The sequence below is a fragment of the Hallella mizrahii genome, from assembly GCF_009695775.1.
Taxonomy (GTDB): Bacteria; Bacteroidota; Bacteroidia; order Bacteroidales; family Bacteroidaceae; genus Prevotella; species Prevotella mizrahii.
The window spans coordinates 1-57671 of record NZ_VUNG01000023.1 but is presented as its reverse complement, the minus strand read 5'-3'; the positions used below and the strand labels follow the sequence as shown (position 1 = coordinate 57671).

The window sequence follows — 57671 nt, the reverse complement described above, 5'->3', positions numbered from 1 at the left end:
GTGACCGTACATACCGAAGACGGTGACCGTGAGGAACCTTTCGACCGCATCTTCCTGGCCATCGGCTCGCGCCCTGCCAACCGCATCGTGTCTACCACAGACGGCATCGAGGTCGACGAGAAAGGCTATGTCAAGATCTTGGAGCGTCCCTTCGGCATGACCACGCGGCGTGGCGTCTTTGCCGGCGGCGACGTCGTGCACCGTCCACAGACCGTCGTCCTCGCCATGAAAGCCGCACAGGAGGTGGCGCAAGGTATCGAACAGTACGTCGATGCCGTGAAGTTGATGCAAGACATCGAGAAGCGCGAAGAGGAATAAAACGACATAAAGCTACTGAAAGAACTGAAATATGTCCTTTGTGACTATTCAGCGAATTCCTTTCGATGGATAGCATCCACATCGTTTGGGTGGTATTACCCCATTAACAGCACGGCAGGCGGTGAGAACGTAGGGGCGGGGTTTATCCCCGCCCTAACCCCGCAAAGATATAAAAAACATGTGGCACGGGGTGTGGAATGGTTACTTTCCTCTTCATGCAACCTTATTTTTCTTAACAAAAACACATCACGGAGAGCTCACCTTCTAGAGAAGAACGAACACTCAAAACCTGCCTTCGCGAGCTTTATATGGCAGAGAATAGCCCAAAAAACAATGTTTTCACGCTTTCTTCCATTGTTTGAGAGCAAGAAAACAGTTGTTTGTGGTCATCATCTCAATGGTTTTACCCGATAAAACAACCGAGATGATGACCACAAACAACTGTTCTGACATTGTAAAACAACTGAGATGACTGCGACTGTCATTTCGTTTTTCTTCTTAAAAATCATAATACACTGATTGACAAACAATTATAAAAACAAGCTCAAAATGGCGGAATTTGAGCACAACTCCTCCCCCGTTTTTGATTTTTCGATTCTCAGAGGCCGTAAATTGTCAGTTTATTGAACAGTCGTCCAACAAATATTGAAGCACACCGCAAACAGTAGCAAACATACCAGACTTGCATCAGCAGACCGGTCACAAGACAACGAAAAAGGGCAGCCTTCATAGAAACATACAGAAACAAAAAAGAGAACCTCTCATAACGAGAAGCTCTCTTTGTGTCGGGGCGACAGGATTCGAACCTGCGACCACCTGGTCCCAAACCAGGAGCGCTACCGGACTGCGCTACACCCCGCTTTGCCTTTCAAACCAACATGCGATCCGGCAAACAATGCTTAGCAAGTTGATTTCTGAATTGCGGGTGCAAAGATACGATAAATATTTCATTCTGCCAAACAAAATCAGTTTTATTTGCCCGCCCATCTATTTTTTTTGATCTAATGAGGCATTCCTCTTATAATTTAATTAATTTTGCACAAATAATTACTTCTTATCAACCGGCCCACCTTCTAAACCATGTTGGGTCTATAAAGGATCTGTTCACAAAAGACAAAAACACTATATAGTATGAAGAAACTAATTGCTGCGGCACTGCTGTCTTTTGGCTTTGTCTCAATGGCTCAAGCTGAAACCAAGTTGCCACAATGGATCAACGACGTGAAGCTCTCGGGCTATGTGATGACACAATATCAATATAGTGACCAAGAGAATGCTAAGTCCAACTCGTTTAACCTGCGTCTGGGCCGTATCGCCCTCGAAGGACGCATCCAGCACGACTGGTATTGGAAAGTGCAGCTGCAGTTCAACGGCAACACGTCCACACTGGGCAACTCCCCACGTGTGGTCGACGCGTTCACCGAATGGCAGAAATATGGTTTCTTCAAAGTCAAGGTTGGTCAGTTCAAGCGTGCTTTCACCTTTGAGAATCCCATGCATCCTATTGAGCAGGGATTTTTCAGCTATTCCCAAGCCATCAACAAGCTCAGCTATTTCTCTGACCGCAGCGGTGTCAAAGCCAGCAACGGACGTGACATCGGTGTACAGGTGCAGGGCGACTTCCTGCCCAATGCTCACAAGCGCAATCTGCTGCACTATCAGGTAGGCGTCTACAATGGTCAGGGTATCAACACCAAGGATGTAGACCAGCAAAAAGACGTGATCGGCGGCATCTGGGTAATGCCCGTTGCCGGAATGCGCCTCGGTGTCTTTGGCAGTGAAGGTTCCTATGCACGCAAAGGCAATTGGACCGATGAAAGCGGAGAGCACAAGAGCCAGGTGCGCAAACTGCCGCAGCACCGCTATGCCATCTCGGCCGAGTACAAAGTTTCGGACTGGACATTCCGCTCGGAATATGTCCACTCCACCGGAAAGGCTTTCAAGGTTTCGGAGTCCAACGGCAACAGCACTACGGACTGCACCGTCAACGAAGCCCTTGGCAACAAGGCTGATGCCTACTATGCACTGGTCATCGCCCCTGTAGTCGGCAAGAAGCTTTATGCCAAAGCCCGCTACGACCTCTACCGCCAGTCTGCTGAGTGGGGATCAAGCCGCACGCAGTATGAGGCCGGCTTCAATTATCTGTTCAACAAAAACGTACAACTCAATGCGGAATATATGCGCGTCAACGACCGTAATCTGCCCAAGCCCAACTACAATATGATCGATGTACAGCTTGACTTCCGCTTCTAATTCAATAATTTATATGGCTTCAACACAAGAATCGACATCTACATCAACGCAACATCAACATTATCATCACGAACATCATCACCATCATCATCACGTCGATCAGTCCGAGGTGAGCAAGCAAAAGGCTTTCAGAAGCATCAAGTTGAGGGCTATGACCGGTAAGATCCTCTCCGTTGTCCTTACTGTCTTTGCCATCGCTTTGATGTGCTTTGTTTACTGGATCTATACGACAAAATAGGTAACTGACACAACAAAAAAGACTATAGTCCGTCTGCCGAGCTTTATGCCTGGCGGACGGATTTTTTATTTGTTTTTTCTTTCCTCACATGCAAGTTTTTCCTTATCTTTGCATTTCAATATTAGAAACATTCAATCAAATCAATAATAAAGTAAAATGAAAAAGACTTCAATCCTGACATTGTTGCTGTGCATGATCGCAGCACTGACGATGACTTCTTGCTTAAGCGACGATGACGACGACAGCGGACTGTCGCGCGAAGAGCAGCACTCTGCCTATCTGTCCGTAGCTGGAGAGCATAATGGGCTGCTGGTCTACTACGACTCTATCTTCACCACAAAGCCAGCCAAAGTAGACTCCGTAGCTGCAATGGTGAACTTTGAGACAGACTCTACGGTGACGGTCTACAACTTCCGTGTCAACTCCATCGCACATTTCGTGCAAGACGCGACAGCCAAGACATGTCTGGAAAATGCTCCGGCACAGATCCTGAAATGCTATACTCTTTTCTACGGTCTCTCTCCGGTGACGTTCCACATCCAGCCTCAGAAACTGACTTTCAGCACAACGGCTGACGGAAAGCCCCACACGATCACACTGGCCTTCTACGCCGGATATCCCAATTCCTATGGTGTGAAGAGTGGAAAAAGCCTTGGTCTGCAAATTGTCTTAGGTGGTGTCTTCCTTGATTACGAAAATATCACAGGTGGAACGAATCTGCTCGCCAACGGTCTGGCGCTGCCGTTCATCTTCAATGCAAAATAACCCTTCGTGACAATAACGAAAGCCCCAAGCAACCATCAAATCCGGTTGCTTGGGGCTTTCTTGGTTTTATGGCATCAGCAGGAAATGTTTTTCCTATTGACTTCTCTTACGATTTTATTATCTGACAAATGGTTATTCTTCCAGCCATAATGCCGACTGGGCGTCGGTAGGCATTCGCCAGTCACCACGCGGACTGAGGCTGACGGAGCCCACCTTAGGTCCGTCGGGCAGGCAGGAGCGCTTGAACTGCTGGGCAAAGAAGCGGCGGCAGAACGTGCGAAGCCAGTGACGGATGGTCTCCTCGGAATAGATCGACACGCCTTTCTGGGGATGCGTACCGTCGAAGACATGGCAGGCCAGCATGAAGATCTTGCGGGGACTGAAGCCGCAACGCAGGAAATAGTAGAGGAAGAAGTCGTGGAGCTCGTAGGGTCCCACGAGGTCTTCGGTCTTCTGCTTGATGTTGCCGTGCTCGTCGGCGGGAATCAGTTCGGGCGAAATCGGTGTGGCGATGATGTCGAAGAGCGTCGAGGCGCTCTTGTCGTCAACGGTCTTGGCAACAAACTCCACAAGATACTTGATGAGTGTCTTGGGGATAGAGGCGTTGACACCATACATGCTCATATGGTCACCATTGTAGGTAGCCCATCCCAAAGCGAGTTCCGAGAGGTCACCGGTGCCGATGACGAGACCGCCAAGCTGGTTGGAGAGATCCATGAGAATCTGGGTGCGTTCGCGTGCCTGCCCGTTTTCGTAAGTGACATCATGCACTTGCATGTCGTGGCCAATGTCCTCGAAGTGCTGTGTGACACTCTTGGCGATGCTGATCTCACGGATGGTCACGCCCAGAGAGTTCATCAGGCTGACTGCATTGTTATAGGTGCGGTCTGTGGTACCAAAGCCCGGCATGGTGACGCCGACGATGCCATTTCTGTCCATGCCGAGCTTGTCGAAGGTCTTCACGCATACCAGCAAGGCCAGTGTAGAATCCAGCCCGCCACTCACGCCGACGACTACAGTCTTGGCATGAGTGTGGACAATACGACGTGCCAGACCCATGACCTGAATAGAGAAGATCTCGTTGCACGACCGCTCCATGTCATCGCTCTGTGGGATGAAAGGATGCGGATTGACGGTACGTTCCAACACGAAATCGTGATGGTCGACAACGTCGGCATCGATAAAGCGAATGTCTTCGTTGATCATCCGGCGCTGAGCGTTGGTAAACGTCGTGTTCATCCGTCGCTCCGAGCGCAGGTATTCCACATCGATCTGTGCCGTCTGCAACTGTGGCTGCAAAGAGAATCGCTCTCCCTGGGCGATCAGCTTGCCATTTTCATAGATCAGCGCATTGCCGCCATAAACGACGTCCTGTGTGCTTTCGCCAAAGCCCGCACTACTGTAGACATAGCCGCTCATGGTGCGTGCGCTTTGGTTGCTGAGCAAGCTGAGCAGATAGTCGTGCTTACCGATCAGCTCGTCGCTGGCACTGAGATTGAAGATGATGTCGGCACCTGCCAGTGCAAGATGGTTGCTCGGTGGCGTCGGTGCCCATACGTCCTCACAGATCTCTATGCCAAAGGTCACGCCGTCCATGGTGCGGAAGAGCTGTGGCGATGAGGTGATGGAAACGGAATGACCCGCAAAATGGAACGTGCAGGAACGCAGATCCTGAGCGGAAGCAAACCAGCGTTTCTCGTAGAACTCACTGTAGTTGGGCAAGTATGTCTTCGGCACAATGCCGAGCACATGACCTTTCTGAATGACGATGGCACAGTTGAGCAACAGATCTCCCACCGCCACGGGTGCTCCGACGATGGCAATGATGTCGAGTTGGTTGGTGAACTCAAGAAGTTTCATCACCGCCACCTCGGCAGCGTCGAGCAACACATGTTGCCGGAAGAGATCCTGACAGGTATAGCCGGTGAGGCACAGCTCCGGAAAGACGATGATCTCCACGCCCTGTCCTTCGGCCTGTGCGATGAGCGTCTCTATGTTTTTGACGTTTTCGTTGCAGTTGGCAACGCTGACAAGAGGCACAGCCGAGGCCACCTTGATATATCCGTATTCCATTTTGCTTGCGTTTAAGAGTTGATGGTGACCATGGTGGCACCGTAGCCGTATTCCTGGAACGAGGCGTCCTGGTAGGTGCATTTCTTGTAGCGGTAGGTGAGATCGTTGATGAGCGCACGGCGCAGCACGCCCTCGCCCTTGCCATGGATGAAGACGATCTTCTGGCCTTTGTGGTTCAGATGAGCGTTCATCGTGTCGCGGAAGACCTTGAGCTGATAGTCGAGGATCTCACCAGGCTTCATTCCCTGCGTGGTGTCGAGGATTTCCTCAGCATGCAAGTCGACGACGAGTGCGTCGTCAAGACCGCGATGGCGGATATAAGGCGAGTTGCGCTTGTTGCCCTTGCTCTGGTCGTCGGTGTAGCGGCTCACCAGTTGCTCACGCTGTTTGGCGGTAGGAGCCTGAGCAGCAGCGTCGGTTTGCTTGCCGGCGTACATCTCCTCCTTGAGTCGCTTTGCGTCAAGGACGAGCGGCCGCGCAACTTTGTCGTTCTCCACCAGTGTGTAGAGCAGACAGGGAGACTCGAAGAAGTCGGTGACCTGCATCGTATGCACTTTATAGAACTTCACGGGGTCGAGACGCAGCTGAACGTCGACAGTGGGCTTGAGGATAAACGGCTTCTCACGCTTGTAGGCAATGAGCTGCACTGCCACACGGTCGAGATGGTTGACATCCTCACGGCCGAGCTCTCCAAGGAAAAGCACAGTGTTGGGTTCCACCTCACCTTCAGAGAGCACTGTCCAGCTGTTGCCCTCGGCCTGGAGATAGGTATATTTCAGATAATAGTTGCAGTCGTTGACAAGGTTGACCGTGAACTTCGGGTTGTTGATGAGTTCCTTGACATCTTCTGGAACGAAGGCGAGATAAGCCGAAAGCTGGTTGCCGCCCTGCCGCTCCACGGCCTGCGGCCGGTAAGTGACCTCTTTGGTGTCGTCGACAGTGTCCTCGACCGTCATGTCCACTTCCTCGTCCTGACCGTCTTGCATCATGGCTTTGACGGAGCGTCCGCCACGGTTGAGCGGTGTCTCCTCAGCCCGGTGCTCCTCAGCCTCGGCGCGTTTGTTGATGACATTGGCGGTGGTGTAGTCGTCCTGTTTGACGACGACGACCTCATTGACGGGCATGGGGATCTGAAAACCATCCTCGTCCTCTACCAACACGATGTTTTTGCCCTGGAAGCCGGCTACCTTTCCGCCGCCGACCTCACTGAGAAAACTTACTTTGTCTCCTATCTTCATATACTTAAACTTTTAACAAACTGGAATCGCCATAGCTCAGGAAGCGGAAGTCATGGCTGAGGGCATAGTCGTAGACCTTGCGCCAGTCGCCATGAAGGAAGGCACTGACCAAGAGCAGCAGCGTGCTCTGAGGCTGATGGAAATTGGTGATGAGCATCTTCACAATCTTATAGGTGTAGCCCGGAGCAATAATGATCTGAGTACTGGAATGGAGGGCTTCCAGGCCGTCGCGATCGAGATAGTCGAGAAGGGCACGGATGGACTGCTCCACCGTGACGCTGTTTCCGTCGACGATCACGAGCCCCTGTTCGTCATGCGGCAGGTCGTAGGGCTCCCACTGATTGACGTGCAGCTCTTCCTCCGAGATGTCGGGATGGGTCAAAGCCTTCACGCCCATATAGTAAAGGCTCTCTAAGGTGCGCACGCTCGTGGTGCCCACAGCGATGGCCCGACACTGATGCTCAAGGAGATGCTCAAAGGTATGGCGATGGACGACGATGTACTCCGTGTGCATATTATGGCCTTCTATCTCTTCAGACTTCACGGGTTTGAAGGTTCCGGCACCAACATGCAGCGTGACCTCATCGCGGATGATGCCATGCGCGTCGACGTCTTTGAGCACGCGGTCGGTGAAGTGCAGTCCTGCCGTCGGTGCAGCCACACTGCCTTTGATCTTGGAGTAGACGGTCTGGTAAGTGGTTTTGTCGCTCTCCTGCGTCTCGCGGTTGAGATAGGGAGGGATGGGCAGCTCCCCCACAGCCTCAAGGATGTCGGCGAAGTTGACCTGGTCGTTGTCCCACTCAAAGTCGACCCAATAGTTGGTGCCACCGCTCTTCTCAGCCGTACGGCTGCGGTCCATTGTGGCATTGAGGGTGAGTTTGTGGCCCTTGATCTCAAAGTCGCGGTGGAGCGTACCCTCTTTCCACTTCTTCAGATTGCCGACCATGCACAGCCAGCTGCACTTTCCGGTTGTCTGGAACATCTGCTCGTAGTCGGCAGGCTCAGCAGGCTCCATGAGAAAAACCTCGATGAGCGCACCGGTCTCCTTGCGGAAGTGCATGCGCGCCTGAATAACGCGGGTGTTGTTGAAAACCATCAGCGCACCGGCAGGAAGGTGCTGTGGCAGATTGTAGAAAATATCTTCGCTGACCGTACCGTGGTCGTAGATAAGCAATTTGCTGTGGTCACGCTCTTTCAGCGGGAACTTGGCAATACGACTGTCGGGTAAGTCGTAGTTATAATCACTGATATGTATATGTTTTGTATCCATTGTCGTTGTGTATAATACTGATAAGTAAAGGATGAAAGTCAATAGCTGCCTGTCATGGTCAAGAGTGCGCAGATGATAGCCACACAGATCGTGAGCGTGAGCACAAGCATGACATTGTGAATGTCGACGTTGCTGTAGCCTGTGGTGGTATACTGTGATGAGATGTAGTTGACGGGCGGGCTCACCTTATTATATAGTCTGTAGAAAACATAATAAGCCACGCTGCCCATCATCGCTCCCCACAGCCAGCCCACGACAACATCCAAGGGATAGTGCTGGGCGAGGTAGATACGTGACCAGCCATTGAGCAGGGACCAAGAGAGGAGCGTAAGGCTCAGCAGACGACTGCGCACAAGCCACATCATAAACACGGCGATCGCCATGGTGTTGGCAGCATGATTGGAGAAGAAACTAAACCCTGACGCACGGTAGTTGTTCACCACATCGACGGTATATTTCAGCATTGGGTCGTCACAAGGACGTAGCCGCGCTACCAAAGGTTTGATGATCATGCCATTGATGCCACCGGAGAGGAAAACGCCCAACAACACGCAGCCTACCACAAGACCGATCTGCACCATCGTCTCATTGTTCTTCATCACAAGTAGGAAAAGGGTGAAGAGCAAGGGAACCCACGTTAGGCCGTTGGTAAAAATGAGTATGAAGTGATCCCAAAACATGGAATCACTCCCATTGAGCATCACCAGCAAGTGCTGGTCAAAAGCGATCAATCCGTCCAATGTCATGACTAACTGAAACGATTAAATGATCTCTACTTGCGAGGCAGGAATCCATCCTTCCCGCCCGTCGCCTATTTTTATGCCGTACCACGACTTCATGCTCTTGTCAGTAATGTCTACTCTTGTGCCTTCGTGAAGCACGAAAGCGTCGGTGCCATTAGCGACGGGTGTCTTCTTGATCGTCACGGACGGTGCCATGATGATGGCTCCGCAATGGCGTTCAAGGTTTTGTTTTTGCTGCCAGGCAAAGAAGGTGGTGACAACAAACAACAACAAGGCAATGCTGCTGCCGTAAAAGCCAATCTTGCGAACCAGCAGTTGTGGACCGAAGAGATAAGCCAGCATCAACAGCAAAGCTAGCACGACGGCAACGATGCCCGTGCGTGCCCAGTTGTCCACACTCGTGAAGTTGACGAGACGCTTGTACCACGTGACAAAGAACATCTCGTTGTCCGGTACGATCTTGTCGATGGTTTTGGCACGCGCGAACTGCAAGTTGAAACGGATGTCGCTGTTTCCCGGCGACAGCTGCGCGGCGCGCTCATAAGCCAAAATGGCCTGCGCGAGGTTGTCGCTGCGGTAGTAGGCATTGCCAAGATTGTAGTACAGCTCCGGTGACACACCTTCTTTCAGCAATTCCTGATAGTCGATGATCGCCTGCTGATACTTACCTTGCTTATAGGCCGTGTCGGCATTGTCCTTTGTGATGGCAAAAGACAGTGTGACAGACAGCAAGCCTGCCACAAGCACGAGCAGGCGTCTGATGCTGTTTCCTATGTTTGAGATATGCTTCTTCATCATGATTTCTTCCTAATCGTTTTCTTCTGGGACAAAGTCCAACGCTTATTTCTTGCGTCCACCGTTGCGTTTCATCACCTCCTCGATCTCCTCGATGGCGGTCATCGCACTGTTGAAGGTCTTCTCCATATTGCCGGAGGCATCACCGGGAGCGTAGCGCTCATACTCGCATGTGTCGAGGGCTGAGATGAACTTGCCGATGGTGGCATCGTCGACTTGGTGCCCTTGCAGTTTCTCGGTGATGTTGTCGCGGTTGAGTTGTTCCACTGCAATATTGAGTTTATAGCCCACATAGCCCCACAGTGCACGGAGCACTTCGTCGTAGAAGGCCTCGCTCTTGCCTTGGAACATCAGTTTGCTGGCTTTCTTCAGTCGTTTGCGCGCGATTTTGTTGGCCTTCTTGCCACGCATCTTCACGGCATCGGCATGATCCAAGGCACGCTTGCGGAAGATGACCAACAGCACGATGAAGGCGATCAACGGCAAGAGCAACGAGATCCACCAGGACGTGGAGCCGAAGAAGAAATTGCCGACCTGACGCTGCTCACACTTGCCCGACATGATGTCGTGGATGTCGTTGGCCTTCTGAGCATCGTAGTCTGCCGACGTGCTGTTGCCGTCGCCTTTGTCTACAATCAGCTTGAACGGCTGTGTCTTGATGGTTTTATAAGCATTCAAGTCGGTGTCGTAGTAGGTAAACGATACCGAAGGGATGGTGTAAGTGCCCTGGTTGCGCGGCACAAAAAGGAAGTCGTAGATCATGTTGCCACCCACGCCGGTGGATGTCAGCTTGGTCTTGTCGGTCACCTTGGCGTCATATTTGTCGAAGTCCTTAGGGAAGTTGACCTCGGGCTGCTTGATGAGTTTGAGGTTGCCATTACCGCCTACCACCACTCTGAGGGTGACGGGATCACCGGCCTTCACCTCTTTCTTGGTGAGTTGCGCGGATATATTGAACTTGCCGACGCCGCCGGAGAAGCCTGCAGGCTTGGCCGGTAAGGGATCCACCTGAACGGTCAGTCCCGGTGCCACAATGTTGCGGTGCACCTCGACATAGCCGGAGCCACCATTGAGGAAAGCTTCGAACGGGTCGACGGAGCGGTTTTGCTGTACCACGATGCCCTTGAATGTGATGCTCGGAATCTGGAGTTTGCCCGTCATCTGCGGATACATGACATACTGGCTCCACGTCACGGCACGATAGGGCTTACCGTTGACGCGCTCAAGATGGAAGCTTTTTTGCTGAGGCAGAGGCACCTCTTGGGAGTGGAAACCGGTGAGATCCGGCATCTTACCCTCCAACTGTGTCAGGTCCACAAGGGAGTAGACCTTGTAGGTGAGCAGTATCGGCTCCTGCTCATGCACCCGCCGCTTGTTGGCAGTGACCTTGATAAACAGGTCGTTGGCGGTGATCCGGCTGCCTGCCGACGCCATGCTTGGCTCGCGACTCTCGTCTTCACCATGCATCTTCGGTGCACCGCCACTGTTGTGAGCCCGTCCGCTGACCACCACCTTAGCAGCCCGCGAGGCTACCATACGCCCGTTGATGCGCGCATGAGCAGGCGGAATCGTGAACGAGCCGTCCTTGGCGGCATAGAGCGTATAGGTGAAAGTGATGGATGACGAACTGCTCGTATGACCGTTGACCATGCGGTAGCTCGACTGCTGCGAAGTGTAAGGACCGGCAATCAACTCCAGTCCGCCAGGAATGTTACCGGCCCGGAACTCATCGACATCCTGCGTGTTGATGGTATAGGACAACCGGAAGTTCTCTCCCGCCTCTACATGCGAGGGGACAGAGACGGCAATCTGAGCCTGCGATGCCAGTGCCACGGCAGCCAACATCAGGGTGAAAACAAATATGTGAAGTATTCGACGCGTCATCATATCAAGTACATCTTATCAGATATCAAGAAAACTTATTACCAGTTTTGTTGCAGTCTTCTGCGTTGCGGCTGCTGTTCGTTGCGTTTCAGACGCTCTTGCGTAGCCTTCTCCTGTTGGATGGCATAGTTGAGCAACTGCTGGGCATTGTCTTTGCTCATCTGCTCCTTGGGCTGCTGTTGTTGCTGCTTGTTCTGATCTTGTTTGTTCTGCTTATTGTTCTTTTGCTTATTCTGTTGTTTCTTATTATCTTTCTTGTTTTTGTTCTTCTGATTGTTTTTGCCTCCGTTTTGCTTTTGTTTTTTCTGAAGCCGTTGGCAGAGGGCAAGGTTATAGCGAGTCTCGTTGTCGCCGGGATTATTGCGCAGGCTCTCTTTGTAGGCTTCGATGGCCTCGCCATACATCCGGTGTTGCTGGCAGATCACACCGATGTTGTGATAAGCCATTGCCTTGCGGCGCGGTGACTGCTCACTGCGCCCGGCATTTTGCAGCTGTACGATGGCGGCGGAATCTTTCTGCTGCATCATCAGTGCGCAACCGAGATTATACATAGCCTGCGTGTTGCGTGCATTCTTGCTCAAGGCCTTGCGGTATTCCGTTTCAGCCTTGGCATAGTTATGTTGGCGGTAGAGCTTATTACCGTTCCGGATGAACTGCCGGTCAGCCTGCGCCTGCATCTGCATGACACCGGCAAGAGCCAGCAGGATCAAAAGAATATACTTACGTATGTCCATTATCTCTTTCCTTTATTCTTAAAGATCGTTACCTTCTTCAGCAATGGATTCCGTGTCTCCATCAGACAGACATCCACAACGAGAAGGATCAGAGCAATGATGGCGAAAGCCTGGAACTGCTCATTGTAATCACTATAAACCACAGCATCTGTAGTACCTTGCTGCAGTTTGACCAAATCGTTGTTCAACTCGTTCTGAGCGTCCGCCGTGTTGTTGACATGTATGTACATGCCACTGCCCGCTTGCGCTATTTTGCGGCACATCTGCTCGTTGAGCGCACTCATCACTGTCTGTCCTGACGCATCCTTCATGTAGCCGTCGCCGGTAGGGATCGGTGCGCCATGAGGATCACCGACGCCAAGGATAAACACGTTGATGCCTTTTTTCTTGGCTTCGGCAGCCGCTTCCTCAGCACCACCTTCGTGGTCTTCACCATCGGTGATGACGATGATGGCGCGTCCGATATTGTTGGCCTGCGTGAAACTGTGCATCGCCAACTGTATGGCATGACCGATATCTGTGCCTTGCGTGGCAATGAGCGAAGGATTGATGTCCTGCAGGAACATCTTGGCAGAGACATAGTCGGCGGTAATCGGCAGCTGTACGAAAGCATCACCGGCAAAGACTACCAGACCCACCTTATCGTTGGTGAAGTGATCGATCATGTTTTCGACGAGCATCTTGCTCTTTTCCAGTCGGCTCGGCACGACATCCTCGGCGAGCATGGAATTGGAGATGTCCATACAGATGATGGCTTCGATGCCCTGACGCTTGTCGTGTGACACATGCGTTCCCATTTGCGGACGTGCCAAAACAAGGATCAGCATGGCCAAAGCACCCATCATCAACCAGAACTTCACCGCACGCCTTGCCCTGGAAACGTCGGGCATGAGCTGCCGCAACAGCTGAGGATCACCCAACCGGCGAAGCCGTTTCCTCTGCTTGAAATGGCTTGCTACCCTCAGCAGAAACAGCAAAGGCAGCAGGCAGAGTAGCCATAAGTATGTCGGATCTTCAAATCTCATTGTCTTTTCGTTTATCTTTTTTCCTTCGGCCTAAGCCTTTGGATTCTCTTCTTTTCAGTTTACTACATCTGCAAGATAGGCTCCCAACGTCATGAAGATAGCTTCGATGCGCCATGAAGATAGCTTCGATGCGTCATGAACATAGGTTCGATGCACAATGAACATAGCTTGCCTACACCTTATTATATATAGGGGCGTCAGCAGGTTACCTTTTAAGGCAGTCGACGCAAAACCGTGTTGCGCAGCAGAATCTCCAACAGGAGGAAGAAGACCGCTGCGATGGCGAAGGGCTGGTAAGCCTCGTAGTAGCGCGAATACTTCTTGACGTTCATCTTCGTCTTCTCGAGTTGGTCGATGTCGTGATAGATCTGCTTCAGCTGCCGGTTGTTGGTGGCACGATAGAAATTGCCGTCGGTGATCGCCGAGATGTCGCTGAGTGTCTTCGTGTCAATCTCCACCGGCATGTTGACATACTGCACGGTACCTGCCACCTGCACGGGATAGGGAGCCACCTTGTTCGTTCCCACGCCAATGGTATATACTCTGATGCCCAACGACTTGGCGATCTGCGCAGCAGTCAGTGGTGAGATGTCGCCCATGTTGTTACTACCGTCAGTCAGCAAGATCACCACTTTGCTCTTGGCTTTAGAGTCTTTCAGTCGTGACACGGCGTTGGCCAGTCCCATGCCCAGTGCCGTTCCGTCCTGGATGAGTCCACGGGCAGCGATGTCAGTGCGCACGCTTTGCAACAGATTGAGCAGCGACGCATGGTCGGTGGTCATCGGGCACTGTGTGAACGCCTCACCGGCGAAGATCGTCAGACCAATATTGTCGTTGGGTCTGCCGGAGATGAACTCGGCGGCCACATCCTTGGCGGCCTCAATGCGATTTGGCTTTAAGTCCTCCGCCAGCATGGAAGTAGACACGTCCATGGCCAGCATGATGTCGATGCCCTCTACCTGTTTGTGTCCCCATGAGTTATGGGTCTGAGGCCGCGCCAAGATGAAGACGATGAGCGTAAACACCACACAACGCAGGAGCATCGGGGCGTTGACGAGGCGCACACGCCAGCTCTTCGGCGCATTCTCATAGGCGTAGGTGTCGCCCATACGCAGTGTCGGCTCATCTCGCTTGCGGTAAAGGAAATACCACAAGACGTAAGGGATGAGCAGCAACAGCAGTAAGAAATATTGTTTATCAGCAAATTCCATGATCGTCAATCTTTAATTATCGCTCATCCAAGCAGCAGCCATACGTGATAACATACATATACCAGGCAGACTGCAGCAATGATACCCAAGGCCCAGAGCAGCGACTTGATGGTGATGCGGTTCTGTCGCGTGCGCTTGTCGCCCTCAGTGAGCTGCGGCACGATACGTTCCTCTGTGGGTTGGTTCTCCTGCTTGGTCTCGTCGATGAAGTTGATCGCATTCACCAAGTTGAGGTCGTTTTCGTTGATAAGCGTAGAGTATTTGGCAAACTTCACGAGGTCTGCTGTTGTGAACAGCTCGCGGAGCTCGTCAATCATCTTCTTGTCACCCGAATCATTGAGCCTTTCGATGATCTCGCTGGAAGTCATCTCCAAGGCATTGAAGCCAAAGCGTTCCTGGATATATTTCCTCAGCGTATCGGTGAGCTGCGTGTAATAGGTCTTCTGATCCTCACTGGTAGTGAGCCGTTCTTCCTTGATTTTGTTGATGGCATTCAGGGCACGCTGATGTGCGGGCACGTGTTTCACGATGCGAATACGTGTGATCACTGGTTTGTTGCTACGTAGACGGATGTAGAGATACCCCATGACGAGGACGATCAGCAACATCAATATCGACAACCAGAAATAAGGCCTCCACTCAGCCCATGAGAAAGGATTGTCCTGAACGTCCTTAGGCGGAAAGAACTGGTTGGGATGGAGCGTGTCGACATTCATCGTGATCACCTTCAGGGCAGCGACGCCGCCTTGATAGTTTTTTCCGTTGACCTTGACTGGTAAAGGAGGAATGGAATAGAGATGTTCGTCAAACGAGGTGATCGTGTAGACTTTGCAGACCTTCAGTTCCTTGCCACTTGACGACAATGTATCAGCGTCGGCGACCTTCACGACCTCCACGCCCGGAACTACCATCTGGCGTTCCTTCAACGCGGGCCATTGTATGGTAGAGCCAGCGGACATTGTGACGGTAAGCTGCAAATGAGCCTGTTCACCGATGAGAATCCCCACCGAGTCCACATTTTGCTCTACGGTGACCTGTGACGCTGCGTTGAGTGACAGCAACAGCATCATGCACGTCAAAACATATTGCCATATCTTTTTGGTCATAACCTCTATTCTCTACTCTTCTAATCTTTTCTCAAATACCTTTTGTCTTTCCTTCACTATGATCTGGTTTTTCTCCCAAACACCATAGATCTTTCCTTTTGCACGATCTGATCTTCCGCTCAGCCACCATTGATCTTTTCTTCAGTATGACCTGATCTTTATACAGATGCGATCGGTATTATGCTCTGCGCTTGAACAGCAGCATCAGTGCTTTCGTGAAATCTTCGTTCGTGGCGATTGCCGTCCAGTCGATGCGGCTCTTGGCAAACACCGTGTTGAGCTTATCTTCCCGTTCAATCCAGTATCGCGTATGAGCCTGCCGGAGTTTTCTGCTCGATGTATCGATATACATCTCATGGCCTGTCTCGGCGTCCATCACCTTGAGCAGTCCCACGTCGGGCAACTGTTTGGCACGCGGATCATAGACTTGTATGGCCACCACATCGTGTTTGCGGTTGGCAATCTCCATCTCTTTGGTGAAGTCCTTGCGGTCGTAGAAGTCACTGATGATGAAAGAAGTGCAGTGGCGTTTCATCACGCGGGTGAGATAGGCCGTAGCCATACCGATGTCCGTGCGCGTGCTCTGTGGATGGAAGTCAAGCATCTCACGGATGATGTAAAGGATGTGCTTACGTCCATTCTTTGGCGGAATATACTTCTCGATGCGGTCGGAGAAGAAGATGACACCGATTTTGTCGTTGTTCTCAATGGCCGAGAAGGCGATCGTAGCGGCGATCTCTGTGGCCAGCTGACGCTTCATCTGCTGTGTCGTACCGAAGTCCAGCGATCCCGACACATCGATGAGCAACATCACCGTAAGCTCACGCTCCTCCTCAAAGACCTTGACATAAGGATGGTGGAAGCGGGCGGTGACGTTCCAGTCAATATCCCGGACATCGTCCCCGAACTGATATTCACGCACCTCGGAGAAAGCCATACCCTTGCCTTTAAAGGCAGAGTGGTACTGTCCCGCGAAGATGTTCTGACTCAATCCTCGGGCTTTGATCTCTATCTTTCTGACCTTTTGTAGTATCTCGTTAGTGTCCACGAATTCTCCTTCTTTAAGCTTCTTGATCAAGGCACCTCGATCTTATTGACAATCTTGCTGACGATCTCCTCGCTGGAGACGTTGGCAGCCTCAGCCTCATAGCTGAGTCCGATGCGGTGGCGCAGCACGTCGTGAGCCACGGCACGCACGTCTTCGGGCACCACATAGCCGCGATGCTTGATGAAAGCATAGGCGCGGGCAGCCTTGGCGAGGTTGATACTTGCACGCGGACTGCCGCCGAAAGTGATCAAGTCCTTCAATTCGGGCATGCCATAGCGCTCGGGATAGCGGGTCGCGAAGACGATGTCGGCAATATACTGCTCGATTTTCTCGTCGATATAAACCATGTTCACCACCTCGCGGGCACGGATGATCTCCTCTGCCGTCGTCACGGGACGCACCTCTGGCATCTTTCCTTGCAGGTTCTCGCGGATGATGGCTTTCTCCTCTTCCAGCGTCGGATAGTCGATGATCACCTTGAGCATGAAACGGTCGACCTGTGCCTCAGGCAACTGATAGGTACCTTCCTGCTCGATAGGGTTCTGAGTAGCCATGACGAGGAACGGGTTGGGCAGGGTGAAAGTCTTCTCGCCGATGGTCACCTGATGCTCCTGCATTGCCTCGAGCAAAGCACTCTGCACCTTAGCCGGGGCACGGTTGATCTCATCAGCCAGCACGAAGTTGGCGAAGACCGGACCTTTCTTGACCTGAAAGTTCTCGTCTTTCTGGGAATAGATCATTGTACCTACCACGTCGGCAGGCAGCAAATCGGGAGTAAACTGTATTCGGCTGAAGTCAGCATCCACGAGCTGCGAGAGTGTCTTGATGGCGAGGGTCTTTGCCAAGCCAGGTACGCCCTCCAGCAGGATGTGGCCGTCGCTGAGCAACGAAATGAGCAGCGCATCGATCAAATGCTTCTGACCGACGATGACCTGATTCATTCCTGTCACTAAGTTCGTGACGAAAGCACTGTTCTGCTCAATTTTTATGTTCAATTCTCTAATATCTACGGATTCTGCCATATTTATAAAGCTTTAATGCTGTTCTTTTTATGGCAAAAGTACAATTTTCTCTCAAGAGCAGAGCATCAAGGGTAATAAATAATATTAAATTGGAAATATAGGGCGCGTTATTTAAGAAACTTTTTCAAAGCTCAAGATTTTTATGGGATCTAAACGGGGGCAGTCTGACAGTTTGAGAAAAGAAAAGCAGAAGGCATAAGTAAAGAAAAGCCAAAGGCCTGGACATGCTTAGGTGACAGGCAAAAGATCATAGCGGCAAGACGAAAAATGGTGGACGAGGTGACCATGGGCCACGTCTTCCACCATCATCTGTCGTTATCAATCTCAATTACTTGGCCATGTCAAATCCCAGTCTGACACCGTTGTAGTTCTTGCTGATCTCGCCGATAGAGCTCAGCGTAGTATTGCCGCTCATAGCAGACATGGTCTGAATAAGTGTCAAGAGTTTTTTTGACTCAAAGAGAATGGCCACTCCCTGACTGTTGCGTGTAGCGTAACCGTTGAGCGAGAGCAGCAGTCCAGTCAGTTTCAAGGCATTGGTCGACTCATCGTAGGTGTAGTTGCCACTGAACTTCTTGCCATCGACGTATGCCGTAAAGGTGTTGTCCTTGTTAAAGGTGATCTGTGTGTTCTTCGCAGTGAAGCCCACTTTGCTGTAGTCTTCTTTGAGTTTAGACTTGATCTGCGAGGCAACTACCTCACCGCCAGCCTTTGCCAATGCACTGTTGGACGTGAAGGCACAACCCGGACCATTGTATTTCCATGTGCCATAGAGCTGCGATTTGGTCAACTTATTGGAACCGATGACGCTGCTGATCACGTCACCAATGGTGTTGGCATTGTTCAATACGCCAATGACACCGTTGAGCACATCAGTGCCCGTATTGGACGATGCGCTACCTGCGCCCACAGTGCCACAACTTGTAGTCAGCAGACATGCAGCGCCGGCTACGAGTAAACTCATTTTTTTCATCTCTCTGATCTTAATGTTGTTGTTAATTTATGTGTATAAAGTAATGATCCTTGCCTACAATCTTTGCTGACGGGAATCGTAAGCGAATGTTTTTTATATGTCGATACCAATCTTTTTCAGTGCATTGTGAGCCATGCGCTCATAGACTACCCCCAGGTCGGCAAAGCGCAACACAGCGTTGAGGGCAGCGTGGCGGACGCCGAGTGAGGGTGCCTGCAAAGCCGTTGCTGCCTGATCGAGGAACTCGTTGATACCGCGCTCGTTGGGTTCCTGACCATTCATAAACAGTCGGCCGAGAATGTCGTAGCCACAGATCTGGTAGACATCTTCGGGGCGTGCGATCCACTGATAGGCGATCACCGGGGCGTAGCTCACATGTTGATAGACATTGAGAGCCTGCATCTCTGCCATCTCCTGCGTGTGGGTTTGCTCCATCCATATCTCCGCCACCTCCTGCGGCATCTGCTGTGCCGGCATGACAAGTGTCGCCAAGATCTTACATTCCCGGATGTCTTCCTTCCACAAGGCGATGGCAAGATCATAATCCTTGCCGAGTTCCTTTGCCATCTGTTTGAGCTGGATGACGGGGACACCCCAGTTGAGCCGATAGTCAAGACCTTTCTCGCGCATCGACTGCGAAGCCGGGCCGTTCATTACCAGACGAAAGCTGCGCTTGAGTTCCTTTATCTTCTGTTGTACTTCTTCTGTTGTCATTGTGTTGTCATTTGTGCGGTTATAGCGTAGCATACTCCTTGGAGTAGCGCAACATCTGCTCTTCATAGCTCTCGGAGTAGTCGAGACGGATGTCCGTGATCTCACCATGGTCATCGGTCACGGCGATCATCTTGGGATTGAGGAAGCCCTTATAGGGCGCGATGTTGAGTTGGCGGTAACGTTCCAGCACTTCCTTGTGCAGATCAGCGTCTACTTTGATGCCATATTCCTCCACGAGCTGTCGGGCAGTCTCATAGTCTCCCTCACTCTTCACGCGCTGGATCTCGGCCAAGAGCTCGGCGAAGAGCTGACGCAGCCGCTGATAGTCGTTGATACGCACATAGGTCTTGCCGTCGCGCTTCACCATTTCCACGGTGCCATTGCCGTGGGCATAGCACCATCGTGCGATGAGCGCACGGTTGCGCATGTGCGCTTCCTCAATGACATGTCCGGGCTTGATGCGCACCAGCTGCGTCATCAGACCGTTCATCATATAGTGATAGTACTGACTCTTGTAAGCCTCCTTGTCGGGCGTGAGCCCGAGTTCCACGAGCTTGTCATCGGCTAGATAATAGAGTCCGAAGAGGTCGGCACGCGCCTCCTCTATCGTGCTGCCATAGGCTTTCAGCGCGTCGGGCGACGTGCCGGGCAGGAGCTGACCGCTGCCGTGGCCCAAGCACTCATGCAGATCGGTATGGAGATCATCACAGAGATCGCCATATTTGCGGATCAACGCGCGTGTCTCCTCATCGATGACAAACTCCTCATTCATCCCCGAACCTTTGGCAGCTTGGTTGTAAGCCTCCGTGAGATTGCCGATTGTCACGCTCTTTGAGCCATATCTCGCACGTATCCAGTCGGCATTGGGCAGGTTGATGCCAATCGCCGAAGACGGATATTCATCACCGCCGAGCATGGCGGCGCAGATCACTTTCGCCGAGACACCCTTGACCTTAGCCTTTCGGAAACGTGGGTCCACGGGCGAATGGTCCTCAAACCACTGAGCGTTGCTTGCTATCTTGCGTGTTCTTTCTGTGGCCACATTATCTTTGTATTCCACGATACCCTCCCACGATCCTTTCAGTCCGAGCGGGTCACCATACACCTCGATAAATCCATTGATAAAGTCAACATCACCTTCGTTTTCACGTAGCCACTCGATGGAATACTTGTCAAACAGCTTGAGATCGCCCGTGCGATAGTAGTCTGTCAGCAGGGCAATGACGCGCCGCTGCTGTTCGTTTTCTGCCACCTCACGTGCTTTGTCCAACCAACATACGATCTTGCGGATGGCCTCGCCATAGAGTCCGTCCGCCGTATAGCGCTCTTCTACAAGTTTTCCTCCTTTCTTGACCAGTTTGGAATTCAGTCCGAACGAAGGTTGCTCGTTGCCACCGGCCTGCCGGCGCAGTTGCTCGTAGTATTTCTCAGCCTCCTGCTGCGTCACGCCTTCGTAATAGTTGCAGGCTGATGTCTTCACGAGATCCTCGCCGTCGGCCTGGTTGACACGCTTGGGCAGCACATTAGGATCAAAGATGACGGGGCAGAGCACGTCCATCATCTCCTGCTTGGAACGGTAGTTGCCGGGCAGAGATTCAAAGGGAGTGTCGTCGACGGCCTTGCGCAGCCATGATTCTGAAAAGTCAGGCTGGAACTTCTCGCAGCCATAGTGATGATAGATGCCGTTGGAGAACCACACCCGCTTCAGGTATACGGTCATCGCCAGGAAGTCCTTGCTCTCGCGATCACCGGGAAAATGCAGGTACACGTTCTCCAGCAACTTACGTATCGGCAAGTTGTATTTGCCAAACTGGTCGGTGGTGATATCCCTGCCGGTCAATGTGGCTTTAGCCAGATAATAGATATATTTTTTTTGTTGAAGAGACAGCTGCTCGAAACCATTCAAGCAGTATCTCAGCATCTGCAGGTCAGCGAAGCGCTCACCGGCGAAAGCGAATGTGTTGTTTTCCATCACTATGGCAATATAAAACGATCCCGACAGGTGAACCAATCAAGAATGATCCACCTGTGGTTATGATAGTATGTTGTTATCCAGACGATGATTCCTCCTTGTCATGAACGGCTACACCGTTTTAGCTTTGTTCTTTGATCCGGGCTTGCGTCCACGCTTTTTGGGCCGGTCGAGCAGTGAGGGATGAGAAGCCAGGTGCTTGATCTTATACTCACGCGGTGTGATGCCATTGACTTTAAAGAACGAGGCATAGAACGACTGGCGGTTGGAGAAGCCAACCATGTCAGAGATTTCCTCCATATTCAGGTCCTGATAGCGACGGTCAACCAGAAGCGACATGGCTTCCTGGATGCGGTACTGATTGACATAGGAGGTGTAGTTCATGTGAAAACGCACGTTCACGACAGCAGAGATGTAGCGCGTATTGGTTCCCAGATCCTCAGCGAGCTGCTTAGCGGAGTAGTTTTTGTCCTTATACTTTTTCTGGATGATGATGATATTGTTGATTTTTTCCTCCAGTTCATCCATGAGTTTCGGACTGACAAGTGAGCGATAGGCAGCTTCCTTTTCTTTCTTTTCTGTGATATTGTACTTAGTCATGATAATGTTGATGTAATGGTAAATGCTTTCTTACTTTGCAAAATTAATAAAATCATTTTAATATGCAAACTTTCTCGCTTCTTTTTTCAAGTGTAGTGTACGATTTTTGTTATTTTTAAAAAATAGATCTGCTTTCAAAGCAGAATATCTTTATTATCAATGGATAATATAGCAGGAGGAGATAACAATTATCAACTCCAACTTTATTTTTGAGAACATTCTTCTTTCAACAAATATGATAACGACACACCAAAGAATAGCTTTGAGGAATTGATAAATATTCCGTTACTTCTTTTGGTGAATGAACTATTTTATATATCTTTGCAAGCACACAAGGTCATCACATGCGCGAGGCTCTCTTGCCGCATCGATAATGATGGATCAAAAAGCAATATCATTAACTAAAAACTAATCAAAAATGGAAAGAACATGGAGATGGTTTGGCCGTAAAGACCCCATTACGCTCGACATGCTCCGGCAGATTGGCGTCGAGGGCATTGTCACGGCTCTGCACGATGTGCCCCTCGGACAAGTATGGACACAGCAGCAAATCCACGACCTGAAGACTTACATTGAGTCTCACGGCATGAGATGGAGCGTAGTAGAGTCGCTTCCTGTCACTGAGACAATTAAATATGGTGGTCCTGACCGCGACGAGCAGATCAGCATCTATTGCGAGAGTCTGCGCCACTTGGCGGCTGAGGGCATCCACACCATCTGCTATAACTTCATGCCCGTACTTGACTGGGCACGCACCGATCTGCTCCATCTCAATCCCAACGGATCGAGCAATCTCTATTTCAGCATTCCCGAATTTGCGTATTTCGACATCGATCTCTTGAAGCGTGAGGGAGCTGAAGAGGACTGGAGAAACTTCAAGGCACTCGGCCCCGACGGCAAGCCCAACGGCAGAGACATATTAAAAGAGGTGGCGGAACTGCGCAAACAGATGACGCCGGAGAAAGATCATGCCCTTGTGGAGAACATCGTCATCAAGACACAAGGCTTTGTCTCGGGCAACTTCAAGGAAGGCGACGAGCATCCGCTCGGTCTCTTCCGCGAGTTGCTCAAGAAATATGAGGGCATCGGACGCGAGCAGCTGCGCGCCAACATGAAGTATTTCCTCGACGCGATCATGCCGGTCTGCGACGAGTGCGACATGTATATGTGTGTACATCCCGACGATCCTCCATTCCAAATCCTCGGTCTGCCACGTATCATCACGTGCGCCGACGACATTCAATGGCTGCTCTCTACGATCCCCGACAAGCACAACGGACTGACCTTCTGCGCGGGATCACTTTCCGCAGGAGCCCAAAACAACCTCACGGAGATGGCTCATCGCTTTGCCAGCCGCACGAGTTTCGTGCATCTGCGCAGCTGCCACGTCTTCCCCAACGGCGACTTCACTGAGGCCAGTCACTTAGGCGGTCGCGCTGATCTCGTAGCCCTGACAAAGATCTTCGAGCAGGAAGAGCAACAGCGCAAAGCTGGAAAGGCTCTGCTCTCCTCGCCCAACGCACAGGTGCTGCCCATGCGTGTGGATCACGGCATGACCATGCTCGGCGACGAGAAACGGGGATACAACGCCGGATACAGTTTCCTCGGCCGCATGTTTGCCATGGGACAGGTCCAAGGCATCATTGCCACCGTGGACAAGGAGTTAGGCATCAAATACGAACAACCAGGATTTTTTGATTAAACCATGAACGAACTATTCAACATTAAAGACTATGTCGTCGTCATCACCGGCGGCACAGGCGTCCTCGGACGCTGCATTGGCAAGTACCTCGCTGAGCAAGGAGCCAAAATCGCTATTCTCGGACGTAAGGAAGAGGTGGGCAACGAGATCGTGAAAGAAATCACCGATAAAGGCGGCGTCGCCAAATTCTATAAGACCGACGTGATGAATGTCGAACTGGTAAAACAGAACTGTGAGGACATCCTCAAGGACTTCGGACGCGTCGACACCCTGCTCAACGCCGCAGGAGGCAACATGAAAGGCGCCACCATCGCGCCCGACCAAAACTTCTTCGACCTCGATCCCGAGCAGTTCCAAAAGGTGCTCAACCTCAACCTCACGGGTACGGTGATTCCTACTCAAGTGTTTCTCAAGCCGATGGTCAAGCAGGGCAAGGGTTCGATCATCAACTTCAGCAGCATGGCGGCTTTCCGTCCGATGACACGTGTGTGCGGCTATGCTGCTGCCAAGGCCGGCATCTCCAACTTCACCGCTTACATGGCCACCGAGACCGCAAAGAAGTTTGGCGAGGGCATCCGCGTCAACGCGATCGCCCCAGGATTCTTCATCACCGAGCAAAACCGCGCACTGCTCACCAATCCCGACGGCAGCTATACCCAGCGCGGCAACGACGTGATCCGTCAGACGCCCTTCGGCCGTATGGGTAAACCAGAAGAGCTCTGCGGCACGATCCACTATCTGATGAGCGACGCCGCCTCGTTTGTCACCGGCACCGTAGCTGTCGTGGACGGAGGCTTCAACGTCTTCGCCATGTAGACAAGTACCTTTTAGACGGCTCTGCAAGCCACACGATCCTCTGTCCCACCCCCTAAAAGCCCAACAGCAAGGGAAACGGACAGGATCGTGTGGCTTGTTTTGTTGGTCTGCTGCCATCGTTCAAAAATCAAAGAACTTCTTATTTTTATAAACGAACAGCCGATTTTGACCCATTAAACAAGCTCAATCGACTCACTATTTAACATTTGGAAAAGTTTTCTTAAAAAATATAGATGAAAAGTTTGCTGTTATAAAAATAATGCTTATCTTTGCAGCGTTATCCTGAAAACAATCTTTTTACCTTGAAGGAACTAATACCTATTGAAGATTAAGAGCGGTTGCCTGAGAAGGTCATCGCTTTTTTTATGCCCTTTTCAAACGTCCACGCGACTCTGCGAGGTGTTCCGCCCACCCCATCTCTCCTTTTTATCTTCATCCCTTCTCCACGTCTGAAAAAGGAAGAGACGCTGGAATAATATATTGAAAGTACTTTGCCGTTGCAAAAATAATCTGTATCTTTGCATTAGTAAGAACTAATAATACAACCATTTGATATGACTTACACTTTGCTCGCAGACAGCGGTTCTACAAAAACAGATTGGGCGCTTATCACCGACGGAACCGTTGCCGCACGTATCCGCACGAAAGGAATGAATCCTTTCCAAATGAGCGAGGACGAAATTGCCAACGAAGTGGAGACCGCTCTCCTACCCCAGTTGCAATCAGCCTGTGGCATCGGCACGGCTTCCTCAAAGCAAGACGATGCCTGCACGCTCAGCAACCTCCACTTCTATGGTGCCGGCTGCACGCCGGAAAAGATTCCCGTGGTGGAGCGTGCCCTGCGCCGTCATCTCCATGTCACCGGTGTCTGCGAAGTGGCCAGCGACATGCTCGGCGCGGCAAGGGCACTCTGCGGTGACCAGCCCGGCATCGCCTGCATCTTAGGTACGGGCAGCAACTCCTGCGCCTACGACGGCAAGAAGATCGTAAAGAACGTGCCAGCGCTCGGATTCATCCTCGGTGACGAGGGCAGCGGCGCTGTCTTGGGTAAGACGCTCGTCGCCGACATCCTGAAAAACCAGCTGCCACAGACGATCATCCAACGCTTCAACGACAAATACCACCTCACGGCCGCCGACATCATCGACCGCGTCTACCGCCAGCCAAAGCCCAACACATTTCTGGCTTCCTTCGTCCCCTTCTTGCAGGAAAACCTCTCTGAGCCTGCCATCTACTCGCTTGTCAAGGAAGGCTTCCGCCGTTTCCTCTGTCGCAACGTCAAGCAATACGATGGTTGGAACCAGTTGCCCATCGGCTTCAACGGCAGCATCGCACTCATCTATCGCCAGCCGCTCGAAGAGGTGATGAGGGAGGAAGGTATGAAGGTCGGCAAGATCATCCAGGCCCCCATCGACGGACTCATTGAGCAGGAAGCCGCCAAATGGAAACCATAACGCTAAGCAGAGTATCAAATACTTAATTACTAAACTCACACCATGAAAAAACATATCTCTCAGCGCATCGCGGCACTGCTGTTCACCGCGGTCGCTGTGATGACGGCAGCCGCTCAGTCTGCCCGCCATTTCGAACTCCGTAACAGCCAAGACGGGCTCTCCACGCTGACCGTCTATCTTCCAGAGCATCCTACGGGGCGTGCTGTCCTCGACTGTCCGGGCGGCGGCTACGCCCATCTCTCTTTGCAGAACGAGGGACACGACTGGGCTCCGTACTTCAACAACCAAGGCATTGCCTTTGCCGTGCTGAAATACCGTATGCCTCATGGCGACCGCAACATCCCACTTTCCGACGCTTATCAGGCCATGAAAACGCTGCGCGACTCGGCCGACACCTGGCGGATCAACCCCTACGACATCGGTATCATGGGATTTTCTGCCGGCGGACATCTTGCCGCCTCAGTGAGCACACATGCTCCCTGGGCTGTGCGGCCCAACTTCAGCATCTTGTTCTACCCTGTCATCACCATGGGGAGCGGCACACACCAAGGTTCACGCGACAACTTCCTCGGCCATGACAAAGACAGCAAACCACTTGTAGGGCTGTGGAGCAACGAGACGCAGGTGCGCGCTCACCTCACGCCACCGGCCATCATCCTGCTGGCCAACGACGACGAGGTGGTACCGCCCGTACAGAACGGCGTGGCTTACTACAGCAGCATGAGGGCTTGCGGCAACAACTGTTCGCTGTTGATCTATCCTCATGGTGGCCATGGCTTCGGCATCCGCACTTCTTTCCCTTCCCATCCACAGATGATGGACGACCTCACTGCTTGGTTGAAAGCCTTGCCAAGTCCACAGCCCCATGCCATCCGCGTGGCATGTATCGGCAACAGCATCACCGACGGCTTTGGCATCGGCATGAGCGATGAGCAGGGCTATCCCGCACAAATGCAGCGGATGCTCGGCAAGGGCTATCTCGTCAAGAACTTCGGTGTCTCTGCCCGTACGCTGCTCAGTAAAGGTGATCTGCCCTATGTCAGAGAAGAGGCATGGAGGGATGCACTGGCCTTCCGCCCGGATATCGTCATCGTGAAACTCGGTACCAACGACACAAAGCCTCATAACTGGGTACACAACGCCGAGTTCAAGCACGACCTGATGGCGATGACTGACACGCTCAAAGCCCTACCCTCGCATCCGAAGATCTGGCTGTGCTCACCCATCCCTGCCGTCAAACCCTCATGGGACATCAACGACAGCATCATCGTCAACCACATCTCGCCCATCATCAAGCAGGTGGCACGCAAAGAGAAAGTGAAGTTTCTCGATCTCCATTCAGCATTCCGTCCTACCGACGACTCTGACATCAACGTCATCATGCAGCGCGACGGCATCCATCCGACACGAAAAGGTGCCACCCTGTTGGCAAAGATCATCATGGAAGCCATCACCAAGAAGTAGATCCTTTAGGCTTGCCTGTGTGAGGGACGTAGCTATTTGTAGCCGACAAAACAAATAACTATTCAGCTGCCATATCGCCCTTTGGCGATAACAAGTTGTTGATATAACTGGAGATTTTTAGTTATATAGAAGCGAATTTCTTTCGGTGGATGGCATCCACATCGTTTTGGTGGCATTACCCAGTTAACGACGCAGCAGGCGGTGAGACCGTAGGGGCGGGGTTTATCCCCGCCCTAACCCCGCAAAAGATATAAAAGCCATGTGGCACGGTTGATGGAATGATTACCGCCAAGGGGGTTAGGGCGGGGATGAACCCCGCCCCTACGAACCTCCCCGAGCCGACATTGCTGACATTCGCCGTATATTCGTTAGAAGTAGACTTTTACTGCGCTATCTTTTTATTTTCGGCCTTTCGGCCTGTATTCGGTGAATAATTATCAAAATAGTGGGTAAGAACCTTCACTATCTTATAACAACACCCTGATCATGGAAGAAGAGCAACCTTGTTCAGGGTGTTTCCGTTTACAGCGAAGGAAAGAGCTAATGTTCGATAAACTGACATTTTTCGGCCTCTGAGAATCGAAAAATCAAAACCGAGGGCGTCCTTGGCTCTAAATATCGCCATTTTAGAGCATTTTTGCCAATTGTTTGATACACAGTAGATTACGTCCATAACTAACCAAATCATACATTCTAAAGCCCTCAATATTCCGCTTTTTCTTGTTCAAAATACCTTTTTTTGCTTGTCATCTCGGCTTTTTGACCGTATAAAAGTACTGTGATGACGAAAAATTCTCTAGAGAATTTCTCGTCAAAGTACCTTTTTCATCTTGTCAAAGTACCTTTTTCTCGCTCTTTTCAAGCAAAAATGATTTTGTGAAATCAAAAGCCTCATTTCTTCATCTCTAAATTGTGACCTCACCACGACAAACTTTTGTCGGGAAAAATCAAAACGCGTCATTGTTTTAAATCATATAAGTCCACATGCGAGAGCAAAAGAGTAGTGATGAAGTTGCAGGATTGAGAATTTTGCAGTACCTTTGTAACAACAATCAGAAGAGGGCGAGAAATGTCGCCAAAAAGGCTTTAAAGAGAATTCTCAATCCTAACTACATATATATATAATAATGAGTGTCAATATCAACAGAACCGATCAGAAGCGTGTGGTCATCGTCGGTGGTGGCTTAGGAGGCTTGCGGCTTGCCAACCAGTTAAAAGACAGCAACCTGCAAGTGGTGCTCATCGACAAGAACAACTACCATCAGTTTCCCCCACTGATCTATCAGGTGGCTTCTGCCGGACTCGCCCCCAGTTCCATCTCCTTCCCCTTCCGACAGATCTTCCGCAAGCGTAAGAACTTCTATTTCCGCATGGCAGAGGCACGTGCTGTGTTCCCCGACAAGAAGATTTTACAGACATCCATCGGCAAGATCGACTACGACTACCTTGTCTTCGCGGCCGGTGCTACGACCAACTTCTTTGGCAACAAGAACGTGGAAGAGTGGGCCATCCCCATGCGCACACTGTCCGAGGCCATGGGTCTGCGCAACGCGCTGCTCTCAAACTTGGAGCGTGCGCTGACCTGCGCCACGGAAGAAGAGCGTCAGGAACTGCTCAACGTCGTCATCGTGGGCGGTGGTGCTACGGGCGTGGAGATTGCGGGTGCGATCTCGGAGATGAAACGCTACGTCATCCCCTACGACTATCCCGACATGGACGCGTCGCACATGCACATCTATCTGCTTGAAGCCGGTGACCGCCTCTTGGCAGGCATGTCGCAGGAAGCATCAGAGAAGGCACTCAAATATTTAAGGGAAATGGGCGTCGACGTGCAGTTTGGCAAGATGGTAACAGACTATCGCGACTATCACATCATCATCAAGGACGGCACATCGATCGCCACGCGTACCTTCCTCTGGGTGTCCGGCATCCGTGCCCAGCCAATCACGGGCATCGAGGGCGACAAGCTGGGACGTGGCTTCCGCATTCTTGTTGACGGTTGCAACCGCGTGCCAGGCTATGACAACATCTTTGCCATCGGCGACCAGTGCCTGATGACTGCTGACCCCGCCTATCCCAAAGGCCATCCGCAATTGGCACAGGTGGCTATCCAGCAGGCTACCCAGCTTGCCGAAAACCTGAAAAAACTCTCACAAGGCAATGCTGACCTCAAACCCTTCCACTACAACGACCTCGGCTCGATGGCCACTGTCGGCCGCAACAAGGCTGTCGCCGACCTGGGCAAAGTACGCACACAGGGATTCATGGCCTGGATGCTGTGGCTTATCGTGCATCTCCGCTCGATCTTAGGCGTGCGCAACAAACTGATGGTGATGCTCAGCTGGGCATGGCAATACTTCAGCTACAACGTCTCAATCCGTACGATCGTCTATGCCACCAAACCGAAGATGATCCGCGAGCGCATCAAGCGTGAGCAGACTACTCACCTCGGTGAGGATCTCATGCAGGAAGAATAAAGCCGCTCTCCAAATAATGTTTTACCCCCGTACCCCTCTCCTATGGAGAGTAGTACGGGGGTAATCGTTTTGGCAATACCATCATGAGCCGTATACTATTCAAGTATTTTATATCCCGACATAAAGGCAAGGAAGAAGAACACCAGAGCGGTTACGACCGCCAGCCTCATTTCTTTCCCTCTTTCATCTTTTGGATATATTCCGAAGGGATCATGCCGTAGGCTTCTTTGAAGCAGCGGCGGAAATAGGCAGGACTGCTCATGCCCACCATGAAACTGACCTCACTGATCGAGTAGCGTCCCGTGAGCAACAGGTGCTCGGCATATTGCATCTTGTATTTGCGGATATACTCGTTGGTGGAGATGCCCGTGAGCGTCTTCATCTTGCGGTAGAGAGTGCTGACACTGACGTGCAGTTCCTCAGCCAGATAACTCACGTCGACATCTCCCGAGATGCGCTCCTCGATGAGATGGTCGAGCTGTTGGAAGAACTGCCGGTCGATATCCTGCAACGAGGCTTGCAGTTGCTTGCGCTTCAAGCTGAAGTCTGGCTCAGAGTGGGCGATGGTGTCGTTGAGCTGTTGCCGTTGTCGGAGCAGATTGTCGACGCGTGCGCGGAGCAGTCCGGCCGTGAAAGGCTTGGTGAGATACGAGTCTGCCCCGGCGTTGTAGCCCACGGTCTTGTCGGCATCGGTGTCTTTTGCCGTCAACAGAATGACGGGGATGTGGGAGGTGCGTACATCGTTTTTGATTTTCCGGCACAGCTCGTTGCCGTCCATCCTGGGCATCATGATGTCGCTGATGATGATGTCGGGCGTTGTCTCCTGTGCTACCTTCCATCCCTCTTCACCGTCTTTGGCCTGTCTAACGTCAAACAATCCGGTAAATACCGAAGCGATGAACTCTCTGATGTCTTGGTCGTCTTCGACAACAAGGAGGAGAAGCCTCTCTCTAGCTCCCCCCGAGAGGGGGAGAACTGCTTGCCCGGAGCCTTCGGAAGTATGCGGGGTTATTATGGCGGTAGACCCTCCATTTTCTTTTAGCAACGTGTTTGAGGCTAACTTTTCTGAGTCTTCCCCACAGATGACGACTCTAAACACACTTCCTTTTCCCGGTTTACTCTCTACGGTAATCGTGCCGTGGTGCAGGCCGACGAGGTTTTTCACCAGTGCCAGTCCTATGCCCGTACCTGATGCCTGATGCGGTCCTTGCTCTTGATAGAAGCGGTCAAAGATGTGAGGCAAGACTTCCGACGAGATGCCACGACCGGTATCCGATACGGTCAGCACGGCCCTACACTGACCATCGCCATCCTCACTGCTGACCGCAATGGTGATCTGGCCACGATCCGTGTATTTTACCGCGTTGGAGATAAGATTATCCAAGATGATCGTCACCACATCTTTATCGAAGTTCATCATGATTTCGGGCTGCGACGCCATCGTAGTGATAACAACATTAGGGTTGCGGTTCAACTCCTCATATTTCAGACAAACATCGCGTACACAGTCCACCAGATTACCATATTGCGGTTGCAACTTTCTGTTTGCCGTTTCCGTCTTTCTGAATTCCAGCAGCTTGTCGATGAGCGCCTTGAGTCTTTGCGCGCTTTGGAAGACCACAGCCAGCGTGTGTTTAGCGTCTTGCGGTATGTCGGAATGGCGGGCCATGTCGTCGAGTGGGCCAAGGATCAGCGTCAGCGGCGTACGCAGTTCGTGGGCGATGTTGGTGAAGAACTGCAGTCGTTCTTCCGTAATCTTTTGTTGCAACTGGTGTTCTCGCTTCTCCGAGTTGTAGAGATATTCGAGACGGACTTTACGCAGATAGAGCCGTATGGCGGCGATGACAACCGCCAGGACCATAAGCGCATAGAGTGTTTTTGCCCACCAAGAGAGCCAGAACGGAGGTTGCATGGTGAGCTCCATCACTGTTGGTGCCGACCATTGCTGATTGCGCAGACGACAGCGCACAAGTAGCTTGTAGTGTCCGTAAGGCAGATCGTGGAGCGTGACCTTGTTGTCGTCGAGCAGTGCCCACTGGCTGTGCAGTCCCTCCAGCTGGTAGGCATATTCCACTGTATGTGACAAGGCATAGTCTTGAGCACTGAACAGAATGGAGAAGGTGGTGTGATGGTAATCGACCGTGATCTGTTTCTTGCCGATAACGCACACGATGCTGTCCTGCCCGATGCTGTTGGCTGAGGGCAACGACAATCCTGTGATGAAGACTTTCGGTGGCCGTCGTTGTGTCAGCACTTTTTGAGGAAGAAAAGAGACGATGCCATCTGTACTGCCGAAAAACAGCGTACCGTCAGCGCGCGCGCATACACTGCCGCCGTTGAAGTTGCCTTTTGGCAAGTTGTCCCGCCAGGAATAGTTGATAAAAGCTCTGGTATTGTGGCGCAGACAGCTGATTCCCTTATTGGTGCTGACCCATAGGTTGCCGTCAGCGTCCATCATCGAAGCACGAGCGTAACTGCTTTCCATGCCGTCGCGCCTGTCATAGACATGTTGGATCTGCCTCTTTTCCGAAGACATACACACCAGTCCCTGATTGGTGGCAATCCATATATGTCCACGATGGTCGTTCTGTATGTGATAGATATCGCTGGAAGGGAAGCCGTTGGTCTCATTCATCTCGTGCAGGATGCGCATGGAAGGGGAACAGATCAAAAAGCCATTGCCAAAGGTGCCTAGCCACACATAGCCCCTATCATCGACATAGACCGCCCTGAGCAGATAGCTTTTGACGGGCCAGTAAGCCTCGACGCGGCTTGTTGCCTTAGCTGTTCTGTACAGTCCTGACGTGGTTGCGATCCACATCTGCTGTTTATTGTCTTCGAAATAGCAGCGTACATCGGCGTGTGCCGGAAGGCCTTCTATGGCGTGGATGGTGCCATTGGTTTCACGCACCTTTCCACCGTCGGTGTAGGAGCCTGTCCATAGCCGACCTTCATGATCGCGGTAGATCGTCTGTACGCAGCTTCCCATTGTCGCTGGCATGTCCGCGATGCGCTGTCCCCCGCCGTTGAAGACGTTGACGCCACTGCCATCCGTTCCTGCCCAAAGAGAGCCGTCGGAAGCGATAGCCAGGCCGAAGACATTCTTGTTAGTGAGTTGCCCCGTCTGTGGAAAAGGTGAATAGGTAATGTGTGTGAAGGCTGGCAACTCCTGTGTAATCATATCCATGCCGGAACCATAGAGCCCTACCCACACATTGCCAAAGGCGTCGGGACAGAGACTGCGGATGCCGTTGCCGGTAAGTTGTGATGAGGAAGATCCTTCTGTGATAGTCCCGATGATCATCGAGGCAGACAGTGCGTCGGCGTTGGGCATAAGCGAACCGCCTGGGCTATTGTCTGAGATGCGTGAGATGTCGAGGATGACAATACCCTGCAACTCTGTAGCGATCCAAAGGCGGTTGTCGCCGAGCTCACGGATGTCCATAATCTTTCCTTTGAGTTGCGGAACATCTTGAAAGTGCAAAAAGGCTTGGCGAATGGGGTCAAAGAGATCCAGTCCATGATTTGTGCCTATCCAAAGATGCCCCATGCGGTCGCGGAAGAGACAATGAACCTCATTGCCGCTGATGGACGATGGAATGTCATCGCGATGGTTGTAGTTGGTGACACGTCGGCTGTGGGTGTCTATGACCGACAGACCGTTGTAGACATGTCCGACATAGAGGAAACCGTGCCCGCCATCGAGCGCGCACCAGACCTGGTCGCTTGGCAGAGTGGGAAGCGTACGCCGGCAGTAGTGGGTAAACTGTCCGGTATGCGTATTGAAGTGATCAACACCATTCCAATAAGTGCATACCCAAAGTCCGCCGTCACTGGCTCGTGCCAATCCTGTCAGGTCGTTAGACCCAATGCTGTGGTCGTCTTTGGTCTGATGGGTATAGTGCCGGATCGAGTAGTCGGCATAGTTGATGGCATTGAGTCCATTGCGTTGTGTGGCAACCCACATGACCGGACTGTATGTGTCGTCAAGCAAAGCACTCAGCGCATTGCTGCCGAGGGCATCTCCATGGAAGCCGGGAGAGAGGTATTGATAATAGGTATAGAAATGAGAGCCGTCGAAGCGGTTGAGACCTTCCTCGGTAGCGATCCACAGATAGCCCCACTTGTCACGCTCGATGGCAACACAGTAGTTGCTCGACAGACCCATGTCTATACCTAAAGGCTTGACGGCATAGTCTTGAGAGGAGGCAAGAATGGCAGCACTGGCTGGAACCGGCAACAAGGCGAAGCAGGTAAGCAGCAACAACCAAGCGAGATGTTTATTGATCTTTATCATACCATGCAAAGATATGATTTTTTTTGCAATATTATGGTGCTTGCTGACCGAAATATAGCCTTTTGCACGATTTGTAACTACTGAAAGCACGATAATTGTACCCCTCGTTCAGCCTATGTTTACTAACTTTGCAGCAACAATTTATCCGCTCTAATCTTCAATATTCATAGTTCTTTTTCTTTCGTAAGGGATTGCTACAGGATCGCAAAAGGTAATCAACATTAACGCAATAAATACATAACATAAACAATCAACTTACTAAAGCGTACTTATATGAATAAGAACAAAAACTTTTTCCGGCCATTATTGGCGGGTTTGTTCGGATTGCTTGCTACCGTGTCTATGACATCGTGCAGCAGTGACGATGACTATCCTGCTGTTGATGACCAGGCTCCCGTCATCCAGTTGACTACGGATCACATTCAAACCGAACCCGGACGACAGTTCACCATTGAGGGCGTCGCCAAGGACGCTGACGGACTGAAGAGCATCACCCTGGAAAACGAAGGGATGAACCTCGACAAGACCATCGACTTCCTGACTTATTATCCCGACACGTTGCTGCATGAGTACAGTCTGAGCTATCACTACACTGCCGGCTCGGAATGGAAAGACGGAGATCAGTTCCCCGTAAAGGTGACGGTGGAGGACGTGCGAGGACATCAGACAGAGACAACCGTTCTTGTCACTCCTGATGGTGACTTCACGGCTCCGACATTTACACAGGCTCCTTCCAAAGAGCTCACTGTGCTCTTGCAGAATCCTAAGCTCAACCTCACCACGGCTGTTGCCGACAACAAGAACCTGAGCTACATCGTGGTGAGCATCCCTGACCTCAACGTACACGACAGTGTCAGCATCAGCGGCACGACCTATATATATAATAAGGTGTATGAGATGCCACAAAAAGAGGCAACTTACACGATGACTGTAAAGGTAGGAGACAAGTTCAACAACACGGCGACTACGACAAGCACAATCAAAGTGAGTGATCTGCCTGACTTTGACAAGATGTATCTGGCCGATGTCGATGACGCTGCCGACTTAACCAGTGATGTATATGGTGTACCGATGCTCATCGAGCATACGGGTAAATATCAGTATCGTGCTCTCTACTACAACCAGAAGGCTGGTACAGGTGTGCGCTTCATCCCACAGAAGACCGACTTCCAGCCAATTTGCTTCGGCGTGGATCCTACGACAGGACTGCTGACCAGCAACCCCAATGTCGGACAGCCCATCAAGCTGAGCAAGGTAGGTTACTACGAGATCGACTTCAACACGGTCACTGGAGAATACGACGTGAAGAGCTATACTCCGACAACCGCTTCGCTGGGAATTCTCGACGGCTCACAGAAGATCGACTTCAAGGATGGCAGTGGCGCACAGGCTTACGAAATCGTGTTAGCGGGCAGTGGGCTGCCAGGTGCGCCGAGCTGGACAACGAACCCCAACAACAATGCGTTTGTGCTCTATCAGGACAAGAATAATCCTTACCGTCTCTATCGCGAGATGACACTTACCAAAGGCACGAAGATCAGTTTCACGATTAGCGTTGCACATATCTGGGGATGGTGGCCTGAGCCGTACTGGCGCTTCGACGGCAGTGATGAGAACGAGGCTAACAAGCCCAACGGCGGTGACAACATGAAGGAGATGACGGTGCCCGCTGACGGCAAGTATCTCTTCGAGTTTGACTATGCCCTGCTACGGAGCCGCATCATTCCAGTGAAATAACAGAACCTGAACAATAGTATAACCAATCAACAGACAAATGAAAAAATATTTGTTATCCCTTTTCCTGTCCGTCTTCGCCCTGTGCCTGCAGGCGCAGACGATGAAGATCACGGGTACAGTGACCTCTGCCGATGACCATGAACCCCTGATGGGAGCGTATATCAAGGTCGCCGGCACAACCAACGGCACTGTCACCGATATGGATGGACACTATAGTATCAATGCCGACAAGAATGCCACGCTGGAATTTTCCATGATGGGATTCTCGTCACAGAAGATCGCTATAGCCGGACGCACTGCTATCAACGTTGTGATGAAAGACAATGCTTCTGACCTCAACGAGGTGGTGGTCATCGGTTATGGTGTCGCCAAGAAAGGCGATCTGACCAGTTCTATTTCCGCCATCAAAGGTGATGAGCTCAACAAGCTCACGACAGGCAACGTCATGGACGCCTTGCAGGGACAGGTCAATGGTGTGCAGGTGACCAACAGCGGCTCACCGGGATCCACACCGCGAGTCATCATTCGAGGCATCAGCACCATCAACGGTTCTGACCCGCTCTATGTCGTAGATGGTATGCCGGTAGGAAATAACATCAACTTCCTCAACCAAAACGACATCGAGAGTATGCAGGTCCTCAAGGATGCTTCCGCTGAAGCCATCTACGGTACACGAGGCTCCAATGGCGTCATCCTGATCACCACCAAGAAAGGCCGTAAGGGAGCCATGAAGTTTGAGGCTTCCGTCTCTGAGGGCTTCCAGACACTCAGCAAGCCCGACGTTGCCAAGGCTTCGGAATATGAGAAAGTATATAAGATGCGCTACGCCAATGATGGTAGCACCGGTGCTTACAAAGGCATTGAGAACATCACCGACGCTCAGGGTACGGACTGGTGGGACCAGTGTATCCGTGACATCGCGCTGCAACAGAACTACAATATCGGATTCTCCGGTGGCACCGACAAACTGCTCTATTCGGCAAGCATCGGTTACTTCCGTCAGAACTCACAGTACAAGGTAGGCGACTGGCAGAAACTCACGGCTCGCTTCTCTATGGAGTATAACTTCAACAAGATCGTCAAGGCTGGTATCGACTTTACACCGAAATATGAGAACTGGAATGATACGCCCAGCCTGATGGGTGCCATCATGGCCATGGATCCGACAACGCCCGTCATGCGCGACAAGAGCGAGTGGACATCCAACCCCTACAGCAACTACGCACGCTCAAACAACAACCAGGAGTGGAACCCTGTGGCTTCGATGTATCGCCTCGACAAGCATTCCGACGAATATGGCCTGTTGGCTACTCCTTTCATCAGCATCAGCCCCATCAGCGGACTGACCTTCCGCACACAGTTCGGCATCAACGCACGCTTCCGCCTGTCGGACGGCTACACGCCAGACTTCCATATCGATAACCTCGAGCAAAGCGAGAAGAGCAATGCCTCACGCACCATGCAGAACTGGGTGGACTGGAACTGGACCAACACGTTGACTTATATGAAGAGCTTCAACAAACGCCATAACCTCAACGTCATGGCAGGCTACACCATGGAGCGCTTCCAGGACTACTGGCTCAGCGGCAGCCGCGACAACATCCCCTCCAACGTTGAGGAAATGCGCTATGTGAGTGCCGGTACAGAGAACATGCAGGCTTCGGGTACCAACAGCTATAGCTCGCTGATCTCGTATCTCGGTCGTGTGATGTATAACTATGATGAGCGCTACTACCTCACAGCCAGTGTGCGTGTCGATGGTTCCTCCAAGTTCCCCAAGGGCAACAAGTACGCTACTTTCCCGGCTGTCAGTGCAGCCTGGCGTATCTCCGGTGAGTCGTTTATGAAGCATCAGCACGTCTTCGACGACTTGAAGTTAAGACTCGGCTGGGGTAAGGTGGGCAACCAAAACATCGACAACTCGGCTTATATCAGCTCTATCTCTACGACACGCTATACTCTCGGTGCCACTCCTGCCACGATTGTAGGTTCTACGATCGGATCAATTGGTAACACAAACGTGAAATGGGAGACTGTCGAGGACTACAATATCGGACTCGATATGGCTTTCCTTGCCAATCGCCTGCGCGTCACCGCTGACTGGTACACCAAGAAGAGCCACGACATGCTCATGCAGAAAGAGAATCTGCTCATCCTTGGCTACCCGATGTGGAACGGACAGATGTGGGAGAACATCGGAAGCATGAAGGCTACCGGATGGGAACTTGGCATCGACTGGAACGACCATGTGGGTGGATTGCAGTATGGCGTCGGCGTGAACCTCAGCTCTGTTCGCAACAAAGCCATCAACCTCAATGGCAACTATATCTACACAGGCAATCACAATGGCGATTATATCATCCGCAACGAGGAAGGAAAACTGATCAGCCAGTTCTACGGTTATGTCGTTGACGGCATCTTCCAGAACCAGACAGAAGTGACCTCCTACACCGACGAGCACGGAAATGCCATGCAGCCAAACGCTCAGCCTGGTGACTTCCGCTATAAAGATCTCAACCACGACGGCACCATCGACGAGAAGGACAAGACCTATATCGGCAATCCTTTCCCTGACCTGATGCTCGGTCTGAACCTCAACGCTCAGTACAAAGGCTTCGACTTCAGAGCTCAGTTCTATGGCACCTTTGGCAACGACATCTATAACCTCAACCGTGAGCGCTACTTCGGTCAGGACGGTCAGAACGTCTATGCCGGTACGCTTGAAAAGGCTTGGCACGGAGAAGGCACTTCCACAGAGTATCCGCGCCTGACCGTTGCAGATCCGAACTCCAACTACACACGTCCTTCAACCTACTTCGTTGAGAACGGCAGTTACTTCCGCTGCAAGTTGCTGCAACTGGGCTATACGCTGCCTAAGAAGGTCCTTGGCACCTGCACGCTGCGTTTCTCGCTCTCTGCCCAGAACCTCTTCACAATCACAGGCTACAGCGGCATGGATCCGGAAACGGCTGCCATGGGTAGTGCCACACAGGCTGGTATCGACTGGACCGGTTATCCTAACCCACGTACCTTCCTGGTGGGTGTGAACATGAACTTTTAACGATTATCATCAACAACTATGAAACAATATATTTTGGGTCTGACCATGGCGGCTGCACTGACTTTCACTGTGAGCGGCTGCTCCGATTTCCTCGATGAGCCTATCCTTGGTCAGCAGGACATGGAAAACTATTTCTCTACGGAGGACGAATGTGCCAAGCAGGTGACGGGCTGCTATCAGAGCCTGGCCTACGACGACTGGTGGCAGATATACAAGTTCTACGTTGCCGGTGACATGTGCACCGATGATGAATGGATGGGTAACACCACGCAGGATCCGGGCGATTATCTTCACCTGGCTCACTACACGGGCAACACCATCAGTGCGGGCAACAGCTGCCAAAACTTCTGGCAGTATCGCTACAAAGGCATTCTCCAGTGCAATATCGCCATCAACCGCATACCAGGTGTGAAGTTCAACGATGAGTCACTCCAGAAACGCTATATCGCTGAGGCTAAGTTCATACGTGCCTTTGAGTACTTCGATCTGGTAAAGAACTTTGGTGGAGTGCCTTTGGTGCTCGACTTGAAGATGCCGTCAGAGGTGGAAGGCATAGAGCGCGCCAGCAAAGAGGAGACCTATGCACAGATCGAGAAAGATTTGCTCGAGGCTATTCCTGACCTGCCCGTGCGCAGCGCATATAGCAGCAAAGACTTGGGGCGTGTCACTAAAGGGGCTGCCCAAGGACTGCTCGGAAAGGTTTATCTCTATCAGGAGAAATACAAAGAGGCTGAAGCTCAACTCAAAGCCGTCATTGACAGCAAAGAATATCAACTGCTCGACAACTTTGGCGATGTGTGGAGCATGGACCACAACAACAGCAAGGAGAGTCTCTTTGAGGTTCAGACCAACAGCGACATCAGTTATAGTCTTGGCGAACGCATCTCTGTGGTTGTCGGCTCTCGCGACGACTCCGGTTGGTCGTGGGGCTTGCCGACCAGCAATCTGGAGAAAGCATTTGAAGATGCCGGTGACTCTATCCGCCTGAAGTGGACCATCCTGCACGACGGACAGACCAGTGTGCCTAACGATCCTACGTGGACAGAAGACAAGCCCTATGTCATCTCACCGAGCAAGCACAAGAGCGCACGATGCAACATGAAGCTCTATATTCCTGTCGCCAAGCGCCCATCACCTTACGATGCTCCGCATATTCCGCTGAACTATCGTCTGTTGCGCTATGCCGACGTGTTGCTGATGTATGCCGAGGTGGAGAACGCACTGGGCAATGATGCTGAGGCCCGCGCAGCTCTCAACGAGGTGCGTGCCCGTGTCAAGCTCTCTCCTGTGACCGCTTCTAACAAGGAACTGCGCGATGCCATTCGCTTGGAACGCCGTCTGGAGCTGGCCTTGGAGGACAACCGTCTCTACGACCTGCGCCGCTGGAAAGACGACAACGGCAAGCCCGCTATCGACAATATCATGGGACCCAACGGTACGTTTGTACATTACAACCTCTATGAGAGTACTGATAAGTACGAGAAAGAGAACAAGGGTGAGAGCAGCGACAAAGGCATCACGTTTAAAGAGGGACGCGATGAGCTCTTCCCAATTCCTAACTCAGAGATTATCATGTCCAACGGATCCATCAAGCAGAATCCATTATACTAAATTCTAGGTTTCGAAGGTTCTTTAGGTTTTAAAGGTTTTGTTGGTTTTAAAGGTTTTGTCGATCGTAGGGAATCTTTAAACCTTCGGAACCTTTGGAACCTGTGAACCTTTCATTGTTGAATAGATTTCCTCTTCACACTTCTTTTTATATTATCTCGTATGAAACAAATACTTTTCTCCTTCTTAGCATTGTCTACAGTCTTGTCAGCCTCAGCCCAGTCGACTTACACAATAGGATTCAATCCTTCCGAGCACTACCAGACCATCATGGATTTCGGTGCGTCGGACTGCTGGACCGCTGATTTCGTGGGACGGTACTTCGCCACCACAGAAAAGGAAAAAGCTGCGCGCCTGCTCTTCTCGCAAAAGATGGACAGCAACGGCAATCCCGAAGGCATCGGACTCTCGGTGTGGAGAGTGAACTTGGGTGCTGGCAGCAGTGAACAAGGCGACGGATCGAATATCACTGATGTCACACGACGCGCTGACTGCTACATCAAGTCTGACGGCACCTACGACTGGAACCGCTGTGCCGGACAACGGTGGTTCATGGAGCAGGCCAAGAGCTATGGGGTTGATCATTTCCTTCTTTTCGCAAACTCTGCACCTATTTATTATACGGCAAACGGACTGGCCAACAACAAGGACGGGTCGGCGGGAGCCAACCTTAAGGAAGATTGCTATGACGATTTCGCAAACTATATCGCCACCACAGCCCGACACTTCACCGACTTAGGCTATCCTATCACCTATGTCGACCCTGTCAACGAGCCGGCTTTCGACTGGCGCGAAGGTCAGGAGGGCTCGCCTTGGCAGAACGCTGAGATCAGCCGACTCGTAAAGGAATTGGATCAAGCACTTGACAAGCAGCAATTGTCGGGAACTACCATTGTCATGCCGGAAGCAAGCGCATGGGACCGGCTCTATCAGCCTTGCTCTGACTATGGTGGCAGGGCTTCGGATCAGATAGAGGCTTTTTGGAATACGGCAAACAGTGAAACATATATTGGTGGACTGGGCCATGTGGAGAAAGCCGTGGCCGGACACGACTATTGGACCTTTGACAGCGATGCTGCATTAGTGGACACACGAAAGAAGGTGGCACAGAAAGCTGCGCAATACGGATTGAAAGTCATGCAAACCGAGTGGAGTATGCTTGACAAAGAGCCTGGTACAGACACTGGTTTCCCTGGTTCTTACGATGAGGCGAGCGAGATGGATATCGCTTTGTTCATGGGAAAGCTCATCTATGTGGGACTCACCGAAGGCAACATGTCGTCATGGTCGTACTGGACAGCAATGGCACAATCACAATGGAGCCAGAAAAACCGGTTTGAACTGCTTCGGCTCAACGCTTCCGGTGACACTGGCTACGAGAGCTATGGTGACCTCACAAAAGGTGGAACCGTCACGGCCAATCCCAATCTGTGGGTACTCGGCAACTACAGCCGCTTTGTACGCCCCGGCTATCAGCGCATAGCTATGACGGGCACTACGGTCAACGATATCGACGGATTGATGGCTACAGCCTTTGTCTCACCGGACGGCAAGCGCGTTGTGGCTGTCTTTGTCAATAACGGAGACGCAGCAAAGGGTGTCAAATTTAATACTTCCGCCACTGCTATTCATAAATATGTGACGGATGCTACGCATTCGCTGAGCCTTGACGCTACACTGAGTACAACGCCCAATGCCGACACACGTATCCTCATTCCGGCTCGCTCCGTGGTGACCTTCACTCTCGACGGTGACTTTGCTACCGGCATTCAGAGCATAGAAGAAGATGCTAAAAAAGTGAATGCCATCTTTTCCTTGACAGGAATGAAGGTCGCTGACGATGTCTCTCTTCTGCATTCTTTGCCGAAAGGTATCTATGTCGTTGATGGAAAGAAAGTCGTCAATCACTGAATGAAGAATTAACTATCCTCATCATATATCCTATTCTGCTATGAAATATCATCGTTTTCTCTTCTCTGCACTGTTGTTGATGGCGGCAGTGTCAATCCGTGCCCAACGGATCTACCGGATCAACGCAGATCAACCGCGCCAACAGATTCTGCACTTTGGGGCATCTGACGCATGGAGTATGAAGTATGTTGGGCTGTGGCCGGAGCAACAGCAGCGACAAATCGCCGACTGGCTGTTCAGCACAGACGACGATGCGCAAGGTCAGCCACGCGGCATCGGACTTTCATTATGGCGTTTCAACCTTGGGGCCGGCAGTGAGGAGCAGGGCGACAGCTCGTATATTCAGCAAGCTACACGGACGGAATGCTTCCTGAATGCTGACGGCAGTTACGACTGGAGCAAGCAGCAGGGGCAGCGCAACTTCCTGAAACTTGCCAAAGAGCGTGGCGTTGACCACTTTCTGGCTTTCATGAATTCTATGCCGGTCTTCTTTACACAAAACGGTCTCGCTACCAACACGGGACGTGGAGGAACGATCAACCTAAAGCCGGACTGCTATGACCGTGCCGCACGGTTCATCGCGACAAGCTTGAAAGGACTGGAAGCGCACGACGGCATCCATTTCGACTATGTCAGTCCGGTCAACGAGCCGGACGGACACTGGAACTGGCTGGGACCGAAGCAGGAAGGGTCGCCCGCTACCAACCGGGAAGTAGCAAAGTTGGTGAGGGCTGTTTCGAAAGCATTAAAAAAGCAAAAGGTCAATACACAGATAACGATCAATGAGAGTAGCGATCTGCGGTGCCTCTTGGGTACTCACGAGACAGACTGGCAGCGCGGTTTCGAAATATCCAGCTTCTTCAATAAAGACAGCGTGCAGACCTATTTGGGCAATTGCCCGGGCGTGCCGCACTGCATTTTGGCTCACAGCTATTGGACCAATACGCCCGTGAAATATATGCGTCAGGTACGCGAGCAACTCCGAGACACGTTGGCGCGGTATGACCTTCATTATTGGCAAAGTGAACTTTGCATTATGAGCAACGATGAGGAGATCGGGGGAGGCGGCCATTTCGACTTTTCGATGATGACGGCACTCTATGTGGCTCGTGTCATCCATCATGATCTGGTCTATGGCGATGCCGAGAGCTGGTCGTGGTGGCGTGCCTTGGGAGGCGACTACAAAGATGGACTGATCCGCGTGCTCAGTAATGACGGTTGGAAAACGGGCAAGGCCATCGATTCAAAGCTGATGTGGACGTTGGGCAATTATAGCCGCTTCATCCGTCCGGGAGCACGGCGGTATGCGATGTCTGTGACAGATGGAGGAAAACTTGTTGCAGACGGTGAGACACAACCCTACGGCGTGATGACTTCAGCCTATCGCAATGTAGACGGCTCGTGGGTAGTGGTCGCCATTAATTATGGAGAAGGCTCTGCTCCGATCGTTCTGACTCTTCCAGAAAGTAAGCACGCTTGGCAACTCTACCGCACGTCGGACGTGACGGGAGAAAACCTGAAACCGGTGGAAGAAAGCAATGGAAATGCCGTGCTCGAGCCGCGATCTGTCACCACGTTTGTCAGCGAGAGGTGAGAGACACGCTTCGAGAGAGGGAGAGGGAGAGAGAGGGTTGCTGCACAGCAGCAACATACAGACCAAGCACTCAGAACAACACGGGGCTACTTGGTGATAAAGGCTCCGCACGCCTTATGCTCAGAACTCTACGGTGACCTTGGCGTTGATGCGGCGACCGGTCAAGTAGTTGGGCACAGCATACTGCTGGCCGACGACATCGGTGACCCAGTAGTAGGAGTTGACGTTGTTGATGCCTAAGAGGTTGAGACAGTCGATGCCGAGCCAGATGTTTTTAAGCCAATGGCTGCTGTGGTGATCGCTGTTGTCGTAGAGGCGGTAGCTCATGCCGATGTCCGCCCGCTTGTAAGCCGGCGCACGGAAAGAGGCAGAGGTGAGCTCGCGGTGTGGTGTAGAGAAGGGCAGTCCGTCGGCATAGGTCAGCCTCAGGCTCATCTTCCAGCGTGTGGTTCCTGGGAAATAATCGGTGAAGAAGAGATGCGCGGCAAAGCGCTGGTCAGTAGGCAGCGGCAGTGAGCGCCCGTCGACATTCATCTTTGTATTCATAAATGAGAATGTGATCCACGAGTCGGTGCCGGGTACAAACTCACCATAAAGCTTCAGGTCCACGCCTGCGGCATGTCCGGTAGCGGTGTGATCACCGTAGTAGACCACCTGCACGTTGCTTACCGAGTAAGGGATGAGGTTATGGAGGAACTTATAGTAAGCCTCAGCCGAGAAGCGGTAAGGACGGTTGTTGACTTTGAAGCGGTAGTCCATGCCACCGATGACGTGAATGGCACGCTGACTCTTCACCTTGTTGTTGAGCGAAGCCACGGTCATGCCGTACACGGTTGAAGTGTCTCTGAGTTCCTTGAAGAAAGGAGCCTGATAGTAAAGTCCCGTAGCCAGACGGAAAGTCAGGTCGCGGTTCCACGAAGGTGTGATGCCGAGAGATACACGCGGCGAAAGAGTCGACTCTCTGTTGAAGTTCCAGTGAGAGAAGCGCACACCGTAGTTCAGCGTGTAGAGCGTGCTGGAGTCGTTGCGGTGAAAGCGCCAGGTGTCTTGCAGATAGACTTCCGTACGGTTGGCATCGAGTTGGTTCTTGGCTCTGAGCGAATAGATCATATAGAGGTCTTTGCCCGTATGCGGTATGCTGTATCCTGCCGAGTCCCGCATCTCGTATTCGCGCGAGTTTTCCTCGATATGTTCTTTCTTAAAGGTGAAGGCTCCCTCAATGTTGTGTGAAGCCGTCTTGTGGCTGACCAATAGCTTCACGCTGCCCACCCGTGCTTTGAGGTAGTTGCGGGCATGCTGGAAGTATGTGCCCACACCGAGGTCTTCCGACGTCTCGGTTTGTGTAAGCCAATACTGTCCTTGTATATCATACTGCTCTCTCTCGCTGGTAGTGAAAGCCGATCCGAGAAGTGACACCGATGTAGAGTCGCCCCAGTGGCGCGTGATGCCAATGGTGCCGAAATAGGTTTGAAATCGGTCTTTCTCCTGTCCGTCGAAATATACTTTAAACGACTTTACATCCTCAAGCGTGCCAAAGGTAGTCTCTCGGCTCTCGGGCTGGAAGGTATAGTGGTTGTCCGAGACATTGCCAATGATGTCGAAGCTCCATAGTCTGTTAGGCCTCCAATGGAGATAGGTCTGATAGTCGAGGAAGTTGGGCTTGTACTCTCCGTTGGTTTCCATCGAGCCAAGGAGATATTTCGTAGTCTTGTAGCGCAGTCCATTGGTCCAAGAAAAATTTTTGCTTCCCAATCCCACATAAGCTGAGGCACCGAGCAAGGACACCGTTGCCGAGGCTTCGGCATGCTTGGGCTGGCGATAGGTGATGTCGAGAGCCGACGACATCTTGTCGCCGTACTTAGTCTCAAAGCCACCAGTGGAGAAGCTGATACGCTCCACCATGTCGGGATTGATGACCGAGAGTCCTTCCTGCTGTCCGCTGCGGACGAGGAACGGGCGGTAGACTTCCACATTGTTTATATATACCGAGTTCTCATCAAAGGCCCCGCCACGCACATTGTATTGCGACGACAGTTCAGAGTGTGTCGACACACCTGCCTGGCTCTGCACGAGTTCCTCCACGGCATTGCCCGTCGTCGAGGGCGAGCCTTTCATGTCTTTGGTGCTGAGCTCCTGTCCTTGTCCAGACTGTATCTTTTGTCCTGTGACATCTACTTGTCCGAGCGTGTTGGCCATGCCGTAGAGCGTCACCTGCAAGGTCTGTGGTCCCTTGGGCTTTCTCAGCACACGTGTCTTCGTGCGGTAGCCGAGCATAGAGAACTTCACCACCACCGAGTCGGCGGAGTGAAGCGTAAGGCTGTAGTTGCCGTGAGCCGAGGTCACCGTGGCCTTGCCCTGCTGCAAGCATGACACACTGGCAAACTCCACGGGATTGCCGTCCTCGTCGATGACGCGGCCGTGCAGTGTGAAGCTCTGTGCCATGCCGTCCAGACCCAGCAACGTGAGTATCATCAAGATGAAAAGTCTACGTATCATGGTATTATTAACGTAGAAAAGGCGGAAATATTACAGAAAGGCGAGCCCTAAATGTTCTTCAAAGGCTTTTCGCTTATTACGTAGCTTGCCGTATTCAATAAAAAGTAATAAATTCGTTCCATCTTATTTGCCTATTTGGAATAAAACACTTACTTTTGTAGTATGGATAAGAAGATAAGGGAAATCTACTATTCGGATGAGTATAAAGAATACTTAGATGCTCTTCCCATGAGGGTTAGAGTAAAGTACGATTATGTAGAACAGATAATAGCGACTATAAAGGTTGTCAGTACTAAGTTTGTGAAGAACATAGAGGGGACAGATTTTTATGAGGCACGTGTTTCAATAGGCAGTAACGAGTATCGTACTGTTATGTTCGCCATAGATGCCATAAGCTTTATAGAATCCAGTAGAGTCATTTTCCTTAATTCTTTCTTGAAGAAAAGCAAGAAGCAATATAAGCAAGAAGTAGAAATTGCTAATAAGATATTAAGAAAATATATGGAGGAATAGGTATGATAAAGTTAGACGAAAACAAGTTAAATAAGCTTCAGACCTCATCAGCAAGATTAGATAAAGAGTATGGCCCCAAAAGTTCTCCTTCACGTGAAGCTTTTGAAGCTCGTGCTAAATCTTTCTATTATGCTGAAATATTGAAAGAGCAGCGTAAGCAACTGAAGATGACTCAACAACAATTGGCTGATAAGATTGGCAAGAAGCGTGAGTTTATCAGTAATATAGAGCGTGGTAATAGTGATATGCAGCTGTCAACCTTTCTCTTAATTAGTAATGCACTTGGGCTCAGATATTCTTTAGTTGTTGGTTGAATATGATATTATTGATATTTGACAGTTTCAAAGGTTGCATGAGCAGCCAAGAGGCCAATGAGGCGTGTGCGGAAGGACTCAGAGTGCGGCACGGTGATGTGGAAATTCAGGAGCTGGAAGCCAGCGATGGCGGTGAGGGCTTCCTGCGCGCGATGAATCCCGATCATGTTGTTCACTGTCACGTCCACGACGCGATGATGCGGTGGACCGACGCCGACTTTGGCATTAAGGATGGCAAAGCCATCATCGAAGTGGCGCAGGCTGTCGGCTTGAACAAGATAGAGCCAGAGCTTCGCAACCCTCTCGTAGCTACAAGCTATGGTGTCGGTGAGTTGATAGTGCACACATGGGAGCAGGGTTGTCGTGAGTTCATCATTGGCCTTGGCGGTTCGGGCACAAGCGACTGTGGACTGGGCATGCTTCGTTGTCTGCGACATCATGCTCAACAACGATTGCATCAGATGTGGTACGATCCTTTTGACACATCTGTACTAAGGGCACTCCGCGTTACTCTTGCCTCCGATGTCGACAGTCCGCTCACGGGAGCGCATGGTGCCGCCTACGTATTTGCGCCACAGAAAGGAGCCGATAGAAGGCAAGTGGAACTCCTTGAGCGGCGTGCTGCAACCTTTGCTGCGATGGCAGCCAAGCATCAAGGTTTCGACATGAGCCAAAGACCCGGTGCCGGTGCAGCCGGAGGTCTGGGCTATGCCTTCATGCAGTTCATGGACGCACAAGTGGAGAGTGGTGCAGAACTGGTGCTGCGAAGCAATCATTTCGACGACATGCTGCAACATGCAGATCTTGTCATCACTGGCGAGGGCGCGTCCGATGAACAAACGCTCATGGGCAAGCTGCCAAGCATTGTGTTGCGCCATGCACAGAAGGCAGGAGTACCCGTCGTGCTCGTCAGCGGCCGCATCGAAGATCGCCGGGCTCTCTTGGATGCGGGCTTCACCAAATTGGTATGTATCAACGACGGACAGCCCGCTGACGAAGATCCGCTTGACAAGGAAGTAGCACAAAAAAGGTTAGTGAAAGCTGCTCAAGGCATTGGACTGTCTTAAGACTTCTGGCTTTCCCTAACCTTCAAGAAGTCGTTTGTTCTTCCTTTTCCCCTGTAGAATGAGGATTCTCTATTCGCCGCAAAGCGATAAGATAGGAAAGATTGACTTCTTATCCTGCGATGAACGTTTCCCTGAAAAACAATCTTTTAAACCAAAAGAAATGAGCATTATCTTTGATTCAAGAATTTGGGAGGGGAGGCTTGTAAGACACCTCCCCTATTCTCAAATTTCTGATATGTGTAGTCGCCAAAGAGCAGGAGGACGAGGTCCTTGCTCATAGTGGCTTTATTTCAACTTCCAAATCTTTGCCTTTCCGCCTTTCACGCTCAATTTGTCATAGGGCTTGGTGGGGAAGACCAGGTTGGTGAGGGCGAACTTACCGTCGCCGTCGAATACTTCTACGCTGCACTTGTCGATGAAGATCAGCACACGACTGGCTTTTCCGTGGGTGGGGGCTGATGTCACTGCGGGGAAGACTTCGCTGAAGTCGGTCTTTCCGCTCTTCATGCGGTCGACGGAGAAACTCTTCTCTGCGGCATCATAGCGCATGACCACACGTTCGCCCTTGCCATTGGAGAGTTCGATAGTGGCATTGCGACGCAGTCCGCTCACCTCTATCATGCAGGCATCGCCCAAACTTGAGGCTTTCTTGTTGAAGGCCTTCATGATCTCCGGCGACGGCTTCACGCTGAGGTATTCCTCACCTTCGTCGGTGAAGATGCCGAGATCGCGTGGAATGCCATTGCCCGAGCGGTATTGCAGCGTCGGCACCACTGCCGCATACTGCCAGTTGCTCATCCAAGGCAGAGCCACATGGCGGCCGTCGGGAGCATTGCTGAACGTGACTGTGGCGTAGTGATCCTTGCCGTAGTCCATCCATTTGGTCACCTCGGGCTTGCTCTCACAGGTAAACTGATGGCCGTCCCACTGGCCTACAAAGTACTGAGTAGCCGAACCGCCGTAGGGGCCACCGGGGTTGATGTTGCAGATGAGCACCCATTTGCCGTTGGACATCTGCATCAGGTCGGGGCATTCCCACACACCTTTGTGGCAACCGTAGCCTTCGCCGAAACTGCTCTCGTATTTCCAGTTCTTCAGATCTTTAGATGAGTAGAAGTTCATCTTCTGTCCCGTAGCCATCACGAGGTTCCACTCTTTCGTGGCTTCGTTCCAGATCATCTTTGGGTCGCGGAAGTCCGGCTCTTTGGCCGTGAGGGTCGGGTTGCCGCTGTATTTGGTGAAGGTCTTACCGCCGTCGTTGCTGTAGGCCAGGCTTTGTGTCTGACTTTCGGCTGCCGATGTGTACATAGCCACAATGGCATTCTTGCCGAATCCTGCCGTGTTGCTGCTGTCTACGATGGCTGAACCGCTGAAGATAGTACCCAAGTCGTCGGGTTCAATGGGTGTACCCTCGTATTGCCAATGGACTAAGTCGCGGCTGGTGGCGTGGCCCCATGTCATGTTTCCCCAAATAGAACCGTAGGGGTTGAACTGATAGTAGAGGTTCCACACGCCGTCCTTATAAAACATGCCGTTGGGATCGTTCATCCATCCCCACAGGGGAGTATGGTGATAGACGGGTCGGTAAGCCTCTCGGTTGGTGGTGTCGAAGGTGTCGCTCTCCTTCATCAACTGCCAGCAACTGTAGTCCTCAATGTTGCCGACCGTACGGTAGTTGCCTTGAAAGCTAAAGTCGAGGAGTACCTTTCCGTCTTTGCCGAACTTGCTGATGTCAAGAGGCACGAAATAATCGGGCTTACCAGTTGCAAGACGCACCTTAATGTCTTGCATGGAGTGACCATCCTTGATGACTTTAATGGTGGTCTCGTTTTCCTTCTCCTCTATAGGCAGCAGAATGTAGCGCTTCTGGGTCTCCACGCTCATCATGGCGTGCTTGTCGGAGAGTATATGGCGAGAAAACACTTGAGCTTGTCCTGTGATGGTCACTAACGCAACGATCATAGATAGAATTGTTCTTTTGGCTTTCATGTTAATATCTTTTCTAATTTATCAATTTCTTATCAGTAATCATTATTCTTATTGGATGTTGTCCTCATCCCGTATCAAAAGTTTAATCTTATTGGCGCAGCTTTCATATCATAGATATTAGCCTGCACTGTCATTGACTTGTCTTCTGAAAAGACTTCTATCTCGGCACTGTCCTCAGAAGACGGGAACACACGAGTGGTGAAGGCATCTTCATCGTTGATAAATCCCTCCACAACTGAGCCGTCAATGAAGAGATGCAGCTTTACAGGCTTTTTCGTGTCTACGTGATAATGATCTTTGCGTATATTGCTTGGAATATCCTTGCGCTTGGATGAGTGGCTTTGGTCAATAATGAATTCTTCTGATACGGGATTGAAATACAACTTCGTATATTCAGACCCGTCGGGATTCTTATACAGAGTCACCCCAAAGGGCTTGTCCCCTTTCCCACGATATGTCAGCAGAATTTCTTTTTGCAATCCTGCCTTAGACAATATTAATGGACGGTCAAGAATGGTTTCATCAAAAGACCGGTGGCTCGTCCTCAACTTCTCTAAGCCCTCATAAGGAACCTGGCAGATTTTCTTGCCATTGAAGACCCATTGGCGAGGGATGGAGAAGAGGTGCGCCCATCCATTCTCATAGTTGCCTCGTCCGGTAATCTCGTCCGGGATGATAGCAATGGCCACAGTCTTGCCGGAAGGCGTGTCTGACACGGAAGGAGACAGCAGTCGGTTAATGACCTCCAAGTTTTGAGGTATCGGGTTATCAGGCACGAACCTCTCATTCTTGAACGAGCCTATCCAATATTGGGTTCTGGCAGGTATTCCTGGTTCTGGCACTCTGTTTACACTGAGTATCCATTTCTTTCCCATCTTCTTGAATACGGGCATCTCCCAAAATCTTCCAGAGTGATCTTTGCTCGGATTGCCTTCAAACAGCAGGCCAACGTAGTTCCACTTCTTCAAATCACAAGATTTGTAGAGTAACAATGCACCATGAGAGCCTTGGGGCTTATCAATTCCAAAACCTACTATCATGTAATACTGATCATTGTCAGAGAAGACGTATGGATCACGCATGTCAGTGCGTAGGAATTGTTTAGGCCGGTCAGGTATCACAGGATTACAAGGGTACTTTCGCCAACTGATCAAAGAAGAATCAACGGGAAACGCTATATTGATGGAGGTATGTCTTGCGCCACCAGTATAGATGATTTCCGGTACTCCTTCTTTATTAATCACAGCATGGCCAGACCATATTCCTAAAGAGTCATAAGGTTCGCCTGGGTGAAGCGCAGGTCGTTCCTCCGTCCAGTGAATTAAATCGGGAGACGTGAAATGTCCCCAATTGATTTCACGTAAAAGGATATTTGACGCATTCTTCTGATTGAAGATATGGTACAAGCCATTGTAATAGATGAGTCCGTGGCTTTCATTGGTCCAGTTAGCTGCAGGTATGAGATGATACTTAGGACGAGAAAATTCATATCTGAAGTTTTTGTTGTCTATGCTAAGATCTGGATGCTGTTTCAGTCGCTGTCCGATGTTTGCTAATAACATTACCTTCTCAATGGAAACGGTATCTGCCCGAATGCCATCTATCACTCCATTAATGATGTTCAAGTCGTAGCCCCATCCCTGGCGCTCCGTGAAATCCTTTCCCGCCCATAACAAGAGGGGTGAAGACGTATTCAGAGAACTCCAAGAGCGGTGACTTAGTGATCTTCCGTTTTTAAAGATCCTCTTGTCCTTCATATCAAGAATGAGATGTACCCACTCAAAAGGTTCTACTGTCGAGTTGAGCTTCTCGTATCTTCCATTGCAACCAAGCAAGAGATGCCCCCAATGGTCTGTGCAGATGTTGATATATCTCCCGTCTGCATCTTTCACGCCAAGGAAGGCAGCAGTATCTGTCGGTAGTGACTCCAGCGCAAACCAGCCTGATACCGAAGACGTCCCTCCGGAAATGGTATCGCTCCAAAATATTGAGTACCCATTGGTTCTTAATTTTTTCGCGACAGCTTCGTTGGCAAGGCTATACAACAGTACTGCACAAAGAAGATATGTCCTGATTCTCATATATCTGCTTTAAAGGGCTAAGCAAATAGAAGGAGAGCCCTCGGCCTAAGTCTTAGGCTCTTCCTTCTATCAATGATAAAACCTATTTGAAGCTTGCATATCCTGGGTTCTGTGTGTAAGCACCGTTGGAGAGGTTGTACTGTGTCACGGAGATAGGCAGATACTCATTCTTACCTGCAGTGAACTGTGCATTGTTGTAATAGCTGCGCAGCGACTTCTCGCGGCTGTAATAAGCGTTCATCGTCTCTGCGGCGATACCCCATCTGACAAGGTCGAAGAATCGCTCACCCTCCATTGCGGTTTCCAATCGTGTCTCAAATCTCAATGCCTGTCGAGCATAGTCTTGTGTCCAACCCTGGGCAGGATATTCCGCTATCTTGTAGTTGGCGGCATATTTCTTCGAATCATTGAAGTCTTTCACCCAGTAGTCCTTGTTGGCAGCGCGATGGCGCACCTGGTTGATGAGCTGACGGGCCATGTCAAGGTTCTGGTTCATTTCGATCAGAGCTTCTGCTTTCCACAGCAGGATATCGGCATAGCGGATGATGTTCCAGTTCAGCGCGCTGGCACCCCAAGGCCATCCCTTAAACATCTCGTCGCTCTCGGGAGAGACGAAGAAGCGCTTGGAGCAGTGCTGTCCATAGGTGCCTTGGTCTCTTACCCATGTGTTCTCGCATGGCGATTTCTTATAGGTCTTCCAAGTGATACCCGGACGACCGACGACGAAGTCCACACGTGGATCTACGTTGTGTGTCGTGTAGTCGCTTTTTCCTTCTGAGGCATTCCATTCGTCAAAGTGCTGCTTATAATAGGTGTTGAACTCAGGCAGGCCATTGTCATCGGTCTGGTAAGCGTCGATCAGATCCTGGCTGGGCAGGAAGAATCCGTCACCAGAATAAGGACCTTGCGGAGCGTTGAGCAGGTTGGACCAGTTGACGCGTCCGGCTGAGTTACTGCCATCGTCCATAGAGTACTGAACTTGGAAGACTGCCTCCTTGCTGTTGTCGCCTGTCGACACCTTATCCAGATCTTGGAAGTTGTCGAGCAAGGCATACTTACCACTGTTGATGAGCACGTCGCACTCGTCGACTACCTTTTGCAGAAGAGCCTTGTCGATACTCACGACCTTATGTGTCTCCTCGTCCTGCTTGTAGGCACGGTAGAGGTTCACCTTGGCTGCATAAGCTGTGGCAATGTATTTGTTGATGCGTCCTACCTCAGGCTGTGCATCGGGCAGAACCTTGGCGGCAGCCTCTAAGTCGTCGGCGATCATACCGAGAATCTGGTCGCGGGTATACTCTGTGTTGGACAGTGCGTTGATGTTGCCTGTATAGTTCTCGTCAAAGTATACGATATGGTTGAACAAACGGCTAAGCTCGAAGTAGAAGTGAGCTCTGAGCACCTTCATCTCAGCAATCTGAACCTGGCGGTCGGATAGCTCGTCGTCCGTCATGCTGTTGAGCATGCGCAACGCACTGTTGCACCGCTGCACGCTGGTATAGAGATGATACCACTTGCTGTCGACATTGCCGTTGGTAGCGTCGAGGTCTTCGATTTCCATGCGGTGCACGTCAGAGAGATCGCCCGTACCGCCGCCGCCTTTGTACGCATCGTCTGCACGCACACTGCCGTAGCTCCAGTTGGTAACGGGATAGCACCACACGCTCCAGTCCTGTGGGTTGGGACCCATGAGTGCTGAGTAGGCAGCATTGGTCAGCAGGCTGACCTGCTTTCCTTCTTGGATGACCTTGTCTGTGAGTGTTCCTTGAGGTTGATTATCGAGGAAACTGTCTTCATTGCAGCTGGTGGCCAACAGACCCACTGCGAAGAGTATAACTATATTCTTGATTTTCATGACTGTTTGGTTTTATGAGGATTGATGGCTTAAAGACCGAGAGTCAGACCGAAGGTAAATGTACGTGGCTGGGGATAAGTATAGCCGAGTCCCTCCGGGTCAGCACCGGTATAGTTGGTGATGGTGAACACATTCTGCATTTGAAAGTACACGCGCAGCGAGCGCAGGCTGATTTTGTCCAGCAGCGATTTAGGAACGGTGTATCCCAGTGTAGCGGTCTTGAGTTTGACGAAGTTGCCATTCTCGATGTAGAAATCAGAGCCGCGTGCCTCGTTGTTGCTGTCGAGGGTTGTCAGCGCGGGTGTGTCACAGTTGTAATAACCCGTGCTCTGGTATTCCGTCCAAGCGTTCATGGCGTCGAGCAGACGTGTGGAGTGGTTGCCATTCCATGTCTGGAACAGATCGGTATAGTATTTCGAGTTGTTCCAAGCCTTGCGCACCATGCCATTGAAGAAGAGGCCCAAGTCAAAGCCTTTCCACGATGCACCGAGGTTCACACCGAAAGAGAACTTTGGACGGTCGCAGCCAAGCCATGTCTGGTCGGCTGTATTGATCTTTCCGTCACCGTTGATATCGAGATATTTGATACGTCCCACTCCAGGAGCACCAATCTGTACGTCGTATTTCTTCTTGTACTCGTCGACCTCTTCCTGAGTATGGAAGACGCCATCGGTCTTGTAGCCCATCCATGAGCCAAAGGGATGGCCTACGATGCTCTGTCCAGGCATACCACCACCGAAGGTGTAGTAGATAGCCTCGGGCAACTTCTTTATCTCATTGGTATAGAACGAGCCATTGAAGTCTACGTTATAGCTGATGCCGTTGTGCAGACGGTCTCTCCAGCCAAGCGTCATCTCAAAGCCACTGTTGTCCATGTCGATGCAGTTCTGCCAAGAGTAGCCGCCCTCACCGAGCACGCCAGGATAAGGAGGTTCAAAAAGCATATTGGTTGTCTTCTTGTAGAAGTAATCCAATGTAGCGGTGAGCCGTTGGTTGAGCAGCGTAGCGTCGAGACCGAAGTTGATCTGCTGTGTCTGCTCCCACTTCAGGTCAGAATTACCGGTGTGGGTTTTGGAAGCACCGGAAGACAGGTGCTGGTTGTCACCGTTGAGGTTATAGCTGGCATTGGAGAGGGAAACGAGGTACTTGGTGTAAGTAGCTTCGTTGTCGATCTCGTCATTACCGTTGATACCCCAGCTGGCACGCAGCTTCAGATCGTCGAGCCAAGAGTGTGTTTTCTCCATGAACTTCTCAGAAGAGATACGCCAACCTGCAGATACAGATGGGAAGATTCCCGAGTTGTGGTTGCTGCCAAAGCGCGAGGAGGCATCACGACGAAGCGTGAAGGCCAACAGATACTTGGAAGCATAGGAGTAGTTGAGCTTCATGAATTGCGAGTCCATGGAGTAGTTGCTGCCGATGCCACGAACTTTTGCCAGACTGGTCACGGCGTTGAGGTAGCGATAGTCCGTTGTTTCGGAGACAAGTCCCTGACCGTAGCCGCCGAGATCCTCTGATGTCAGCTTCTTAGCCTCGTAGCCAAGCAGAGCACCGATGTGATGCTCACCCAAGTCGATGTTATAGTTCAAGGTGTTGGTCCATACCCAATTGATGCTGTGATAGTGATAGGTATCCAGCTCGTTGGTATTCACAGTACGTGAACTCTCAATCCATGAGGGAACGAATGTCTTGCTGAACTCATTGTAGTAGTTCACACCGACATTGCTTCGGAACACCAGGTTCTTGATGGGCTCTATTTCCAAGTAGGCATTACCGAAGATACGCCAATACTGGTGTTTGTTGTTCTTTTGATTGTCCTGCAGACGCACGGGGTTAGGCTTGTCGTTGAGCACGTCGATATATCCTCCGGCGTATCCGCCCATTGAGTCGTAGACAGGCTCTGCCGGGTGCTGTGCGATGAGTTGCTCTTCTATTCCGCCCTGTGCCTGATGCTGTGTCCAATAGTTGATGGCAACGCTCTCACCGATGCGCAGTTTGTTGTTTAGGAACTTATAATCTGTAGTCAGTCGGGTATTGAGTCGCTGATAGTCTGTGTTCTTCAGCATACCGTCCTGGTTGATCCAGTTGACAGAGAGCGATGTGGCTCCTTTGTCAGTGGCACGGCTCAACGTCACAGAATAGTCCTGCATCAGTGCCGTCTTGTACATCAGGTCAAGCCAGTCGGTATTGGCGGCTGTATAGGTCTGTCCTTGGGCACCGGTATAATAAGGAGTGGAGGTATTGAGCACAGGCTTGTCGCCATTGCCGTAGATAAGAGAGTTGGGGTGCGTACCATAGGTGTTCTTGTAGGCCTGCCAATATACTTCGCCCCATTGATTGGCATCAAGAAGGTCATAGTTGTTGACGAACCGCTGAAGAGTGAGCGACGCATTGAAATCCACCTTGGTCTCGCCTTTCTTGGCGTGCTTGGTCGTAATGATGATGACACCATTGGCAGCCTGCGCACCGTAGATGGCAGCTGAGGACGCATCCTTCAATACCTGTATACTTTCCACATCGTTGCTGGAAAGGATGGAACCGACACCATCACGTGTCATCACACCGTCGATGACATACAGAGGCGATGAGTTGTTGATGGTGGTGGTTCCACGCACGAGTGTGCTTGTGTTGTTGCCGCCAGGAGTACCGTCGGTGGTGATGTTCACGCCAGCCACACGTCCGTTGAGACTTTGCAGCACGTTGCCTGTCGGCACATCGGCAATATCTTTCATTTTCACCACTGCCACAGAACCTGTCAGGTCGGCTTTCTTCTCTGCAGTATAACCAGTGACGACCACTTCATTGAGTTGTTTGGTGTTCTCCTTCAGCTCGATGGTCATGTTGCTACCGGCTTTCAGTTCCTGCGTAGCATAACCTATATAGGAGACGACCAGCGGAGAGCCCTGTGGCGCCTTGAACGAGAAGTGGCCGTCGAGGTCGGTGACGGCACCGTTGGATGTACCTTTCTGGATGACGGACACACCGATGATGGGCTCACCAGTAGCATCCTTGACTGTACCGCTGACGATGATGTCCTGTGCCCAAGCCGACACACTGACTGTTGCCAACGTCATACCGAGCAACGCTCTTCTGAAGTGTTTCATGATTTTAAATTTTAGTTATTAATGTAAGCGTCCAAAAATGACGTATTGCTTAAAGCCTTAAAATCTGTTACTTTTGTCCTCGACTTAAATTCATACAATTTATGGAGAGAACATCAGATTTTGAACAGCTGCTCTTCCTATATAAGACG

General features: G+C 51.2%; 39 protein-coding genes and 1 tRNA gene (1 of these 40 running past the window's edge). 17 read left to right on the top strand and 23 right to left on the bottom strand.

Translation table 11 applies throughout. The features are described 5' to 3' along the window. A protein-coding gene (locus FYJ73_RS09530) for an NAD(P)-dependent oxidoreductase (protein WP_154534491.1) crosses the window boundary here: on the top strand, positions 1 to 318 show its 3' portion. 1017 nt of this gene lie to the left of the window's left edge; the window shows 318 of its 1335 coding nt (coding positions 1018-1335); the start codon falls outside the window, past its left edge; the stop codon is at positions 316 to 318. 785 nt (positions 319 to 1103) lie between these two features. On the opposite strand, the gene FYJ73_RS09525 is transcribed toward FYJ73_RS09530, so the two are convergent. Then, a tRNA-Pro gene (locus FYJ73_RS09525) sits at positions 1104 to 1177 on the bottom strand. A gap of 272 nt (positions 1178 to 1449) precedes the next feature. Between FYJ73_RS09525 and FYJ73_RS09520 the strand changes: the two genes are divergently transcribed. From FYJ73_RS09520 to FYJ73_RS09510, 3 genes are all read left to right on the top strand, one after another. Continuing rightward, a complete protein-coding gene (locus FYJ73_RS09520; protein WP_154534490.1) occupies positions 1450 to 2571 on the top strand; it encodes a porin in 1122 nt (373 codons plus the stop codon). 13 nt (positions 2572 to 2584) lie between these two features. Continuing rightward, positions 2585 to 2809, top strand: coding sequence for a hypothetical protein (locus tag FYJ73_RS09515; protein WP_154534489.1), 225 nt, complete (start codon positions 2585 to 2587; stop codon positions 2807 to 2809). Between the two features lie 156 nt (positions 2810 to 2965). Continuing rightward, positions 2966 to 3574, top strand: a complete 609-nt coding sequence (locus tag FYJ73_RS09510) for a DUF4840 domain-containing protein (protein WP_154534488.1) — start codon at positions 2966 to 2968, stop codon at positions 3572 to 3574. A 132-nt stretch (positions 3575 to 3706) separates the two neighbouring features. Here FYJ73_RS09510 and FYJ73_RS09505 read toward each other — a convergent pair whose 3' ends face one another. The 16 genes from FYJ73_RS09505 to FYJ73_RS09430 all read right to left on the bottom strand — a co-directional run bounded on the left by FYJ73_RS09505 (position 3707) and on the right by FYJ73_RS09430 (position 21982). Beyond that, on the bottom strand, positions 3707 to 5647 hold the full coding sequence (locus tag FYJ73_RS09505) for an NAD(+) synthase (RefSeq protein ID WP_154534487.1): 1941 nt from the start codon (positions 5645 to 5647) through the stop codon (positions 3707 to 3709). Between the two features lie 11 nt (positions 5648 to 5658). Further along, a complete protein-coding gene (locus tag FYJ73_RS09500) occupies positions 5659 to 6885 on the bottom strand; it encodes a DUF2027 domain-containing protein (RefSeq protein WP_154534486.1) in 1227 nt (408 codons plus the stop codon). A gap of 4 nt (positions 6886 to 6889) precedes the next feature. Beyond that, entirely contained in the window at positions 6890 to 8155 is a 1266-nt protein-coding gene (locus tag FYJ73_RS09495) for an S-adenosylmethionine:tRNA ribosyltransferase-isomerase (protein WP_154534485.1), read from the bottom strand. A gap of 38 nt (positions 8156 to 8193) precedes the next feature. Next, on the bottom strand, positions 8194 to 8901 hold the full coding sequence (locus FYJ73_RS09490) for a phosphatase PAP2 family protein (protein ID WP_154534484.1): 708 nt from the start codon (positions 8899 to 8901) through the stop codon (positions 8194 to 8196). A gap of 15 nt (positions 8902 to 8916) precedes the next feature. Further along, positions 8917 to 9696 (bottom strand): tetratricopeptide repeat protein, encoded by a 780-nt coding sequence (locus tag FYJ73_RS16240; RefSeq protein WP_154534483.1) that lies wholly within the window; start codon positions 9694 to 9696, stop codon positions 8917 to 8919. A 42-nt stretch (positions 9697 to 9738) separates the two neighbouring features. Beyond that, positions 9739 to 11577 carry a BatD family protein gene (locus tag FYJ73_RS09480; RefSeq protein ID WP_154534493.1) on the bottom strand — a complete coding sequence of 613 codons (1839 nt, stop codon included), beginning with the start codon at positions 11575 to 11577 and terminating at the stop codon, positions 9739 to 9741. A 38-nt stretch (positions 11578 to 11615) separates the two neighbouring features. Beyond that, entirely contained in the window at positions 11616 to 12311 is a 696-nt protein-coding gene (locus FYJ73_RS09475) for a tetratricopeptide repeat protein (RefSeq protein ID WP_154534482.1), read from the bottom strand. Continuing rightward, on the bottom strand, positions 12311 to 13336 hold the full coding sequence (locus tag FYJ73_RS09470) for a VWA domain-containing protein (RefSeq protein WP_154534481.1): 1026 nt from the start codon (positions 13334 to 13336) through the stop codon (positions 12311 to 12313). The genes FYJ73_RS09475 and FYJ73_RS09470 overlap by 1 nt, the downstream gene beginning before the upstream one ends. A 212-nt stretch (positions 13337 to 13548) precedes the next feature. After that, on the bottom strand, positions 13549 to 14547 hold the full coding sequence (locus tag FYJ73_RS09465; protein ID WP_154534480.1) for a vWA domain-containing protein: 999 nt from the start codon (positions 14545 to 14547) through the stop codon (positions 13549 to 13551). A gap of 23 nt (positions 14548 to 14570) precedes the next feature. Then, positions 14571 to 15617: a hypothetical protein gene (locus FYJ73_RS09460; RefSeq protein ID WP_419471145.1), complete on the bottom strand. Its 1047-nt coding sequence runs from the start codon at positions 15615 to 15617 to the stop codon at positions 14571 to 14573. Between the two features lie 214 nt (positions 15618 to 15831). Next, positions 15832 to 16701, bottom strand: a complete 870-nt coding sequence (locus FYJ73_RS09455) for a DUF58 domain-containing protein (protein ID WP_336509593.1) — start codon at positions 16699 to 16701, stop codon at positions 15832 to 15834. Between the two features lie 26 nt (positions 16702 to 16727). Then, positions 16728 to 17723 (bottom strand): AAA family ATPase, encoded by a 996-nt coding sequence (locus FYJ73_RS09450; RefSeq protein WP_154534477.1) that lies wholly within the window; start codon positions 17721 to 17723, stop codon positions 16728 to 16730. Between the two features lie 328 nt (positions 17724 to 18051). Next, positions 18052 to 18687 carry a DUF4923 family protein gene (locus FYJ73_RS09445; RefSeq protein WP_235899308.1) on the bottom strand — a complete coding sequence of 212 codons (636 nt, stop codon included), beginning with the start codon at positions 18685 to 18687 and terminating at the stop codon, positions 18052 to 18054. A gap of 102 nt (positions 18688 to 18789) precedes the next feature. After that, a complete protein-coding gene (locus FYJ73_RS09440) occupies positions 18790 to 19410 on the bottom strand; it encodes a DNA alkylation repair protein (protein WP_154534475.1) in 621 nt (206 codons plus the stop codon). A 19-nt stretch (positions 19411 to 19429) separates the two neighbouring features. Continuing rightward, positions 19430 to 21382, bottom strand: coding sequence for a dipeptidyl-peptidase 3 family protein (locus FYJ73_RS09435; protein WP_154534474.1), 1953 nt, complete (start codon positions 21380 to 21382; stop codon positions 19430 to 19432). A 111-nt stretch (positions 21383 to 21493) separates the two neighbouring features. Then, positions 21494 to 21982, bottom strand: a complete 489-nt coding sequence (locus tag FYJ73_RS09430; RefSeq protein ID WP_154534473.1) for a helix-turn-helix domain-containing protein — start codon at positions 21980 to 21982, stop codon at positions 21494 to 21496. 418 nt (positions 21983 to 22400) lie between these two features. Between FYJ73_RS09430 and uxuA the strand changes: the two genes are divergently transcribed. From uxuA to FYJ73_RS09405, 5 genes are all read left to right on the top strand, one after another. Then, positions 22401 to 23684 (top strand): mannonate dehydratase, encoded by a 1284-nt coding sequence (gene uxuA, locus FYJ73_RS09425; protein WP_154534472.1) that lies wholly within the window; start codon positions 22401 to 22403, stop codon positions 23682 to 23684. Positions 23685 to 23687: 3 nt separating this feature from the next. Next, complete coding sequence (locus FYJ73_RS09420) at positions 23688 to 24500, top strand: SDR family oxidoreductase (protein ID WP_154534471.1); 813 nt, start codon at positions 23688 to 23690, stop codon at positions 24498 to 24500. Between the two features lie 554 nt (positions 24501 to 25054). Then, the gene (locus FYJ73_RS09415; protein WP_154534470.1) at positions 25055 to 25954 is read left to right on the top strand and encodes an ATPase; all 900 of its coding nucleotides are present in this window, start codon (positions 25055 to 25057) and stop codon (positions 25952 to 25954) included. 42 nt (positions 25955 to 25996) lie between these two features. Further along, positions 25997 to 27418, top strand: coding sequence for an acetylxylan esterase AxeA1 (gene axeA1 / locus FYJ73_RS09410; RefSeq protein ID WP_154534469.1), 1422 nt, complete (start codon positions 25997 to 25999; stop codon positions 27416 to 27418). Positions 27419 to 28545: 1127 nt separating this feature from the next. Then, entirely contained in the window at positions 28546 to 29895 is a 1350-nt protein-coding gene (locus FYJ73_RS09405) for an NAD(P)/FAD-dependent oxidoreductase (protein WP_154534468.1), read from the top strand. Between the two features lie 166 nt (positions 29896 to 30061). On the opposite strand, the gene FYJ73_RS09400 is transcribed toward FYJ73_RS09405, so the two are convergent. Further along, entirely contained in the window at positions 30062 to 34192 is a 4131-nt protein-coding gene (locus FYJ73_RS09400) for a hybrid sensor histidine kinase/response regulator transcription factor (protein WP_154534467.1), read from the bottom strand. Positions 34193 to 34465: 273 nt separating this feature from the next. On the opposite strand from FYJ73_RS09400, the gene FYJ73_RS09395 reads away from it, so the two are divergent. The 5 genes from FYJ73_RS09395 to FYJ73_RS09375 all read left to right on the top strand — a co-directional run bounded on the left by FYJ73_RS09395 (position 34466) and on the right by FYJ73_RS09375 (position 44103). Beyond that, positions 34466 to 35929, top strand: coding sequence for a hypothetical protein (locus FYJ73_RS09395; protein ID WP_235899307.1), 1464 nt, complete (start codon positions 34466 to 34468; stop codon positions 35927 to 35929). Between the two features lie 37 nt (positions 35930 to 35966). Then, positions 35967 to 38990 (top strand): SusC/RagA family TonB-linked outer membrane protein, encoded by a 3024-nt coding sequence (locus FYJ73_RS09390; RefSeq protein WP_154534466.1) that lies wholly within the window; start codon positions 35967 to 35969, stop codon positions 38988 to 38990. An 18-nt stretch (positions 38991 to 39008) separates the two neighbouring features. Then, complete coding sequence (locus FYJ73_RS09385; protein ID WP_154534465.1) at positions 39009 to 40601, top strand: RagB/SusD family nutrient uptake outer membrane protein; 1593 nt, start codon at positions 39009 to 39011, stop codon at positions 40599 to 40601. Positions 40602 to 40760: 159 nt separating this feature from the next. Then, entirely contained in the window at positions 40761 to 42509 is a 1749-nt protein-coding gene (locus tag FYJ73_RS09380) for a glycoside hydrolase family 30 protein (protein WP_154534464.1), read from the top strand. A gap of 40 nt (positions 42510 to 42549) precedes the next feature. Then, positions 42550 to 44103 (top strand): glycoside hydrolase, encoded by a 1554-nt coding sequence (locus tag FYJ73_RS09375; protein ID WP_154534463.1) that lies wholly within the window; start codon positions 42550 to 42552, stop codon positions 44101 to 44103. Positions 44104 to 44223: 120 nt separating this feature from the next. Here FYJ73_RS09375 and FYJ73_RS09370 read toward each other — a convergent pair whose 3' ends face one another. Continuing rightward, the gene (locus FYJ73_RS09370) at positions 44224 to 46599 is read right to left on the bottom strand and encodes a TonB-dependent receptor (RefSeq protein ID WP_154534462.1); all 2376 of its coding nucleotides are present in this window, start codon (positions 46597 to 46599) and stop codon (positions 44224 to 44226) included. Positions 46600 to 46761: 162 nt separating this feature from the next. Between FYJ73_RS09370 and FYJ73_RS09365 the strand changes: the two genes are divergently transcribed. Genes FYJ73_RS09365 through FYJ73_RS09355 form a run of 3 tightly spaced genes read left to right on the top strand, consistent with a single transcriptional unit; the run spans position 46762 to position 48493 of the window. After that, positions 46762 to 47112: a type II toxin-antitoxin system RelE/ParE family toxin gene (locus tag FYJ73_RS09365; protein ID WP_154534461.1), complete on the top strand. Its 351-nt coding sequence runs from the start codon at positions 46762 to 46764 to the stop codon at positions 47110 to 47112. Positions 47113 to 47114: 2 nt separating this feature from the next. After that, positions 47115 to 47426 carry a helix-turn-helix transcriptional regulator gene (locus FYJ73_RS09360; RefSeq protein WP_154534460.1) on the top strand — a complete coding sequence of 104 codons (312 nt, stop codon included), beginning with the start codon at positions 47115 to 47117 and terminating at the stop codon, positions 47424 to 47426. 2 nt (positions 47427 to 47428) lie between these two features. Continuing rightward, complete coding sequence (locus tag FYJ73_RS09355) at positions 47429 to 48493, top strand: glycerate kinase family protein (RefSeq protein WP_154534459.1); 1065 nt, start codon at positions 47429 to 47431, stop codon at positions 48491 to 48493. A 285-nt stretch (positions 48494 to 48778) separates the two neighbouring features. Here FYJ73_RS09355 and FYJ73_RS09350 read toward each other — a convergent pair whose 3' ends face one another. From FYJ73_RS09350 to FYJ73_RS09335, 4 genes are all read right to left on the bottom strand, one after another. After that, complete coding sequence (locus FYJ73_RS09350) at positions 48779 to 50455, bottom strand: glycoside hydrolase family 32 protein (protein WP_235899306.1); 1677 nt, start codon at positions 50453 to 50455, stop codon at positions 48779 to 48781. A 101-nt stretch (positions 50456 to 50556) separates the two neighbouring features. Next, complete coding sequence (locus FYJ73_RS09345) at positions 50557 to 52563, bottom strand: glycoside hydrolase family 32 protein (protein WP_154534457.1); 2007 nt, start codon at positions 52561 to 52563, stop codon at positions 50557 to 50559. An 82-nt stretch (positions 52564 to 52645) separates the two neighbouring features. Beyond that, a complete protein-coding gene (locus FYJ73_RS09340) occupies positions 52646 to 54418 on the bottom strand; it encodes a RagB/SusD family nutrient uptake outer membrane protein (protein ID WP_154534456.1) in 1773 nt (590 codons plus the stop codon). A 29-nt stretch (positions 54419 to 54447) separates the two neighbouring features. Further along, positions 54448 to 57522: a SusC/RagA family TonB-linked outer membrane protein gene (locus FYJ73_RS09335; protein WP_154534455.1), complete on the bottom strand. Its 3075-nt coding sequence runs from the start codon at positions 57520 to 57522 to the stop codon at positions 54448 to 54450. Between the last annotated feature and the right edge of the window lie 149 nt (positions 57523 to 57671).

What these genes read in the sequence shown, in the direction of transcription:
- FYJ73_RS09520 (WP_154534490.1), top strand. Translation starts at nt 1,450, where the DNA reads ATGAAGAAACTAATTGCTGCGGCACTGCTGTCTTTTGGCTTTGTCTCA.
- FYJ73_RS09515 (WP_154534489.1), top strand. Translation starts at nt 2,585, where the DNA reads ATGGCTTCAACACAAGAATCGACATCTACATCAACGCAACATCAACAT.
- FYJ73_RS09510 (WP_154534488.1), top strand. Translation starts at nt 2,966, where the DNA reads ATGAAAAAGACTTCAATCCTGACATTGTTGCTGTGCATGATCGCAGCA.
- FYJ73_RS09505 (WP_154534487.1), bottom strand. Translation starts at nt 5,647, where the DNA reads ATGGAATACGGATATATCAAGGTGGCCTCGGCTGTGCCTCTTGTCAGC.
- FYJ73_RS09500 (WP_154534486.1), bottom strand. Translation starts at nt 6,885, where the DNA reads ATGAAGATAGGAGACAAAGTAAGTTTTCTCAGTGAGGTCGGCGGCGGA.
- FYJ73_RS09495 (WP_154534485.1), bottom strand. Translation starts at nt 8,155, where the DNA reads ATGGATACAAAACATATACATATCAGTGATTATAACTACGACTTACCC.
- FYJ73_RS09490 (WP_154534484.1), bottom strand. Translation starts at nt 8,901, where the DNA reads ATGACATTGGACGGATTGATCGCTTTTGACCAGCACTTGCTGGTGATG.
- FYJ73_RS16240 (WP_154534483.1), bottom strand. Translation starts at nt 9,696, where the DNA reads ATGATGAAGAAGCATATCTCAAACATAGGAAACAGCATCAGACGCCTG.
- FYJ73_RS09480 (WP_154534493.1), bottom strand. Translation starts at nt 11,577, where the DNA reads ATGACGCGTCGAATACTTCACATATTTGTTTTCACCCTGATGTTGGCT.
- FYJ73_RS09475 (WP_154534482.1), bottom strand. Translation starts at nt 12,311, where the DNA reads ATGGACATACGTAAGTATATTCTTTTGATCCTGCTGGCTCTTGCCGGT.
- FYJ73_RS09470 (WP_154534481.1), bottom strand. Translation starts at nt 13,336, where the DNA reads ATGAGATTTGAAGATCCGACATACTTATGGCTACTCTGCCTGCTGCCT.
- FYJ73_RS09465 (WP_154534480.1), bottom strand. Translation starts at nt 14,547, where the DNA reads ATGGAATTTGCTGATAAACAATATTTCTTACTGCTGTTGCTGCTCATC.
- FYJ73_RS09460 (WP_419471145.1), bottom strand. Translation starts at nt 15,617, where the DNA reads ATGATGCTGTTGCTGTCACTCAACGCAGCGTCACAGGTCACCGTAGAG.
- FYJ73_RS09450 (WP_154534477.1), bottom strand. Translation starts at nt 17,723, where the DNA reads ATGGCAGAATCCGTAGATATTAGAGAATTGAACATAAAAATTGAGCAG.
- FYJ73_RS09445 (WP_235899308.1), bottom strand. Translation starts at nt 18,687, where the DNA reads ATGAGTTTACTCGTAGCCGGCGCTGCATGTCTGCTGACTACAAGTTGT.
- FYJ73_RS09440 (WP_154534475.1), bottom strand. Translation starts at nt 19,410, where the DNA reads ATGACAACAGAAGAAGTACAACAGAAGATAAAGGAACTCAAGCGCAGC.
- FYJ73_RS09435 (WP_154534474.1), bottom strand. Translation starts at nt 21,382, where the DNA reads ATGGAAAACAACACATTCGCTTTCGCCGGTGAGCGCTTCGCTGACCTG.
- FYJ73_RS09430 (WP_154534473.1), bottom strand. Translation starts at nt 21,982, where the DNA reads ATGACTAAGTACAATATCACAGAAAAGAAAGAAAAGGAAGCTGCCTAT.
- uxuA (WP_154534472.1), top strand. Translation starts at nt 22,401, where the DNA reads ATGGAAAGAACATGGAGATGGTTTGGCCGTAAAGACCCCATTACGCTC.
- FYJ73_RS09420 (WP_154534471.1), top strand. Translation starts at nt 23,688, where the DNA reads ATGAACGAACTATTCAACATTAAAGACTATGTCGTCGTCATCACCGGC.
- FYJ73_RS09415 (WP_154534470.1), top strand. Translation starts at nt 25,055, where the DNA reads ATGACTTACACTTTGCTCGCAGACAGCGGTTCTACAAAAACAGATTGG.
- axeA1 (WP_154534469.1), top strand. Translation starts at nt 25,997, where the DNA reads ATGAAAAAACATATCTCTCAGCGCATCGCGGCACTGCTGTTCACCGCG.
- FYJ73_RS09405 (WP_154534468.1), top strand. Translation starts at nt 28,546, where the DNA reads ATGAGTGTCAATATCAACAGAACCGATCAGAAGCGTGTGGTCATCGTC.
- FYJ73_RS09400 (WP_154534467.1), bottom strand. Translation starts at nt 34,192, where the DNA reads ATGATAAAGATCAATAAACATCTCGCTTGGTTGTTGCTGCTTACCTGC.
- FYJ73_RS09395 (WP_235899307.1), top strand. Translation starts at nt 34,466, where the DNA reads ATGAATAAGAACAAAAACTTTTTCCGGCCATTATTGGCGGGTTTGTTC.
- FYJ73_RS09390 (WP_154534466.1), top strand. Translation starts at nt 35,967, where the DNA reads ATGAAAAAATATTTGTTATCCCTTTTCCTGTCCGTCTTCGCCCTGTGC.
- FYJ73_RS09385 (WP_154534465.1), top strand. Translation starts at nt 39,009, where the DNA reads ATGAAACAATATATTTTGGGTCTGACCATGGCGGCTGCACTGACTTTC.
- FYJ73_RS09380 (WP_154534464.1), top strand. Translation starts at nt 40,761, where the DNA reads ATGAAACAAATACTTTTCTCCTTCTTAGCATTGTCTACAGTCTTGTCA.
- FYJ73_RS09375 (WP_154534463.1), top strand. Translation starts at nt 42,550, where the DNA reads ATGAAATATCATCGTTTTCTCTTCTCTGCACTGTTGTTGATGGCGGCA.
- FYJ73_RS09370 (WP_154534462.1), bottom strand. Translation starts at nt 46,599, where the DNA reads ATGATACGTAGACTTTTCATCTTGATGATACTCACGTTGCTGGGTCTG.
- FYJ73_RS09365 (WP_154534461.1), top strand. Translation starts at nt 46,762, where the DNA reads ATGGATAAGAAGATAAGGGAAATCTACTATTCGGATGAGTATAAAGAA.
- FYJ73_RS09360 (WP_154534460.1), top strand. Translation starts at nt 47,115, where the DNA reads ATGATAAAGTTAGACGAAAACAAGTTAAATAAGCTTCAGACCTCATCA.
- FYJ73_RS09355 (WP_154534459.1), top strand. Translation starts at nt 47,429, where the DNA reads ATGATATTATTGATATTTGACAGTTTCAAAGGTTGCATGAGCAGCCAA.
- FYJ73_RS09350 (WP_235899306.1), bottom strand. Translation starts at nt 50,455, where the DNA reads ATGATCGTTGCGTTAGTGACCATCACAGGACAAGCTCAAGTGTTTTCT.
- FYJ73_RS09345 (WP_154534457.1), bottom strand. Translation starts at nt 52,563, where the DNA reads ATGAGAATCAGGACATATCTTCTTTGTGCAGTACTGTTGTATAGCCTT.
- FYJ73_RS09340 (WP_154534456.1), bottom strand. Translation starts at nt 54,418, where the DNA reads ATGAAAATCAAGAATATAGTTATACTCTTCGCAGTGGGTCTGTTGGCC.
- FYJ73_RS09335 (WP_154534455.1), bottom strand. Translation starts at nt 57,522, where the DNA reads ATGAAACACTTCAGAAGAGCGTTGCTCGGTATGACGTTGGCAACAGTC.